The 44,140-nt window shown below is 64.8% G+C and carries 46 protein-coding genes; 28 read left to right on the plus strand and 18 right to left on the minus strand.

What is annotated here, in order from left to right; all coding sequences use genetic code 11:
• On the plus strand, window positions 1–1,108 hold a 1,108-nt coding region (locus tag GSQ79_RS00315), incomplete at its 5' end, for a pyridoxal phosphate-dependent aminotransferase (protein ID WP_158806746.1).
• A 16-nt stretch (window positions 1,109–1,124) separates the two neighbouring features.
• The gene (locus tag GSQ79_RS00320) at window positions 1,125–1,586 is read left to right on the plus strand and encodes a hypothetical protein (RefSeq protein ID WP_158806747.1); all 462 of its coding nucleotides are present in this window, start codon (window positions 1,125–1,127) and stop codon (window positions 1,584–1,586) included.
• A 21-nt stretch (window positions 1,587–1,607) separates the two neighbouring features.
• On the opposite strand, the gene GSQ79_RS00325 is transcribed toward GSQ79_RS00320, so the two are convergent.
• Complete coding sequence (locus tag GSQ79_RS00325; protein ID WP_158806748.1) at window positions 1,608–3,152, minus strand: sodium:proton antiporter; 1,545 nt, start codon at window positions 3,150–3,152, stop codon at window positions 1,608–1,610.
• 178 nt (window positions 3,153–3,330) lie between these two features.
• Between GSQ79_RS00325 and GSQ79_RS00330 the strand changes: the two genes are divergently transcribed.
• Complete coding sequence (locus tag GSQ79_RS00330) at window positions 3,331–4,791, plus strand: hypothetical protein (RefSeq protein WP_158806749.1); 1,461 nt, start codon at window positions 3,331–3,333, stop codon at window positions 4,789–4,791.
• On the opposite strand, the gene GSQ79_RS00335 is transcribed toward GSQ79_RS00330, so the two are convergent.
• Together GSQ79_RS00335 and GSQ79_RS00340 are read right to left on the minus strand one after the other, a co-directional pair.
• Window positions 4,788–6,608, minus strand: coding sequence for a sodium:proton antiporter (locus GSQ79_RS00335; protein WP_158806750.1), 1,821 nt, complete (start codon window positions 6,606–6,608; stop codon window positions 4,788–4,790). The two genes, GSQ79_RS00330 and GSQ79_RS00335, sit on opposite strands and share 4 nt — an antisense overlap.
• 102 nt (window positions 6,609–6,710) lie before the next feature.
• Window positions 6,711–6,956, minus strand: a complete 246-nt coding sequence (locus GSQ79_RS00340) for a hypothetical protein (protein ID WP_158806751.1) — start codon at window positions 6,954–6,956, stop codon at window positions 6,711–6,713.
• A gap of 226 nt (window positions 6,957–7,182) precedes the next feature.
• On the opposite strand from GSQ79_RS00340, the gene GSQ79_RS00345 reads away from it, so the two are divergent.
• Together GSQ79_RS00345 and GSQ79_RS00350 are read left to right on the plus strand one after the other, a co-directional pair.
• A complete protein-coding gene (locus tag GSQ79_RS00345) occupies window positions 7,183–8,826 on the plus strand; it encodes a methyl-accepting chemotaxis protein (protein ID WP_158806752.1) in 1,644 nt (547 codons plus the stop codon).
• Between the two features lie 107 nt (window positions 8,827–8,933).
• On the plus strand, window positions 8,934–9,710 hold the full coding sequence (locus GSQ79_RS00350; RefSeq protein WP_246725008.1) for an MOSC domain-containing protein: 777 nt from the start codon (window positions 8,934–8,936) through the stop codon (window positions 9,708–9,710).
• A gap of 39 nt (window positions 9,711–9,749) precedes the next feature.
• On the opposite strand, the gene GSQ79_RS00355 is transcribed toward GSQ79_RS00350, so the two are convergent.
• Window positions 9,750–10,676 (minus strand): hypothetical protein, encoded by a 927-nt coding sequence (locus GSQ79_RS00355; protein ID WP_158806754.1) that lies wholly within the window; start codon window positions 10,674–10,676, stop codon window positions 9,750–9,752.
• Window positions 10,677–10,982: 306 nt separating this feature from the next.
• Here GSQ79_RS00355 and GSQ79_RS00360 point away from each other — a divergent pair, with 306 nt between their 5' ends.
• Window positions 10,983–11,219 carry a hypothetical protein gene (locus tag GSQ79_RS00360; RefSeq protein WP_158806755.1) on the plus strand — a complete coding sequence of 79 codons (237 nt, stop codon included), beginning with the start codon at window positions 10,983–10,985 and terminating at the stop codon, window positions 11,217–11,219.
• A gap of 18 nt (window positions 11,220–11,237) precedes the next feature.
• On the opposite strand, the gene GSQ79_RS00365 is transcribed toward GSQ79_RS00360, so the two are convergent.
• A complete protein-coding gene (locus tag GSQ79_RS00365) occupies window positions 11,238–11,972 on the minus strand; it encodes an arginyltransferase (protein WP_158806756.1) in 735 nt (244 codons plus the stop codon).
• A 175-nt stretch (window positions 11,973–12,147) separates the two neighbouring features.
• On the minus strand, window positions 12,148–12,822 hold the full coding sequence (locus tag GSQ79_RS00370) for a Crp/Fnr family transcriptional regulator (RefSeq protein ID WP_158806757.1): 675 nt from the start codon (window positions 12,820–12,822) through the stop codon (window positions 12,148–12,150).
• A gap of 376 nt (window positions 12,823–13,198) precedes the next feature.
• Here GSQ79_RS00370 and GSQ79_RS00375 point away from each other — a divergent pair, with 376 nt between their 5' ends.
• On the plus strand, window positions 13,199–13,915 hold the full coding sequence (locus tag GSQ79_RS00375; protein WP_158806758.1) for a Crp/Fnr family transcriptional regulator: 717 nt from the start codon (window positions 13,199–13,201) through the stop codon (window positions 13,913–13,915).
• A 36-nt stretch (window positions 13,916–13,951) separates the two neighbouring features.
• Here the strand turns inward: GSQ79_RS00375 and GSQ79_RS00380 are convergent, their stop codons facing one another.
• Window positions 13,952–14,422: an RDD family protein gene (locus tag GSQ79_RS00380; protein WP_158806759.1), complete on the minus strand. Its 471-nt coding sequence runs from the start codon at window positions 14,420–14,422 to the stop codon at window positions 13,952–13,954.
• 61 nt (window positions 14,423–14,483) lie between these two features.
• Window positions 14,484–15,062, minus strand: coding sequence for a cysteine hydrolase family protein (locus tag GSQ79_RS00385; RefSeq protein WP_158806760.1), 579 nt, complete (start codon window positions 15,060–15,062; stop codon window positions 14,484–14,486).
• 131 nt (window positions 15,063–15,193) lie between these two features.
• Between GSQ79_RS00385 and GSQ79_RS00390 the strand changes: the two genes are divergently transcribed.
• Window positions 15,194–15,889 (plus strand): hypothetical protein, encoded by a 696-nt coding sequence (locus GSQ79_RS00390; RefSeq protein ID WP_158806761.1) that lies wholly within the window; start codon window positions 15,194–15,196, stop codon window positions 15,887–15,889.
• A 45-nt stretch (window positions 15,890–15,934) separates the two neighbouring features.
• Here GSQ79_RS00390 and GSQ79_RS00395 read toward each other — a convergent pair whose 3' ends face one another.
• Both GSQ79_RS00395 and hemB read right to left on the minus strand, forming a co-directional pair.
• The gene (locus tag GSQ79_RS00395) at window positions 15,935–16,135 is read right to left on the minus strand and encodes a hypothetical protein (RefSeq protein WP_158806762.1); all 201 of its coding nucleotides are present in this window, start codon (window positions 16,133–16,135) and stop codon (window positions 15,935–15,937) included.
• A gap of 30 nt (window positions 16,136–16,165) precedes the next feature.
• Window positions 16,166–17,182: a porphobilinogen synthase gene (gene hemB / locus GSQ79_RS00400; protein ID WP_158806763.1), complete on the minus strand. Its 1,017-nt coding sequence runs from the start codon at window positions 17,180–17,182 to the stop codon at window positions 16,166–16,168.
• A 246-nt stretch (window positions 17,183–17,428) separates the two neighbouring features.
• Here hemB and GSQ79_RS00405 point away from each other — a divergent pair, with 246 nt between their 5' ends.
• The 15 genes from GSQ79_RS00405 (at window position 17,429) to GSQ79_RS00475 (ending at window position 30,782) form a co-directional block, all read left to right on the plus strand.
• Entirely contained in the window at window positions 17,429–17,725 is a 297-nt protein-coding gene (locus GSQ79_RS00405; RefSeq protein ID WP_158806764.1) for a nucleotidyltransferase family protein, read from the plus strand.
• Window positions 17,726–17,751: 26 nt separating this feature from the next.
• Window positions 17,752–18,081, plus strand: a complete 330-nt coding sequence (locus tag GSQ79_RS00410; protein WP_256378970.1) for a DUF86 domain-containing protein — start codon at window positions 17,752–17,754, stop codon at window positions 18,079–18,081.
• Window positions 18,082–18,154: 73 nt separating this feature from the next.
• A complete protein-coding gene (locus tag GSQ79_RS00415; protein WP_158806765.1) occupies window positions 18,155–19,138 on the plus strand; it encodes a glutathione S-transferase family protein in 984 nt (327 codons plus the stop codon).
• Window positions 19,135–19,587, plus strand: coding sequence for a DUF6163 family protein (locus GSQ79_RS00420; protein ID WP_158806766.1), 453 nt, complete (start codon window positions 19,135–19,137; stop codon window positions 19,585–19,587). Before GSQ79_RS00415 ends, GSQ79_RS00420 begins: the two co-directional genes overlap by 4 nt.
• A gap of 327 nt (window positions 19,588–19,914) precedes the next feature.
• Window positions 19,915–20,430 (plus strand): MarR family winged helix-turn-helix transcriptional regulator, encoded by a 516-nt coding sequence (locus GSQ79_RS00425; protein WP_158806767.1) that lies wholly within the window; start codon window positions 19,915–19,917, stop codon window positions 20,428–20,430.
• A 395-nt stretch (window positions 20,431–20,825) separates the two neighbouring features.
• Entirely contained in the window at window positions 20,826–22,139 is a 1,314-nt protein-coding gene (locus GSQ79_RS00430; protein WP_158806791.1) for a murein L,D-transpeptidase, read from the plus strand.
• Between the two features lie 251 nt (window positions 22,140–22,390).
• Window positions 22,391–23,686 carry a serine hydroxymethyltransferase gene (glyA, locus tag GSQ79_RS00435; RefSeq protein ID WP_158806768.1) on the plus strand — a complete coding sequence of 432 codons (1,296 nt, stop codon included), beginning with the start codon at window positions 22,391–22,393 and terminating at the stop codon, window positions 23,684–23,686.
• Between the two features lie 6 nt (window positions 23,687–23,692).
• Entirely contained in the window at window positions 23,693–24,199 is a 507-nt protein-coding gene (gene nrdR, locus GSQ79_RS00440) for a transcriptional regulator NrdR (RefSeq protein WP_158806769.1), read from the plus strand.
• Window positions 24,200–24,223: 24 nt separating this feature from the next.
• Window positions 24,224–25,345 carry a bifunctional diaminohydroxyphosphoribosylaminopyrimidine deaminase/5-amino-6-(5-phosphoribosylamino)uracil reductase RibD gene (gene ribD / locus GSQ79_RS00445; protein ID WP_158806770.1) on the plus strand — a complete coding sequence of 374 codons (1,122 nt, stop codon included), beginning with the start codon at window positions 24,224–24,226 and terminating at the stop codon, window positions 25,343–25,345.
• Window positions 25,345–25,968 carry a riboflavin synthase gene (locus GSQ79_RS00450; RefSeq protein WP_158806771.1) on the plus strand — a complete coding sequence of 208 codons (624 nt, stop codon included), beginning with the start codon at window positions 25,345–25,347 and terminating at the stop codon, window positions 25,966–25,968. Before ribD ends, GSQ79_RS00450 begins: the two co-directional genes overlap by 1 nt.
• Before the next feature lie 104 nt (window positions 25,969–26,072).
• Window positions 26,073–26,558 carry a 6,7-dimethyl-8-ribityllumazine synthase gene (gene ribH / locus GSQ79_RS00455; RefSeq protein WP_158806772.1) on the plus strand — a complete coding sequence of 162 codons (486 nt, stop codon included), beginning with the start codon at window positions 26,073–26,075 and terminating at the stop codon, window positions 26,556–26,558.
• Entirely contained in the window at window positions 26,558–27,022 is a 465-nt protein-coding gene (nusB, locus tag GSQ79_RS00460) for a transcription antitermination factor NusB (RefSeq protein WP_158806773.1), read from the plus strand. The genes ribH and nusB overlap by 1 nt, the downstream gene beginning before the upstream one ends.
• Before the next feature lie 32 nt (window positions 27,023–27,054).
• Complete coding sequence (gene thiL / locus GSQ79_RS00465; protein WP_158806774.1) at window positions 27,055–28,047, plus strand: thiamine-phosphate kinase; 993 nt, start codon at window positions 27,055–27,057, stop codon at window positions 28,045–28,047.
• Window positions 28,048–28,189: 142 nt separating this feature from the next.
• Complete coding sequence (locus GSQ79_RS00470) at window positions 28,190–29,191, plus strand: glycosyltransferase family 2 protein (protein WP_158806775.1); 1,002 nt, start codon at window positions 28,190–28,192, stop codon at window positions 29,189–29,191.
• Between the two features lie 49 nt (window positions 29,192–29,240).
• On the plus strand, window positions 29,241–30,782 hold the full coding sequence (locus GSQ79_RS00475; protein ID WP_158806776.1) for a hypothetical protein: 1,542 nt from the start codon (window positions 29,241–29,243) through the stop codon (window positions 30,780–30,782).
• A 164-nt stretch (window positions 30,783–30,946) separates the two neighbouring features.
• Here the strand turns inward: GSQ79_RS00475 and GSQ79_RS00480 are convergent, their stop codons facing one another.
• Entirely contained in the window at window positions 30,947–31,576 is a 630-nt protein-coding gene (locus GSQ79_RS00480; RefSeq protein ID WP_158806777.1) for a carboxymuconolactone decarboxylase family protein, read from the minus strand.
• A gap of 173 nt (window positions 31,577–31,749) precedes the next feature.
• On the opposite strand from GSQ79_RS00480, the gene GSQ79_RS00485 reads away from it, so the two are divergent.
• Complete coding sequence (locus tag GSQ79_RS00485) at window positions 31,750–33,894, plus strand: sodium-translocating pyrophosphatase (protein WP_158806778.1); 2,145 nt, start codon at window positions 31,750–31,752, stop codon at window positions 33,892–33,894.
• A 70-nt stretch (window positions 33,895–33,964) separates the two neighbouring features.
• On the opposite strand, the gene GSQ79_RS00490 is transcribed toward GSQ79_RS00485, so the two are convergent.
• From GSQ79_RS00490 to GSQ79_RS00505, 4 genes are all read right to left on the minus strand, one after another.
• Window positions 33,965–34,312 (minus strand): DUF86 domain-containing protein, encoded by a 348-nt coding sequence (locus tag GSQ79_RS00490; RefSeq protein WP_158806779.1) that lies wholly within the window; start codon window positions 34,310–34,312, stop codon window positions 33,965–33,967.
• The gene (locus GSQ79_RS00495) at window positions 34,309–34,599 is read right to left on the minus strand and encodes a nucleotidyltransferase family protein (protein WP_158806780.1); all 291 of its coding nucleotides are present in this window, start codon (window positions 34,597–34,599) and stop codon (window positions 34,309–34,311) included. The genes GSQ79_RS00490 and GSQ79_RS00495 overlap by 4 nt, the downstream gene beginning before the upstream one ends.
• A 24-nt stretch (window positions 34,600–34,623) precedes the next feature.
• Window positions 34,624–35,556 (minus strand): histone deacetylase family protein, encoded by a 933-nt coding sequence (locus tag GSQ79_RS00500; protein ID WP_158806781.1) that lies wholly within the window; start codon window positions 35,554–35,556, stop codon window positions 34,624–34,626.
• Between the two features lie 111 nt (window positions 35,557–35,667).
• Window positions 35,668–35,856: a hypothetical protein gene (locus GSQ79_RS00505; protein WP_158806782.1), complete on the minus strand. Its 189-nt coding sequence runs from the start codon at window positions 35,854–35,856 to the stop codon at window positions 35,668–35,670.
• A gap of 277 nt (window positions 35,857–36,133) precedes the next feature.
• Between GSQ79_RS00505 and GSQ79_RS00510 the strand changes: the two genes are divergently transcribed.
• Genes GSQ79_RS00510 through GSQ79_RS00525 form a run of 4 tightly spaced genes read left to right on the plus strand, consistent with a single transcriptional unit; the run spans window position 36,134 to window position 41,002 of the window.
• On the plus strand, window positions 36,134–37,765 hold the full coding sequence (locus GSQ79_RS00510) for a long-chain-fatty-acid--CoA ligase (protein WP_158806783.1): 1,632 nt from the start codon (window positions 36,134–36,136) through the stop codon (window positions 37,763–37,765).
• Between the two features lie 43 nt (window positions 37,766–37,808).
• A complete protein-coding gene (locus tag GSQ79_RS00515) occupies window positions 37,809–39,125 on the plus strand; it encodes a DUF898 family protein (RefSeq protein WP_158806784.1) in 1,317 nt (438 codons plus the stop codon).
• The gene (locus tag GSQ79_RS00520; protein WP_158806785.1) at window positions 39,125–40,210 is read left to right on the plus strand and encodes a M48 family metallopeptidase; all 1,086 of its coding nucleotides are present in this window, start codon (window positions 39,125–39,127) and stop codon (window positions 40,208–40,210) included. The genes GSQ79_RS00515 and GSQ79_RS00520 overlap by 1 nt, the downstream gene beginning before the upstream one ends.
• A 15-nt stretch (window positions 40,211–40,225) precedes the next feature.
• The gene (locus GSQ79_RS00525) at window positions 40,226–41,002 is read left to right on the plus strand and encodes a DUF1499 domain-containing protein (protein WP_158806786.1); all 777 of its coding nucleotides are present in this window, start codon (window positions 40,226–40,228) and stop codon (window positions 41,000–41,002) included.
• Here GSQ79_RS00525 and GSQ79_RS00530 read toward each other — a convergent pair.
• The 3 genes from GSQ79_RS00530 to GSQ79_RS00540 all read right to left on the minus strand — a co-directional run.
• A complete protein-coding gene (locus tag GSQ79_RS00530) occupies window positions 40,981–41,931 on the minus strand; it encodes an MBL fold metallo-hydrolase (protein WP_158806787.1) in 951 nt (316 codons plus the stop codon). The genes GSQ79_RS00525 and GSQ79_RS00530 overlap by 22 nt on opposite strands.
• Window positions 41,928–43,241 (minus strand): chloride channel protein, encoded by a 1,314-nt coding sequence (locus tag GSQ79_RS00535; RefSeq protein ID WP_246725012.1) that lies wholly within the window; start codon window positions 43,239–43,241, stop codon window positions 41,928–41,930. Before GSQ79_RS00535 ends, GSQ79_RS00530 begins: the two co-directional genes overlap by 4 nt.
• Before the next feature lie 123 nt (window positions 43,242–43,364).
• Window positions 43,365–44,140: molybdopterin-binding protein (locus tag GSQ79_RS00540; protein WP_210252971.1), on the minus strand; the 776-nt coding region annotated here is incomplete at its 5' end.

Genomic DNA, 44,140 nt, shown 5'->3' on the forward strand with positions numbered 1-44,140 from the left:
CATCAGCCGGCTCGCGCATCGGATGAAAGCGGAGGGCCGCTCGATCATCCATATGGAGTTCGGACAGCCGTCGACCGGCGCGCCACAGGCAGCGATCGCGACCGCGCATCACGTGCTCGACAGCGACGGGATGGGCTATTGGGAGAGTGCGCCGCTTAAAGGTCGGATCGCCCGGCGCTATCACGACGAATATGGGGTCAGCGTCGATCCCGAGCGCATCCTACTGACCTGCGGCGCCTCGCCGGGGCTGGTGCTTGCCCTATCCTCGCTGTTCAGGCCTGGCGACCGCATCGCTTTGGCCCGGCCGGGCTATGTCGCCTATCGCAATACGTTGCGGGCGCTGCATCTGGAGCCGCTGGAAATCGCCTGCGGCGCCGAGACGCGGTACCAGCTGACGGCGGCGCATCTCGCGGCGCTCGATCCCGCGCCGGCCGGCGTGATCATCGCCAGCCCCGCCAACCCGACGGGCACCATCATCGACGCCGCCGGGCTGCGCGCCATCGCGGCCGTCTGCCGAGATCGCGGCATCCGCATCGTCTCGGACGAAATCTACCATGGCCTCAGCTACGGCGTGCCTGCTCGCACGATGCTGGAATTCGAGCCAGAGGCCTTGGTGGTCAACAGCTTTTCAAAATACTTCAGCATGGCGGGCTGGCGGCTCGGCTGGGTGGTGTGTCCGCCCGACCATGTCGCACGGGCGCGCGCCTTCATCGGCAACATGTTCCTCACCGCGCCTTCGCTCAGCCAGCATGCGGCGCTCGCCGCGATGGACGCGTCTGACGAACTCGACGGCCATGTCGCGGTCTATCGGCACAATCGCGCGCTGCTGCTCGCAGCCTTGCCGGATCTTGGCCTCGCCTCGATCGCGCCGCCGGACGGCGCCTTCTACATCTATGCCGACATCGCGCACCTCACCGACGACAGCCTCGGCTTTTGCGAGCGGCTGCTGCGGGACACCGGCGTGGCGACCGCGCCGGGCGTCGACTTCGACCCCGTCGAAGGCCACCATTTTCTGCGCTTCAGTTTCGCCGTCTCGACCGCCGAAATCGTCGAGGCCCTAGCGAGGCTGAAGCCGTGGTTTGCCGCGCAGGCATCGTCCTCCAGATGATATGACGCCTGGCATCTTGACGATGCGCCTCGCGTTCCAGAGATTGCCGGCGATCGCCGACAGCGGCGCGGCGACGGGGATGGATGCGATGACGAAGAGACTGCCGACGCTCTGTTTGGGCGCTGCTTTCGCGGCCTTGGCCACCTTTCCCCTGCATGCGGCGACCCCGCCGATCGATTGTCACAAGGCGCGCAGCGTCACCGACCGCGCGCTCTGCGAGGCACCCGACCAGGTCGCGATGGATCGCGAGATCGCCGCGCTTTACGACCGCGGTCTGGCGAGTTTCGATCCGGAGAGCCGCCATCGCCTGGCACAAAGCCAGGTGGCCTTTCTCAAGCAGCGCAATGGATGCGCCTGGGCCTCACATCACAGCGCTCATCCCGGTCCGGCCGTCAGCGAGTGCATCCGCGGTGTGATGGAGGAGCGGGTTCGTGGCCTGCGCAGCGTGGTCGACCGCGGCGGCTACGGCGCTCGGTGATATGACGGTCGCAATCTCACTTCAGCTTTCAACGATCTCGAACCGGTCGGGCGGCGAGGATGCCAGTTCCGCCCAGTCGAGCTCCCGCTCCAGCATGTGAAAGATGTCGTCGTCGATCGCGCCGCTGCAGCGCAGCGTCGCGAGCTTCTGCCGTTTCGCGATGATCGCCTGCTGGCGGAGCTGGTGAACCTCGAGGACTGCGCGCGGGTGCTTGCCGTCCGCGGCGACCTCCCGCTCGGTGCGATATTCTTCACGCAGCAAAGTGGCGGCCTCGCCGTCCTGGGTATCGAGCGTCGCGGCGGCCGCATCAAGCAGCGTGACGCGGGTATCCGACACCGCCTTGTCGAACGCCGTGTCAGGGGCAAAGCGTAGAAAATGGATCAGCGGTCCCAGCGTCAACCCTTGAAGCACAAGGGTCCCGAGCACGACGGCCAGGGCGCTCAGCACGATCACGTCGCGGGACGGAAAGGCGGCGGGAAGCGCGAGCGCCGTCGCCAGCGTGACCAGGCCGCGCATGCCGCACCATGCGACGACGAGCCCTTGCGCAAAAGTAGGAGCTTGGCCGCGTCCGCCGCGCAGCCGCACGATCAGGTTCAGAACACGGTTGTAGAGGAACACCCAGACCAGGCGGACCGCAACGACCAGCGCCGTGACGATGCCGGCAAACCCCAGCGCGTGCCAGAACTGCGCCGGGTCGAGGCGGCCGACGATGGCGCGCGCCTGCAGCCCGACCAGCAGAAAAGCGAGGACGTTGAGCAGGAACACCGCCGCCTCCCAGACCGAATAGGAATGCACGCGATCGAGCGCCGACTGCCGCTCCGGGATATAACGCGCGATGGTCATGGCAAAGGCGACCACGGCGAGGACGGCCGAGAGATGCAGGCGATCGGCGATCACCCACACGCCGAACGTCATGACGAAGCCGAGGATAGTGCCGCCCAGCGTGCCGGCGACGAAGCGCGAGACGATGACGTGGCTCTTGCCGAGGACAGCGCCCAGCAGCAGGCCGCCAGGAATCGCCAGGGCCAGTTGCGGCGCCATGGTCATGAGCGTCGTCTTGTCGGAGGCCGCGCCGACGGCGGCGCTGAAGATGAGCAGCGCGACGGCATCGTTGAGCAGGCTCTCGCCCTTGAGAATCGTGACCGTGCGGCGCGGCAGGACGAACCGCGCGAGCACCGCCGCCGCGGCTGCGGCGTCCGGCGGCGCGACAATGGCGCCGAGCGCGATCGCTGCCGACAACGGCAGGCCGGCGTACACGACGCCGGCCCATGCCACGACCGCGGTGGTCAGCACCACGGCAATCGCCGCAAGTGCCAGCAGCGGCAGCCAATTGCTGCGGATCGCTCGGGGCGGCAGATCATAGGCGGCGTCGAGGAGGGCAGGCGCGATGAACAGGGCCAGCGCGAGATGCGGATCGATGGCGAAGTCCGGCGCCCAGGGCAGGGCGGCCACGACGACGCCGGCGCCCGCGAGCATTGTCGGATAGGGGATCGCCAGACGGCGAGAGACCTGCAGCAACACGATCGCGACGAGGACCAGGGTCAACGTACTTTCAAATAGGACCATGGCCGTGCCTCCAGCAGGGTGGACGTCGCTTCTCTGTGCCCGTGGGTCGGCGAAAGCGCAATTGCAGCTGCCGCACGCGTTACGGACAATTTAACCAACCCTATCCGCGCTTCATTCAGACTTCGGCTGCACGATGAAGAGAGACGTGGGACCGCGCGGTCTCAAGGCGGAGCAACGCATGCCGGCAAGTTTGGCGACCGGATCGATCGTGGCCAGCGGGGGCGAAGCCATCCCGCTGTCGTCGCTATTTTCCGTCACCCCGGGCATCGGCAATCCGCAGTTTCTCATCCTCAGCGGCCTCGACCGCGACGAATACACGGTATCGTCCACCGGCAGCACGGGCACGGTGACGGGAAACGGCGTCACCGCCGGGTTTGCCAATATCGGCGGCGACAGCCTCGGCCTGGGGATCGTCTTCACCTACAATCCGCTGACCGGGAAATACAAGAACGCCGTCTACGGCAATATCAATCGGGCGATCCTGACGGCCTCGCAGGATACCGATGCCAACGAAGCGATCTCGTTGTTCAGCACCAACAATGCGTTCGTCGCCGCAACCTATGCCGACAACCCGTATTCGCTGGCGCAGATGACGACCTATGTCGGAACGGTCAGCGTCGTCACGCAGCCCGCCTTCGTCGGCCCGGCGCCGAGCCAGGCCACGCCCGATTCGATCAGCAGCACGGCCTTGAGCTTCGTCGGCGAGGCCTGGAACACAAATGGCTGCTGGACCTTGACCAGCAACATCGCGGCGATGGCTGGCGCCTCGCTGCCGCTCAGCAGCACGTCGCTCGGCATTCCCGGCACGGTGAACGGCGAGTGGATCGTCGCCTACAATGGTCCGGCGGGGCAGGGCGGCAACTGGCAGGCGGTCATCAAGACCGGCGAGATGGTGGCGTTCGAGACGTCGGCAACGACGGGCCATATCACGACCGTCGTGTCGGGATCCGGCACGAGCGCGATGCTCGTCGACAACATCACTTACGTCAATTCGAACGGCAGCTTCGCCAACAGCGCGCATGACGGATCGGCCGACGACGTCATCATCGCGGCGCCCCATGCCGCAAGCCAGGAGTTTTCGACCGCGGTTGCGGGGTCGGTCGTCTACGAGCTCGATACGCCGACCATCACCGTGGCCACGGCGTCCTCATCCGCCGTCGTCAACACACGGCTGCCGCTCCTCGGTTTGTTTTCGACAAGCGATCCGGCGGGCCGCACCATCACCGCGTATCAGCTTTACGACACGGGCGCTGCGGATGCCGCGCAGCTGATGATCCGTATCGACGGCGGCGTGAAACAGGCGGCCCATTCCGCGGCGACGGCGATCACCGAAGCGGCGACGTCGCTCGCCACCACCATTCTAAAACCCCAGGCGATAACCGGCGTCGACACGCTGGAGATCCGCGCGTTCAACGGGAGCTACTGGGGCGATTGGCAGGCGCTGACCGTCAACCTCATCACCGCGGCGCAGGCGTCGCAGATCAGCGCCGCAGCGCCAGGCGGGGTGTCGTCGCAACCCGTCGCTTCAGCGGCGACTCAGCTCGCGGAGGCGATCGCGGCGCCAGCCGCAAGCGCGGCGACGACATTCGTCGCGCTGACCCCGACGACAGCACATCTTTTAGCCGCGCCGGCTGCCTAGCGCTCGGCGGACACAAGCGCTTCGGCCAATTCATCGGCACTGCGGGACGCCGGCGCCAGCGACACCATCCGGTCGCCGGGTCCGATGCTGAGGTCGGCGCCTTCCAGCGAGGCGAAGGCGAGATCGCCGTTGCGCCGCAGGACAAGGAGCAGAATCGCAAGATCATCGGCATCGCCCGGCTCGGCCGACTCCTCGTGATCGCGGATCGCAAACGTCCAGCCCTGCTTGTGGCGTTGGCGCATGGCCGCGAAATCGGCGGCGGGGCGCCCGATCGCCTGGCCGCGCCACTCACGGTCGAGACCCTTCCACGAATCGACATCACCGCCGGCTGGCGCCAGTTGGAACACCCGTCCGCGCCCGAGCTCCGGGGCCAGTCGTGCGCAGACCAGGCTATTGTAGACGTCGTTCTGCGTCGCCGCGAAAAGATAGTCGACGCGTCGTCCGGCGAGCGCATCCTCGCCATGCGCCGACAGGACTTCGGCCTGCAACACCGGAATGCGCAGGGCGCGGGGACGATCGAGCGCACCGGGATAGGTGTCGATCATCAAGACCGGCGTGCCGGCGTCGACCAGCGCCTTGGCGAGATCGGTGGCCCAGGCCGTGGCGCCGACGATCGCCAGACCGGGCCTGTCCCCGAGCGTCAGGCCAAGGCGACGCGCCAGCGGCGCCAAGGTGAATCCATGGAGGATCATCGTCGCGGCAATCAGGGCGAACACCGCGGGCATGACCTGCTCGCCGCCGGCGATGCCGGCCGTCGCGAGCTTGCTGCTGGCGACGCCGGCCACGGCGGCCGCGACGATGCCGCGCGGCGCGATCCAGCCGGCGAGCACCCGCTCCTGCCAGGACAGATTGCTGCCGCGCGTCGCCAGTGCGATGGCGGCCGGGCGGACCAGAAACCACATCGCGGCGGTGAGCATCACGACAGGCGAGGAGAGCTGGGCGAAGACGCTGCGGTCGAGGCTGGCGGTCAGGACGACGAAGAGCGCCGAGACCAGCAGGACGACCAGCGACTCCTTGAACCGCGCCAGTTCGTTGATGCCGGGAATTTTGAGGTTGGCGAGGGCGATACCGAAGATCGTGGCGGCGGCCAGCCCAGCCTCGTCCATGACCAGGTTCGACACGGCGTAGACGCCGAGCGCCAAGGCCAGCAGCATCGGCGTCTTCAGAACTTCGGGGAGCTGATCGCGCCGGACGAGCAAGCGCACCAGAAGCGCCGCGCCGACGCCCAGCCCGACGGCGACTGCGAGCCCGGCCAGAAGGTCGGCGGCGAGCATGCCGTGCGACGTGTCGCTGGCGAGCAGCAGCGCCAGGACGATCGCCGCCAGCAGCGCGCCGATCGGATCGTTGACGATGGCTTCCCACTTGAGGAACGAGGCCGCCCGCTGCTCAAGCCGCGTGTGGCGCAGCAGCGGCAGAACCACGGTCGGGCCGGTGACGACGGTGACGGCGCCATAGAGCAGCGCCACGCCCCAACTCATGCCCGCGACGAAATGTGCGGCTATGGACGCGAGGACGAAGCTGATCGGGAGAGCGAACGTGGTGAGCCGCAGCACGCCTTCGCCGGCGGCACGCAGCTCGCGAAAGTTGAGGGCCAGGCCGCCCTCGAAGACGACGATCGCCACGGCGAGCCCGACCAGCGGTCGCAGCGCCGGGCCGAATGTCGCCGCCGGCGTCAGGATCTGCAGGCCCGGGCCGACGACGAGGCCGACGGCGAACAGCAGCACGATGGCGGGCAGGCGAAGCCGCCACGCGAGCCATTGCGCGCCGACGCCGGCGACCGCGATACAGAGGACGGCGATGGCAGCCGTATGGGTCATGAGAGGTCCGGATTTCGAAGCATGTTGAGGACAACGACGGCTGTCGTCACGAGCGCAACGGGCCCGAAATGCTTAAAGTTGCAAGCGAGCGTCGGCGCGAGGCTAGGCTCCGCCGCGCGTCAGCGCGGTCAGGCTTGCCTGGACGGCGGAGGAACTCTGCGCCGCGGCGCTTCCCGTCGCGACAACGGCATTGGGATTCGCCGTCCCGTAGTTTCCGTCCTTTTCCTTTACCAGACCGAGCTTCGTCGCGTCGGTCGGATCAGCCGATACGGAGGCAGCCGAGTATTCGCCGTTGCCGACTTTGCTGAGGACCGTGGCTGTCGTGGTCGTGAGGGCAAAAACGGTCATAGATTTCCCGGGGCGTCGTAGGACAGCAAGCAAAGGGCTTAGTCCCGACATGCTTAATAGTTTGTTATTCGATGCATTTGATCTCGCAGGCCAAGACCATCTTGGGTGCGGCTTGCAGCGCCGGCAAAAGACACATCGAGCGTCGGAGCGATTGCTTAATCATATGTCGCCATCATCCGGTGGGTGCCCAGTTCGCTCCGGGCCTTCCGTGCGAGTCAGATTCTCCGTGTTCATTCATCGCAGCATAGCGGCCAAGATCTTCCTTTCGTTCGCCTGCGTCATCGCAATCTCGTTCATCATCGCGCTCACGACCTATCAGAGCATGGACGATATCCGCACGGCAGGAAATTGGTCCCGGCACACCTATCAGGTTCTGACACTGTCGAAGGACATGCGCGCCAGCATCTTGAAGCGGGAAAGCGACATGCGGGGCTACATGCTCACGCATGACGAGGCTTTGCTCGAAAGGATGAAGAACGAGGACACGGCCTTCACGCAGTGGCTGGCGGCCATCAAGGATCTGACGCGCGACAATCTCTCGGAGCAGCGCCGCCTCACCTTGTTCTCGGACCTCGTCGGCGCCTGGCACGGCGCCTTGCTCCCGGAACAGACCGGGAAAGGCCAAATGGCCGCCGAAGGTGTTCTTCTCGACAAGGTGTTGCAGACGCTGACCGACATCGACAAGGAAGAAGAAGGATTGCTTTCAAAGCGTTCGGCGCGCCGGATCGAAGCCTATCAAGACGCTATGCGCATGAATGCGATCGGGCCGCTCGCGGCGTTGTGCGTGGCCGTCTTCCTAAGCTGGACGCTGCATCGTGTGATCGCCGTCCCGATCAGCCGGCTGACCAAGGCGATGGGCCGCCTTATGGAAGGCGATACCAGCGTCGATATTCCGACGACGCAGTGGCGCGAGGAAGTCGGCGCGATCAGTCGCGCGTTCCAGGTCTTCAAGACGACGCTCATCGAAGCGGACCGCTTGCGCGGCGAACGCGCCGAGTTGCGCCTGCGCAGCGAAACCGATCGAAAGGAGCTGATGGCGTCCACTGCCGATCGCTTCGAGGATGTCGTCGGCCGCATCGTCGCCGCCGTCTCGACGTCGGCAAACGAGATGCAGTCGGCGGCAGAATCGGTCCTGCAGCTCGCCGGCTGGACCAGCGATCAGATCAAGGCGGCCGTCGACGACAGCAAGAAGGCATCGGCGACAATGAAGGCCGTCGCGAGCGAAACCGAAATTCTGTCGTCGTCCGTCGGCCAGATCAGCGCCCAGATGGCGCACTCCGCCAACGTCGCCCATCAAGCCGTCGCGGAAGCCAACCGCACGACGGTCACGATCGAGGGGCTCTCGGAATCCGCGAAACGGATCGGCGTGATCGTCGACCTCATCAATCATATCGCGGGGCAAACCAATCTTCTGGCCTTGAACGCTACGATCGAGGCGGCGCGTGCGGGCGATGCGGGCAAGGGCTTTGCGGTCGTGGCGATGGAGGTCAAGGCGCTTGCCGCGCAGACCGCAAAGGCGACCGACGACATCCGGTCGCAGATCGAGGGCATCCAGAATGCCGCATCCGGCTCGGTGACGGCGATAGGCGCGATCAGCCAGACCATCGGCGAGATGGAGCAGATTACCGAAGCGATTACGTCGGCGATCGAACTGCAACGCGAAGTGACGCGGGACATGGCGCTCAGCACCCAGGCGACGGCGCAGGTCGCTGCCGAGACCGCCTTGTCGCTCGGCACCGTCAGCGATGCGACGTTGACGACGGGGACCGCCGCAACACAACTGCTCGCCGCCGCTCAGGATCTGGCGCGGCAATCCTGTCTCCTGAGCATCGAGGCGGATCGATTCACCAGCACCGCGCGCGCCGGGTAGACGCTATGGCCTGCCTCTTGCGTTGAACCTAAGCCAGGGGCACGGTTCCAAAGCCGCGTGCAATGAGAAGAGGTCTGTCGACGATGCCCGGTTCGAGCGCCGTATCCGTGTCCGAGTTGTTTCATTACCCGATCAAGGGCCTGTCGCCGCAACAAGACACCTTCTTGGCGGTAACCGCCGAAAATGGGCTGGTTGGCCCCGATCGCCGCTTTGCCCTGGCTCTCGGCACGACGGAATTCGACGCGGACCATCCCGAGCCGCTCGACAAGGGCTATTTTCTGATGCTCCGGCGCAACGAGAGCCTCGCGGCCTTGAAGACCGTCTTCGACGGCGACACCGGCGCTCTGACGATCGTGAAGCCGGATGGCGCGACGTTTGCCGCCAATCTCGAAGAGCCCGCCGGGCGCGTTGCCGTTGAGGATTTCTTTGCCGATTACCTCGGGGACGCCTGCAAGGGCCGGCCGAAACTTGTCGAAGCGGCAGGCCACAAGTTCACCGATGTCAGCGTGGTCTCGCCGGCGATGATGCGCGCCGTATCGGTGATCAACCTTGCGTCCGTGCGTGATCTCGAAGCCCGCTTCGGACGCCCGGTGCACCCGCTGCGGTTTCGCGCCAACATCTACCTCGACGGGCTCGCGCCTTGGGAAGAGCTGACGTGGGTGGGACGCGACGTGACGATCGGCTCGGCGCGCTTTCGCTGCGTGCTTCGCACCAAGCGCTGCGCGGCGATCGACGTCGACCCGGAGACGGGGCTTCGCGACACGGCCTTGCCCAAGGCGATCTTCGCCAATTACGGCCACCCCGATTGCGGCGTCTATTTCGAAGTCTCGGGCGACGGCACGATCGAAGTGGGTGACGATGTGATCTGCGACGAAGCGGCATAGCCGCCCGTTTGGATCATCAAAGGCAACTGTGCCTGCGCTCTAGCCGTGCGCGGCACAGGCGCGAAGCGCACCCGTTTTACCACGCAGGCCTCGCTCGCGGCGGATCGCGGCGCTACGGTCAACCAGCCGCTCGAAGAGCGCCAAGGCGGCTTCCCGGCCTTCTTCACGCGCGATCGTTGCGACGATCTTGCGGATCTGCGCGACGTCCAGAATGAGGGTGCGTTCCGGTCCCTCGCCGAAGCTGTTCTTGAGGTAGGCGTCGCTTGCGACCACAAGCGACCCCGGAACCAGGACGTCGTGGCGCGAGCGGACCTTGTCCGGGCGGACGATGGCGACCGCAAGGACAGACCCCAGGATACGTCCCGGGCCGACCGTCAGATCGTCCTTGCGCACCCAAAGGGCGACATGGTCACGGCCGGTAAGAAGCATGACCGCGCGCGACGCGACCTTCGACACGATGCCATCGATCCGGACGTTGACGGTTTCCGCGACCCATTTCTCCTCGAAATGGGCCAGCCGGTCCGCTGGCGAAAAATGCAAGGCAGGCGCGCGCTGCTCCAGCGCGACCAGGCGTCGGGATCGCGCCATTTCGATCGGGCGGTTGCGCGCGAGGACGGCGCCGAGTTCGGCCCGATCGACGGATACCTTGTTGTGGCCGGCGCCACCTGGATTGACGACAAACCGCTCGCTTTGCGGGTCGCCTTCGGCGTCCGTCCCACCGGCGATCAAGCGATAGACAGACAGCGTCAGAATGATCGATTCGTGGAAGCTCGGCCCCTGGTCGATGCGCAGGATATCCGGCGTCCCCGGCGTTCCCGCATCGATCTGGACCGTCACTTCTTTCGTCACGGCTGCAGCGTCACCTGACGCGGGTTCCCACAAGGCGCCCAAGGTCACCGTGGCCGTTCGATCGGCTTCACGAGACAGACGGCGCACTTCGGTGGCAGCCAGCTCGTCGGCGGACATGCTGTCTATCCGTGCCTTCAGGGCATCCGAAAAATCGACCAAGACGACCTCAAAGGCATGACGTTCGCGCTGAACGGACGGGACGGCGCTCGAACGCGTCCGGTGAGAGTGTCGTCCCACGCGAAGATGGTCCCCGCCCGCTGTTGCAGTCTAGCGGCCAAGTGTTTCGAAGAGCTCAACACAGGCGGCCCGTGAGACGCCGGCGTTGCGTCGTCGCTTCAAATCGTCGGGACCTTCAGAACGGCTTTTTAAGGCGGGGTCGCGTACGGTGATCGATCAGAGCGTGTGTCACGAGGCTCGAGCGTAATGCGTATCTCACCCATTCTTGCCCGCGCGGAGATTTCCGCCGTTCGAAAAACGGCCGAGGTTACCCGCTCCTCGCGGACGACCGATCCCGACGCCGCGGCCGATGCCGACCCGCGCGATGCGGCCGACGAGCGTCCAAGGCGCCGCGACGCGCAGCTTCGGGCGCCGACAAGCGCGGGCAACCGGAGTTCGAACGCGGTCCTGTCGGCCCTGATTGCCCTGCAGGAACGCCGCTGAGATCCGCGCGACGAAGGATCAGCTCTCGAACCGCTCCCAGCCTTGCATGCCCAGGCGTTCCTGCGGCAGGAAGCGGGCCTTATAGGCCATCTTCTTCGACCCATCGACCCAATAGCCGAGATAGAGATGCGGGAGGCCGAGACGGCGCGCGCGCTCGATATGGTCGAGAATCATGAACGTGCCGAGCGATCGGTTTCTCTCGTCCGGTTCATAGAACGAGTAGACCATCGACAGCCCGTCGGCGAGCAGGTCGGTCAGGCACACCGCCGTCAGGACGCCGGGCGAGACCGACGTGCTGTTCGACCTGTATTCGATCAGGCGGCTCTCCACATGGCTGTCTTCGATCATCATGGAATAGTCGAGCACCGACATGTCGGCCATCCCGCCGTCGCCGTGGCGCGCGTCGAGATAGCCGCGGAACAGAGAATATTGTTCGGACGTCGGCTCGGCGCGGACCACCACGCCGCTCAGGTCGGCGTTGCGCTCGAGCACGCGGCGGAAGCCCCGCGACGTGGCGAACTCGTCGACCTTGACCCGCACGGAGACGCAGGCGCGGCAGGACTCGCACGCCGGTCGATAAGCGATGGTTTGCGAGCGACGGAAGCCGGACTGCGTCAGGGTGTCGTTGAGCGCGACCGCCCGTTTACCGATGAGATGGGTGAACACCTTGCGCTCTTCGCGATGCGGAAGGTACGGGCAAGGGCATGGAGCCGTCAGATAGAATTGCGGGGCGTCCCGCGGCTCTCTCGACACTCTGGCTCCCGTCGGTGATCTTGGGACGTCGACACAGGATAACGCGCCTGGGAAAAGCCGCAAGCGGCATGATGGCGCTGTCCCGCCTCGCTCTTTCGAGCTTGCGTGGCGCCATCACCCATCTCGCGCACGGCGCGTGATGGGTTGGTCGAGGCCGTCGCCGCGACCGTCTGGATCAGCGGAGATAACCGGGGTCGAATCCCGCCAACTTCTGCAAGCCTTCGGGGTTGAGGATGGTGAGGGTTTTGCTGCTGAGGGTGAACAACCCTTGCTGGCGCAGGGACTGCAGCGTTCGGTTCACGTGGACGTAGGACAATCCCATCGTATCGCCGAGATCGAACTGGGTCAGCGGCAGCCGGAAACTGTTTCCGTGGACGAGACCGACCGTGTGCATCCGGACGAACAACTCGCAAAACAGATGAGCCAGCCGTTCGTCTGCGGAGCGTCGGCCCATGTTCATCAGCCACTCACGCAAAATCGCCCCTTCGACCAGGGCGGCTCTCCGAAAGGCCTCGGCGATCGCGGGATAGTCGCTCTGAACGGACACGAGTGTCTCGGATGAGATCTTCGCGACTTTGCTCGGCGCGAGTGCGACGATCGAGCCCCGCATCTCGTTCGGCAGTGCCCTCAGATCGCAATGGTCGCCTGGTAGCAGATAATCGGTGATCTGGCGGGCGCCATTCTGCCGAAGCTTGTACCGACAGGCAAAACCGGCCGTCACGATAAGAATGCCGTCCGGCGTATCGGCCTCCCGGCATAGGTCGGTTCCGGGATCAATGACTCGCGGCGACCCGCTCAGGCCGGCCAGAACGACGCGATCATCCTCGGAGAGGGCCGTCAAAGCTTGCATTCGACTGATCAGCGCGTTGGAGCGGTAGGTCCCAACGGCGGTATCCGGCGCGCCGCTGCCGATGTCTAAAGCCGCTGTCCCTGATGGCGAAGTCAGTGCCGGTCTCGCGGCGACACTTTCATGAGTTGATGTCACAGCATCTCCAAAGGGCTAGGCGGCATCTAATCGAGCACAACCTGGACAGCGCATTAACATTTGCGATGACGGGGCCAGGAAAGCGTACGTTATCGTACAGTCTTTTGCCGCCAAGCTTTGTTTAATAAGGCCTAAGTCGGAATCTGGTCCGACGTGCTACAAGCAATGTGTCGCCTGCTCGTACCGAGGCTGCAGGCGTTTGGGAGATGCGCGTGGCTCTCGCCCAATCGGGATGAGGACCATGATCATGTTACCGCGGACAGCGGTTCGCAATCGGCTGCTGTCGCTTCTTTCGACTCAAGACTATACGGCCCTGGCGAACGATTTCGAGGCCGTCGAGTGCCCCAGAGGCTTCATCATAGCCGAGCCTGATCAGGTCGTCAGCCATGTCTACTTTTGCGAATCGGGTCTCGGATCCGTCATCGCGACGTCCCCCGAGGGACAGAAGGTCGAAGCCGGGCTTTTTGGCTGGGACGGGTTTTCGCCGATTTCCGTCTTGCTGGGATCAGATCGGGCGCCAAATCTCATCATCATGCAGATAGGAGGATTTTGTTATCGCATCGAACGATCGCGTTTCGACGCGGCCACCGAGACAAGCGCCACGTTGCGCGGCTTGCTCCTGCGCTATGTCCAGACGTTCAACGTGCAGGCGAGTTTTACGGCCCTGTCGAATGCCGTGCATCCTGTTGACGAGCGGTTGGCCCGCTGGCTCCTGATGTGCCATGACCGCTCCGACAGCGACGACCTGCCAATCACGCACGAGTTCCTGTCGATCATGCTGGCCGTGCGCCGGCCAAGCGTCACGACCTCGCTGCACGCGCTCGAAGGCCATGGTTTCATCCGCTCGGAACGGGGCTTCGTCACCATCGCCAACAGGACGGGTCTCGAAGAATTTGCCGGCGATGCTTATGGCAAGCCCGAAGCCGAGTACCGCCGCCTGATCGGGCCGATGCGCTAGACCGGCCGAAGCCCGGGTCGCCGCGGCCGCAATATCCTACATCGGCCGCCTGACGACGATGACGCCGGCGACGATGTCGTGCAGGCAGCGTTTGTCGCCTGTGATCAGCGACACCAGGAAGACAGGGGGGAACATCCAGCTGACGTACAGCAGAACAGCGTGGATGGCGGCGGCGATGAACGACACACGCGAGCCGTCGACGGCCCGGATCTCGAGATCCATCGTCCGCATGCCGGGTGTGCCCATCCGGTGACCCGACACCGTGAAGCCGTTGTAGAAAAACGCGACGAAGGGGAACAGCGGCGGCAGAAGCAGCGCCGACATCCCGAAGGTCGCAACGAACAACACCGTCCAAAGAATTGCGACCAGAATCGAAACGAGAATGAAGTCGAGGCCGAAGCCGACGATGCGCCGGCTTCGGACACCGGTGAAGGCCGCTGCCGGCAAGACCGGGCTGGCAAAGTAAGGCATCGTGGTCTGCGCGCGGTACGGTCCTGTGTCGCTCATCGTCGTGACTCCTGCCGGCAAAAGCGTCCGGCCGATAACATATGGCCGCGCGCCGATCGGGCTACAAGCCGGGTTTGGAGTAGGCCGTCTTGAGCGGCTGCCGGCCGGACAGAGCCGCACTGGTGGTCGTCACCGCGCCGTACATCTCGACGAGATACTGCAGCGCCGCTTCGCTATCGACGCCTTCGAAAACGCAAACGGCGTCCGTCGGGATCTGGATGCCGTAGCCGCGCAGGAAGGCGCCATAGGCGGTGTGGCGGACGCAGCAATGGGTGTGCTGCCCCGTGATCACCACGTCGGTGACGTCATAGTCGATGAACGTATCCTCCAGGTCGGTGTCGTCGAACGCGCCGTAAAACCGCTTGTGCGAAATGATCTCGCGCTCCGCACCGATCGGCGCCAAAGCGTCGATGACGGCGGCGCCCGGCGTGCCGGCCATCGCGTGGCGGCCCCAGATCGACACTTCGCGGTCGTCGGCGCGGTGCGCGTCGTTGGAGTAGACCACGAGCCAGTCCGGGTCCTTGCGCGCATGATCGATCAACCGACGAATTGCGGGCACGATCTGCATGGCGCGCGCCTCGTTCGGCAGCGCGCCGGTGACGAAGTCGTTGAGCATGTCGACGACGATCAGGGCTTTCATGAGAGACTCCGTGAATTCGGGGCTTGGGCGCACCTTACAAAGATGTAAGGCGTCCGCGGCGAAAGGCAGCTTGCCGCTCGGGAATGACCGTGGCACTGGGGGCGCAACAAAAAAATCGTAGGGAGATCTTCATGCTTGTCGCGTTTCGCGATCGTCGAACCACCTTTTTCGCCGCGGCGCTGGTCTGCGTCGCCCTGCCTTCTGCCGCGATGGCGGCAGGCCCGCTCGATCCGTATCTGCCCAAAAGCGGCACGATCAAGGGGCATGTGGTGGTGCTCGAGGTCGCGAAAGAGGATCAGGCCATCTCCAAACAGTTTCAGCTTGCGGTCCAGAACAACATGGACTGGTTCAAGCACTACGTCACCAACAACAAGGCCGGTGAGCCGCTGCCCTACAACAGCAAGATGGGCGTGACCGAGGCGCAATACACCCAGCTGCTGCATATGAAGCCGTCGCTCATCGAGAAGGCGGCGATCGACATCACGGTGAACCGGGGCCCGGACGGCCGCGTCGCCTTCGTCTCCAGCGATCCTGCGGCGGCCTCGTTGCAGGGCACCACGTTTCCGCCCGACGGCAAGCTCGCGCAGACGCCGTTCGGGACGCTCACGGTCTACAACGCTATCCATCAGAAGGATGAGAATGCCCCCTTCGGCGTGTGGGACGGGGCGGAATGGGCGAAAGTCGCTGCGGACGGGGCCGACGAGCCGAGCGTCAAGATCGCCTTCGGCAAGCGTGAGCCCTCGGGGCAGGGGCTGTTCTACTACCAGGTCTCGCCGACAAAGGAGAAGCCGGAGCAGTCGCTTGTGGTGACGTATCCGCTGGATTGAGCGCCGAACGGCCGCGGCACGCCATCGACCAGCGTGCCAGTCCGCTCACGGCCTGCCCCAGCGGAGCAGGCCGACGAAGGCTTGGACAATGCCCGCTCCGACCAGGAATCCAGCCGGCATCACCATCAGGGCGAGGAGGTGAAGTCCGGCGAACCGCGCGACGATCGCGGTCGAGGCGCCCGCGCCAAATAAGCCCGCGATCGTGTACATCAGGTCTTCGCTGAACGGGGGGCCATAGCTTGTCATGTAGGCCGTTGCGTCGGGCTCGCGGCGCCGTCAGCCCTTCAACCGCTTCGCAACCGTCACCGCGAAATAGGTCAAAATGCCGTCGCAGCCGGCGCGTTTGAAGCCGGTCAGGCTTTCCATCATCGCGCGGTCGCCGTCGATCCAGCCGTTCTGCGCGGCGGCCATGATCATCGCGTATTCGCCGGACACCTGGTAGGCGAAAGTGGGGACGGTGAAATTCTCCTTCACCCGGCGGATGATGTCGAGATAGGGCATGCCGGGCTTGACCATGATCATGTCGGCGCCTTCCTCGATGTCCTGCGCCACTTCGCGTAGGGCCTCCTCGGCGTTGCCCGGGTCCATCTGGTAGGTGCGCTTGTCGCCGATCAGGGTGGCGTTGGTGCCGATCGCATCGCGGAACGGGCCGTAGAAGGCCGAGGCGTACTTGGCTGCGTAGGACATGATCTGCACCTGCTGGAAGCCGGCGAAGTCGAGCGCCGCGCGGATCGCGGCGACGCGGCCGTCCATCATGTCCGACGGCGAGATCACGTCGGCCCCGGCATGGGCCTGGTTGACCGCTTGGCGGCAGAGGATGCGGACGGTCTCGTCGTTCAAAATCTCTTCGCCCCGCATTACGCCATCATGGCCGTGGCTGGTGTAGGGGTCGAGCGCGACATCGGTAATCAGGCCGAGTTCCGGCACCTCGGCCTTGATCGCGCGGCAGGCGCGGCAGACCAGGTTGCCGGGGTTCCACGCCTCGCTGCCGACCGGATCGCGCAGACCCGGCTCGGTGAAGGGAAAGAGAGCGATCGCCGGGACGCCGGCCTCCGCCGCTTCGTGCGCGGCGCGCACCGCCTCGTCCACGGAGTAGCGCTCGACGCCGGGCATAGAGGGCACGGGGACGCGCTGCTTTTCCCCCTCGATGATGAAGATCGGCCAGATCAGGTCATTACTTGTGACGACGTTTTCGCGCACCAGGCGGCGGGCCCACTCGCTCTTGCGATTGCGCCGCGGGCGGTGGATCAGGCCGAGGGATTCTGAAATGTCGGCGGGCAGGCCTTTGGTCATGGTCGCTTGTCCAGATAGCGTGATCAGACCGGCGCTACATCGGCGCGCCGGAGGTTTCCCGGCATCTTAACGCGTCCCGCAGGGGTTCGCACTTACCAGGCCGATGGCCAGCCGATAGAATCACGATGACCGGGGGCTTGACAGCTCCTCAGATCCATCGCGCGTCCGGGCAAGGCTCAGCAATCGCGGAAAAACGGAAGAAAGGGTACGCGTGAGGTTCAAAAGTCTTTGTGCTATGATGACACTATGAAACGCAACGAGATCATCAAAACGCTGAAGGAGCGCGAGACCGACTTGCGGGCGCATGGCGTCATGCGCGCCGCTCTCTTCGGTTCCGTCGCGCGTGGCGAACAGAATGCGCAAAGCGATATCGATATTCTGGTCGCCCTCGATCCTCAGGTGGTTCGGACGATCTACGATTATGCGGGCGTGAAATCGTACGTTGAGGGGCTTTTTGGAGGCTCGGTCGATGTGGTCGATTTCGAAGCGCTGAAGCCTCACGTTCGGCCCTCTGCGATAGCCGACGCGGTCTATGCGTTCTGAGACCGAAAAAACGCGCGCTCGTTTATATCCGGCACAACATTGCCTTGGCCTTCTCGTTTGTCGATGGCTTGAGCTATGAACAATTCTGCGACGCCTTTAAATCGTTCTATGCGGTCACGCGCGCGCTCGAAACCATCTCGGAGGCGTCGCGGAAGCTATCCAGCGATCTGAAGGCGCGACAGTCTACGATTCCTTGGAAGGAGATGGCGGCAGCTGGAAATATCTACCGCCATGAGTACGAAGACGTGATCCAGCGACGCGTGTGGCAGACGGTGTTTGAAGCTTTGCCTCTTACCCTTGAAGCGGTGGAAAGCGAACTCGAGGTGGACGATCCTCCATCCGAACAGGCTACCTAAGCAAGCAAGAGCCCGCGATTTGCTCGCACCCCCTTTGTCCGGCTAAACACCTGTGTTCGTGAAAGGTGTGACCATGGGTGTACTCGTCGAAGGCGTCTGGCACGATCGCGGCTACGAGCAGGACAAGCATGACGGCCGATTCGAGCGCGATGCGTCGAAATTCCGCAACTGGGTCACCGCCGACGGTGCGGCAGGGCCGAGCGGCAAGGCCGGCTTCAAGGCCGAGGCCGGGCGCTACCATCTCTATGCCGCCTACTTCTGCCCCTGGGCGCATCGCACCCTGATCATGCGCAAGCTGAAAGGGCTCGAGGGCCTGATCAGCGTGTCCGTCACGCATTGGCTGATGCGGGAGCACGGCATCACGTTCAAGCCGGAAGACGACGTGATCCCGGACCCGATCAACCACGCGGCCTACCTCTACGAGGTCTATCGCGCCGCCGATCCGAGCTACGTCGGGCGCGTCACCGTGCCTGTCCTGTGGGACAAGCAGACCGGGACCATCGTGTCGAACGAGTCCTCCGAAATTTTGCGCATGTTCAATTCCGCCTTCGACGGCCTCGGCGCCGCGGCGGGGGACTATTATCCCGAGGCGCTTCGCCCGGAGATCGATGCCGTCAACGCGCGGATCTACGACACCGTCAACAACGGGGTGTACAAGGCGGGTTTTGCGACGACGCAAGGTGCCTATGAAACAGCAATCAAGCCGCTGTTCGAGAGCCTGGACTGGCTGGAGCAGCGCCTGTCGCGCCAGCGCTACCTGATGGGCGAGACCCTCACCGAGGCCGACATCCGCCTGGTCACCACGCTGCTGCGCTTCGACCCCGTCTATGTCGGTCACTTCAAGTGCAACATCCGGCGCATCGCGGATTATCCTGCGCTTTCGGCCTATCTTCGCGACCTCTATGCCCACGACGCGGTGGCCTCGACGACGCGGTTCGACCACATCAAGAACCATTATTACCGCAGCCACCCCTGGATCAATCCGACCGGGGTCGTTCCCGTCGGCCCCGTGCTCCAGTTTGTCGTGCCCGCGGCTGGCAAAGACGCCGCGGCATGAGCCTGCAGAACGCGGATCGGGTCAAACTCGAGATCTACGAGCCCGAGGCGGCTATTAGGCTCGGCGTGACGGCGCGGGAAGCCAGCGAAACACGCTGGGGTCTCATCCTCGTCGTATTCATGCGGTTGCTGGCCGGCCTCTGGATCATCCAGGGCCTCACGCAATGGGCGGTCTTCCTCCTGCCGACCGATGCCGTCTTCGATCGGCTTTCCGCAGGTCGCGCGGCCGCCGTGATCTTCTTTTCCGTGCTGGATCTTCTCGCGGCGGTCGGCCTTTGGCTGGCGACTCCCTGGGGCGGCGTGCTCTGGCTGTTTGCCGCGCTATCGCAGATCTTCGTCGCCATGAGCATCACCCACTTCTTCACTTACGCCTGGGTCGCCATCGACGGCTCCCTGATCCTGATCTATTTCGCTCTCACCTGGTACGCCGGGAAGGCATCGCGTCTCTGAGCTCCCCCGCATGCCGTCGCTTACTGTGCATGTTTTCGAGTTCCCTCGCCGTAGCACCTGAGTAACCACGGCTTCGCCGTATATATTTCGCTGTACAGTACAGTCTGTGGGTTTGTTCGCAGTTCAAATTTATATAAATCTTTAAGTAACACGTCCTTACGCGGCGTTTACAATGACCGTTTGCTTCAATTCACATCTCATTTACTGCAAAGTGTAAACTTTCGATTCAGGGTGTTGTTTAAACTCGTTTTCATTCGTCGGCCTTATAGATCATTCCATAGTGAGCCGAGGGAACTTGGCCATCGCGAAATTCTAGGGGACTGAGTGATGAACAATACGGCTCTGAAATCCGACATGACCCGCAATCGCCATGAGGAGATCGCCGAGGTTCGGCCGGTCTATCTCGAAGCCCTGACCCTGGTGGAGCGGCTGCATCGTCGCCTGCTCGACGTGATCAAGGACGAGTTCGACCGCCGCGGTCGCAGCGACGTCAACTCGGTCCAAGCCCTGCTTCTTTACAACATCGGCGACAAGGAGCTGACCGCCGGCGAGCTCCGCACCCGCGGCTACTACCTCGGCTCTAACGTCTCCTACAACGTCAAGAAGCTGGTCGAGATGGGCTACCTGCATCACTCGCGCTCGCGCCTCGACCGTCGTTCGGTTCGCATCAGCCTGACCGATCAAGGTCGCGAAGTTCACGAGATCGTCGGCGGCCTCTACGACAAGCACATTTCGACCGTCGAGCAGATCGGCGGCATCACCAGCGACGAGTTCACCAAGCTCAACCAGTCGCTCGTCCGCCTCGAGCGTTTCTGGACCGACCAGATCCGCTTCCGCCTCTGAACCTTTTTCACGTCGCCGTCATTCTTCGGCGATACGAATCGACGGGCAGGGTGTTTCCCCCGGCACCTTGTCTGCGAATGCCCGGCCAGCTCTTTCCCCTGAGAGCTCGGTCGGGCTTTTTTGTTGCGCCGATGCGACCTGTGCCCTAACGGCAACAAGCCGGCGAATGCCGCCCAGACTCGCAGAACTCGCAATGCCGCCACAAAACGGCCCTCCGTTTGCTGCTTGTTAAGCACACTGCTTGTAGCGTTAAATATTCGCTTAGAAGGGCGTGGGCTGCATTGCTGCGCGCCGCTTTTTCCCGCCATACGGCGGCGCATCTGGAGTCATCGGTGGCACAACATCCGCACCATTTTCCGCGCGTCTCCCTGCGTGTCCTCTCCATCGCCGGCGCCTTGGCCGTGTTTGGTCTCGCCGGTGCGAAGACGGGTCTCGCCGCCGAACAGGACGGTGGTTTCAGCGATCAGGCGGAATGGGCCCAGGGTTATGACGCCGATGCCCGTCTCTCTGTAAAGCGCTCGACCGTTCCGGTGCTGTCGACGGAAACGTTCAACGCAACCGAGCAGGCGATCGAGACCTATCGCAAGCTTGTCCAGAATGGCGGTTGGAACACGGTGCCGACGGGTCGCAAGCTGCAGCTTGGCACCAACGGCCCCGCCGTGGTGGCGCTGCGCCGTCGTCTGGCGGCGTCGGGCGATCTCGATACGTCGGCCGGATCCTCGCCGATCTTCGATTCGTACGTCGAAGCCGGCGTCAAGCATTTCCAGGCGCGTCATGGCCTGATCGAGAACGGTATCGTCGGCCCCGAGGCCTTCGCCGCGCTCAACATCACCGCCGACATGCGGCTGCATCAGCTCGAGATCAACCTCGTCCGCCTAAAATCGTTCTCGGGCAATCTCGGCGAGCGCTTCGTCATGGCGAACATTCCGGCCGAGGCGGTCGAGACCGTCGAAGGCGGCGTCGTGTTCAGCCATCATCGGGCCGGCGTCGGCAAGATGGATCGCCAGTCGCCGGTCATGCAGACCCGCGCGACCGACATCAACTTCAATCCCTTCTGGACCGTGCCCGCGTCGATCATCAAAAAGGATCTCATCCCGCGCATGCAGGGGGATCCCAATTATCTGAACGACCACCACATCCGCGTCTTCAACAAGGACAGCCAGGAGGTTCCGTCGAGCTCCATCAACTGGCATTCGATGGAAGCGACCAACTTCCGCTTCCGCGAAGATCCGGGCACGGAGAACTCGCTTGGCGTCGTCCGCATCAACATCAGCAATCCCTACGGCGTGTACATGCATGACACGTCCGACAAAGGGGTCTTCGGCGACGATCAGCGTTTCGTGTCGTCTGGCTGCATCCGCGTGCAGAATGTCCGCGACTACGTGCAGTGGCTCCTGAAGGATACGCCCGGCTGGGACCGCGCGCACATCGACGAAGCCATTCGCTCGGGCGGTCGCGTCGACGCACGTCTCGCCAGCCCGGTTCCGGTATATTGGGTCTACGTGACGGCCTGGGCGACGCCGGACGGCACCGCTCAGTTCCGCGAGGACATTTACCAGCGTGACGGTTTCGGACCGGTCGCGACCGGCTCGATCGGTCGCCCGATCGATCAGCCGCAGGGTACGATCAGCAAGACCAGCTACAACAACCAGCGCCCGGCGGACAATCCCGGCCGCGTGCTCGAGCCGATGGACGACGACCAGCAGTAAGTCGTCTGTAATTCGAGGTTGCTTGCCGTCAAACCCGCCCCAAAAGGGCGGGTTCTTTCGTCGCAGGTCTTCGTAGAGTCCTGAGGCAGGACTCAATTTTCTTGAGACGTCACGCAGGAAAACTGTATTTCCGAGACCTTTCCCCGGCTTCGGCGGCTGTGCTAGGCTTTGCGTCACCTGACCAATTAGCCACCAAGCATAATAACGTGCCGAACATACCGGCCTCAACTCGTCTCCCAAGGGGTTCTGCAATGACCAAGTCCGACGCCTGGACCGATTCGACCGCATTCTTTAATGCCGATCTTCATGCCGTCGATCCGGACATGGCGAAGGCCATCGATCAGGAGCTCGGCCGTCAGCGCGACGAGATCGAGCTGATCGCGTCGGAGAACATCGTCTCGCGCGCCGTTCTCGAAGCACAGGGCTCGATCCTCACCAACAAATATGCCGAGGGCTATCCCGGCCGCCGCTATTATGGTGGTTGCCAATACGTCGACATCGCCGAGCGTCTGGCGATCGAGCGGGCCTGCAAGCTGTTCGGCGTCGGCTTCGCCAACGTCCAGCCGAATTCCGGCAGCCAGGCGAATCAGGCCGTGTTCCTCGCGCTGCTGCAGCCGGGCGACACCTTCATGGGTCTCGACCTCGCCGCGGGCGGTCACCTGACCCACGGCTCGCCGGTCAACGTCTCCGGCAAATGGTTCAAGCCGATTCCCTACGGCGTGAAGCCGGACGATCACCGCATCGACATGGAGAGCGTCGCCAAGCTCGCGCTCGAGCATAAGCCGAAGCTGATCATTGCCGGCGGCTCGGCCTATCCGCGCCATTGGGATTTCGCAAAATTCCGCGAGATCGCGGACTCGGTCGGCGCCTTCTTCATGGTCGACATGGCGCATTTCGCCGGGCTCATCGCCGCCGACCTGCATCCCTCGCCGTTCCCGCACGCCCATGTCGCCACGACCACCACGCATAAGACCCTTCGTGGTCCGCGCGGCGGCCTGATCATGACGGATGACGCGGCGCTGGCGAAGAAGTTCAACTCGGCGATCTTCCCCGGCATCCAGGGTGGTCCATTGATGCATGTCATCGCTGCCAAGGGCGTCGCTTTCGGCGAAGCGCTGCAGCCGAGCTTCAAGGTCTACATCCAGCAGGTGCTCGACAACGCCAAGGCTCTGGCCGCGACCCTGGCCGAGAAAGGCTTTGCGATCTCATCGGGCGGCACGGACAATCATCTGCTGCTCGTCGACCTGCGCAAGCAGGGTCTGACCGGCAAGGCGGCCGAAGCCTCGCTCGGGCGCGCCCACATCACCTGCAACAAGAACGGTGTGCCGTTCGATACGGCCAGCCCGATGGTCACGTCCGGCATCCGCCTGGGATCGCCGGCGGCGACGTCGCGCGGCTTCGGCGTGGACGAGTTCAAGCAGGTCGGCGAGCTCATCGCGACCTGTCTGCTTGGTCTTGCCGCCAATGGCGAAGAGGGCAACGTCGAAACCGAGACCAAGGTCCGCAACGAGGTCGCGGCGCTGACCAAGCGCTTCCCGATCTATTGAGGTAAAATGCGCTGTCCCTACTGCGGCAGCCTGGAAACGCAGGTCAAGGACTCGCGGCCGACGGAGGATGCCTCATCCATCCGCCGGCGCCGCGTCTGTCCCGACTGCGGCGGTCGATTCACGACTTTTGAACGCGTGCAGCTACGCGAACTGACGGTCGTCAAGAAATCCGGCCGCCGGGTGCCCTTCGATCGCGACAAGCTGATGCGATCGCTCGAGATCGCGCTGCGCAAACGTCCCGTCGACGGCGAACGCGTCGACCGGATGGTCAACGGCATCGTCAGGCAGCTCGAAAGCCAGGGCGACAGCGATGTGCCCAGCGATCGGATCGGCGAACTGATCATGGAGGGCCTGCGCTCCCTTGACAGCGTCGCCTACGTGCGCTTCGCATCGGTCTATCGGAATTTTCGAGAGACTCGCGATTTCAACATGTTGATCGACGAACTTGCCAACCCGCCGGACGGCGAGGCTGAGACGCCCAAGCCGAAGTCGCCTTTTCCGAGCCGCGTGTAGCGTGGCATTTTCCGGACGTCTGGCATGACCGCGCCTGTGGACCAGGACGCGGATCGCCGCTTCATGGATGCTGCTTTGGCGCTCGGGCGGCGAGGCTTTGGCCTCACCGCGCCCAATCCGTCCGTCGGTGCCCTCATCGTCAAGGACGGGATCGTTCTCGCACGCGGGTGGACGGCTCCTGGTGGCCGCCCCCACGCCGAGCCGCAGGCACTGGCACAGGCCGGCGCCGCCGCCAGAGGCGCGACCATCTACGTCACCCTCGAACCGTGCAGCCACCACGGCCAGACGCCGCCGTGCTGCGAAGCCATCGTTGCTGCCGGCATCAGCCGGGTGGTCTATGCGGTGGGCGATCCGAATCCGGATGTCGCCGGACGCGGCGCCGCCTATTGCCGCGACCACGGCCTGGACGTTCTGGGCGGCATTGGCGATGCCGCGGCGCGCCGGGATCATCTCGGCCATATCCTGCGCATGACCCAACGCCGCCCCGCGATCACCCTCAAATTCGCCGAGACGGCGGACGGATTCGTGGCCGGCGGCCCGCATGACCCGCGGCTGTCGATCACGGGCGTCGCCGCCAACGGCATGGTTCACGTCATGCGCGCCATGCATGATGCGATCATGGTGGGCGTCGGCACGGTGCTCGCCGACGATCCCCTGATGACCGTGCGGCTTCCCGGCGTTCAGGCCAAGCCGCTGCGGGTCGTTCTCGACGGCGGCTTGCGGCTCCCGCTGCACTCCCGCTTGATCCAGACGGCAGGCGAGGCGCCGATCCTCGTTCTGACGCGGGCGGAAAGCCTCGACGCGCGGGGCAAGGCGCTCCGGGAGATCGACGGAGTCGAGATCGCGGTGGTTCCCGTCAGCGCCTCCGGCGCGCTCGATCTTCGCGCCGCGTTGCGGGTCCTCGCCGACCGCGGGATCACCCGGATCTTCAGCGAGGGTGGCCCAACCGTCGGTTCGGCATTGATCGCCGAAGGCCTTGCGGACGAAGTGATCCTGTTCCAGGCGGAAAAGCCGTTGGGCCGTGAAGGCGTGCCGACCATGAGCGGTGCCGCGCGTGGCATGCTGCACGATCCCATGCGCTTCCGGCAGTCCGAAAACCTCGAGGTCGGGACCGATCGCCTTCACCGCTTCGAAAGGATGATCTGATGTTCACGGGACTCATCAGCGATATCGGACGCGTCGAGCGGATCGACACGCAGGGCGACCTGCGCCGGATGCGGGTGGCCTCCGGCTACAAGCCCGAGTCGATCGCGCTCGGCGCCTCGATCGCCTGCAACGGCCCCTGCCTGACCGTGGTGGCGAGCGGCGGCCTGAACGAGGGAAGCTGGTTCGACGTCGATATCGGCGCCGAAACCCTGGCGCGGACGACGGCGAGCGCGTGGCGCGTCGGCACGCCCCTCAATCTCGAACGGTCCTTGAAGATCGGCGACGAGCTCGGCGGCCACATCGTCACCGGGCATGTCGATGGCGTCGCCGACATCCTGGCCGTCGACCCGTTCGACGGCATGAGCCGTTTTTCCATCCAAGCGCCGGACAAGCTCGCGCGCTTCATCGCCGAAAAGGGTTCGATCGCGCTGGACGGGACGTCGCTGACCGTCAACAGCGTCGACGGGGCGGTCCTGTCCGTGCTGTTGATCCCGCATTCACTGGCGGTCACGACCTGGGGCGAGCGTCGGGCCGGCGACCGACTTAACCTCGAGGTCGATTTGATGGCGCGCTATGCGGCGCGGCTGAGCTATTTTGCGCCGACGGAGTCGGCCGCGATCTGACGGGCCGGCCGGACGCGTGCGCCAAGCGCCTTGCATGCGCGAAGGCGCCGCGTTAGTCGAGGGGGACCCAACACCCAGACCTGTCGAAAGTGCTTCCGAAAGCCATGGCCGAACCGCGCCGCTCCGTCGTCACGACGTCCAACATCCTTCCCGCCGGCGGCGGCCGATTCCTGATCGTGGAGGCGCGATTCTATGACGACATCGGCGCGATGCTCCATGCGGGTGCGATGCGGGCGTTTCACGCCGCGAACGCGACGGTCGAGACGATCACCGTGCCGGGGGCCCTCGAGATCCCGATCGCGCTGGCGATGATGTTGGATCGCGGCGGCGTCCCCTATGACGGCATCGTCGCGCTCGGCTGCATCATTCGCGGCGAGACGTTCCATTTCGAGATCGTGTCGCTCGAAAGCGCGCGTGCCGTGACCGCGCTCGCCGTCGCCCATCGTCTGTGCTTCGGCAACGGTATTCTGACTGTCGAGAACGAGCAGCAGGCGATCGTCCGCGCCGACCCCGAGCAGGGCGACAAGGGGGGCGATGCCGCCCGCGCGGCGCTCGCGCTCTATCATATCAAACACGCGAAGGATCAGTGATGGCCCGCGCGATCGAACGATCCGCCGCGCGGCTCGCAGCCGTCCAGGCGCTCTACCAGATGGACGTGACCGGCAAGACGCTGCCCGACATCTTCGCCGAGTTCGAGACCTACTGGATCGGCATGGAGATCGAAGGCGATCAGTATAATCCCGCCGAACTCGCCTTCTTCCGCGATATCCTGACCGGCGTGCTCGACGACCAGGGCCCGCTCGACCGGGCCATCGACGCGACGTTGATCGCCGGCTGGCCTCTCGCCCGTGTCGATTCCGTGATGCGTGCCACCTTGCGCGGCGGCGCCTACGAACTGAAGAAACGCAAGGACATTCCGGCTCGCGTCGTGATCAAGGAATATGTCGATGTCGCCGGCGCGTTCTTCGGCCCCGACGAATCCGGCATGATCAACGCGGTGCTCGACGGCATGGCGCGGCAGTATCGCGCCGAAGAGTTCGTGGTGCAGGCTTAACCGCGACTGCTACGCGAGGAGACGCAAAGCCGATGCGGCCCTCCGAAGACGACCTGATCGCAACGCTTTTCGCCCCGATCGCCGGCCCCGGCGGCCTCGGCCTCCGCGACGACGCGGCGTTGATCACGCCCTCGCCGGGCCATGATCTCGTCGTCACCAAGGACATGCTGGTTGCCGGCGTGCATTTCTTTGCCGGCGATCCGCCGGATGCAATCGCCCGCAAGGCGTTGCGCGTCAACCTCTCCGATCTTGCGGCCAAGGGCGCCAGGCCGCTTGGCTTCTGCCTTGGCATCGGCCTGCCTACCGACTGGACCGGCGGCTGGCTGGCTGCCTTCGCCACAGGCCTCGGCGACGACGCCGCCGCTTTCCGCTGCGCGCTGCTCGGCGGCGATACCGTCATGATGCCCGGGCCTCTTACCCTATCGATCACCGCCTTCGGCGAGGTTCCGGCAGGTCGCATGGTGCCGCGCACCGGCGCTCGGGCCGGCGACTTGCTCTATGTGTCGGGGACGATCGGGGATGCCGCGATCGGCCTGCGCCTGCGTCTTGACGCGCGGGACGACGCAGGCTGGATCGCGACGCTCGGCGACGCAGCCGCCGAGGTGTTGCTCGAGCGCTATCTGCTGCCCCGCCCACGCCTTGCCCTTGCACCCGCTCTGCTAGCCTGCGCCTCCGCCGCCATGGATGTGTCCGATGGTCTGGCGGGCGATCTCGGCAAGATGCTCGCTCTTGCCGGCCTCACCGCCGCGGTCGATGTCGGGGATGTGCCGATGTCCGACGCCGCTCGTGCCGCCATTGCGCTGGCGCCGACGCTCATCGAAACCGCGCTGACGGGCGGGGACGACTATGAAATCCTCTGCGCGGTTCCCGCCGACGCGTCGTCGTCGTTCGAAGACATGGCGCGGGAGGCTGGCGTTGCCGTCCGGCGTCTCGGCATCACGGCGACCGGCGCCGGCGCGCCGGTCTTCAGGGACGCAAGCGGTGCCGCGCTGGCATTCGCGGCGACGCGCTTCAGCCATTTCTGAGCTTGCCTGCCGGAGGCGCAACGGGGTATTTTAACCCGGCATTAGGCCTTCTTCGCCAATGTCGAGCAGGGACAGTGGTGCCTTTCACTGATGCCTTAACCAAAGACGAGATCGGTCAGCCGTTCTCGTAGAGGTCTGTCTCATGCTCGACAAACCGATCCAGGATGCCAGCACGGGCTCTCTCGCGGACCTCGCTTTGTCCACGGCTCGCCGCCCGACGATCAGCATCGTCACGCCCTGCTACAACGAAGAGGCGGGGATCGCGGCATGCGTCGAGGCCGTCAGGGCGATCCTGGCGGAGACGCTTCCCGGTTACAGTTACGAACATATCCTGATCGACAATTGCTCGCAGGATCGGACGCCCTTGATCCTGCGCGGTCTGGCCAGTCTCGACCCGAAGCTAAAAATCATCTTCAACGCGCGGAATTTCGGACCGGCGCGTTCGCCGTTTCACGCCGTGCTCGAGGCGAAGGGACGGCTGGTCATCCCGATCCTCGCCGATCTTCAGACGCCGCCGTCGCTGATCCCGGAGATGGTCGCCTTGTGGGAAAACGGCGCCAAGGTCGTCGTCGCGGTCAAGAAGAGCGCGGACGAGTCGCTCTTCTGGCGGACCGCCCGCGGCGCCTTCTACGGGCTGATCAAGCGGATCGCGACGGTCGAGCAGATCCCGAACTACATCGGCTTCGGCCTCTACGACGAATGCGTCATCGACGTCCTGCGAGGACTCAATGAGCCGGAACCCTATTTTCGCGGTCTGATTACGGAAATCGGGTTCGAGCGCGCGGTCGTTCACTACGACCAGCCCAGACGGCTGCACGGGCGTTCCAGCTACACGATCTTTTCGCTCGCCGACTACGCGATGCTGGGACTGGCAAGCTATTCGAAGCTCCCGCTGAGGCTGATGACGATCGTCGGTTTCAGCGTGGCGTGCCTGAGCTTTCTCTGCGGTCTCGCCTACCTGATCGGCAAACTCCTGTTCTGGTACAGCCTGCCTGTCGGCGTGGCGCCGATCCTCATCTCGATCTTCTTCCTCAGTTCGATCCAACTGCTCGCCCTGGGCATCCTCGGCGAATACGTGAGCCTGCTGCTCACCTACGCCAGGCGCTTTCCCCTGGTGGTCGAGAAGGAACGGATCAATTTCTGACGTCGTGCGCGACGCGGCTCGGCCGGTGGTACGGCCATCGGCGTCGCGTTTGCGTTTCGCACCGGCCTGGACGCGGCGCGAGCGCGCGGCGTCTTTACTGTCGTCTCCCATCGTGATCCGCGACCGTGCCGTGGTCGCGGTTGTCTCCCTGATGGTTTTGCTGCCATCCTTTCTCTTCGCGCCGGTGCTGCGTGCCTTTCCGGCGGCTCTGCTCATGGCAGGGTGCTGCGGCGCCTTCTGGCTCGTCCTGGGGCCGAAGCCGGTATCCGACGATGACGTTCTTCGGCGACCGCTTCGTGTCCGCCAGCTTTCGGCGTGCATCGGTCTCGCGTTCGTCATCTTTCTGCTCGGCGGCGAAACCCACCTGTTCTACGCAACCGAAGACTGGTCGATCAGAGACGCCGTCTTGGCCGATCTGGTCAGTCACGGCAATCCGGTGCTCTACGACTGGAATGGTGCGACCTACCTGCTGCGGGCGCCGCTCGGCATGTACATGGTGCCGGCTTTTGTCGGCCGGGGCCTCGGCCTGTTCGCCGCTCATGTTGCGTTGCTTGGGCAGAACGCCACACTTCTCGGCGCGACGTTATACCTGCTGATGTCGCTCGGGCGAGGCTGGGCGCACCTGGCGATCCTCATCGCCTTCGGCGGTCTCTCGATTGTTGGCGCTTTGTTGCTGTCTACCGCCGGGCAGGACCATTATTGGCCGCATCTGCAGCGTTGGGGGATGGATACCTGGCACCCATTCTACCAATACTCCAGCAGTATCGTCCAATTCTTTTGGGTGCCGAACCACGCGCTCCCGGGGTGGTGGCTCGCGACGCTGCTTCTTCTGAACACACGGTCCACAGTCGATGTCGCGACAATCGGCGTGTCGGTCGCCGCGCTCGCCTTCTGGTCTCCACTCGCCGTCCTGCCCTTCATTCCTTGGCTCGTCTTCGTCGTGGCGACGCAATGGCGAGAGGTGCTTTTCGCGAGAAGAACCTGGGTCGGGTTCATCATAGCGGCGGCGTTCCTGCCCATTGTCGCTTACCTTCTTCTAGCCCCAGCGACGATCGCGCACGACAGTCCTTTGAGCCAAAACAATTTTCTCTTGTGGTATGTAATCTTCATCCTGTTCCAACTGCCGGTTCTGCGGCTTGTAGGAGCGCAATGGAGCGATGTTCCGCGCGAATGGCGTGCGCTGTTCGTCATCAACGGCGCGATCCTTCTGGCGTTGCCATTCTTCAAATTCGGACCCAACAACGACCTCGTCATGCGAGGCTCGATTACCTCGCTAGTCATCGTCGCCTTCGTCTTCGGTGCTTTGGCGCCTCGCGAAAAGGGCAAACTCGTCGTCGCCGCTTTGGCCTACGTCCTGATCGCCATTGGATCAGTGCCCGCAATGTACGAGGTCTACCGCGCCATTGTGAAGCCGCGCTACGCCATAAGCCGATGTTCGCTTCAGGAGGCATCGCTCGCCATCGACAAACAAGGACTGCCGTCCAACTACATCGCTCCGGCGACCGCGATGCCGAACTGGCTGATCGATCTTCGCGGGATCGAGGCGGTCGGGTTTGTCGATCGTCCATGCTGGCCTGATCGAAAGCAATAAGGCGGTCGGCGCGCCGGATGCGCGCGGCGACCGCCAGCGTCGAGACAAGCCTAGAGCGCCGGCTGCTTAAGTGGACCCGCTTAAGCGATAAGCCGTCGCTCTCTTTTCGAAGGCTGAGAGCATCGGGCCGGACGCAAAAGTCTGCAGCTTTTGCGTGCGATGCTCTAGTTGGCCATCGCCTTGCCTGTCACGAGGAAGGGGCCTTTGAACTCGGCCGGCACCGGCACCTGCGCGACGTTCAATGTCATGCAGACGACGTCGTAGTAACCGTTGACCGCCACGAGATCGACGATGCCGCGCTCGCCGAACTTGGCGAGAACCTTGGCGTAAGTCGCGTCAGACACGATCTTGTCGCGGCGCAGCTCGGTCGAGAACGTGTAAACGAGCGCCTCCTCCTCGGTCATCCCCTTCGGCACCCGACCCTCCGACAGGTCGGCGAGCACGGTGGCGGGAACGCCGGCCTTGATGGCGAGCGGATAGTGGTACGCCCACTCGAACTGCGAGGCCCAGGCCTGGCCGCTGATGAGGATCGCAAACTCGTTGAGGCGCAAAGGCAGCGAGGTCTCGAAGCGGATGTAGGCGCCGACCTTTTGCAGGCGATCGGCAAGCACCGGGCTGCGCAGCCAGGCTTTGAACGGACCCGAAATGGACTTGCGCGGTCCGGATGCGATGGCATCGGCGATCGCCTTCTGCTCCGGGGTCATCGCCTCCGGCGCGATGTCGGGAAAACGTTCCGCCAGGGCGGGGGCGGCCGAAGCCAGGGTCGCGGCAAGGGCGCCGATCAAAGCCTTCACGTCTGATTCTCCTCGAGTTTGAATGGTCCAGGACGATTCTTCATCCGCATGTCTCATCTGCCCCGGTAAGGTCCAGAAGTCTTTAGGCCATTTGCGAAACATTCCGCTTTCCGCCTATGGTCCGGCGGACAAAAAGCATCGCAAAAGCGGTTATTTACGGGAGAGCGCGGACGATGAATCCGATTTGGCTGGTTATCGCAGCAGGCCTTCTGGCACTCGTCTATGGCGGTGTCACGACATCGCAGCTTCTGGCGGCCGACGCCGGCTCACCGCGCATGCGCGAGATCGCCGCCGCCATCGCGGAAGGCGCCCAGGCCTACCTCCGCCGTCAGTACTTGACCATCGCGGCCGTCGGCATCGTCATCTTCATCATCCTCGGGTTCCTGCTCAGCTGGGCCGTCGCGGCGGGCTTTGCGATCGGCGCCATTCTCTCCGGCGCCGCCGGCTTCATCGGCATGAACGTGTCGGTCCGCGCCAACGTGCGCACGGCGCAGGCGGCGTCGCTGTCGCTCAGCCGCGGCCTCGACATTTCCTTCAAGGCCGGCGCGATCACCGGCATGCTGGTCGCCGGCTTGGCGCTGCTCGGCGTCGCCGGATACTATTATGTGCTGACCGGCCCGATGGGCCAGGAGTCCAACAGCCGCGAAGTGATCGACGCGCTTGTGGCGCTCGGCTTCGGCGCCTCGCTGATCTCCATCTTCGCCCGTCTCGGCGGCGGCATCTTCACCAAAGGCGCCGACGTCGGCGCCGATCTCGTCGGCAAGGTCGAAGCCGGCATCCCGGAAGATGACCCCCGCAATCCCGCGACCATCGCCGACAACGTCGGTGACAACGTCGGCGACTGCGCCGGCATGGCGGCGGATCTCTTCGAGACCTATGCGGTGACGGTCGTTGCCACGATGGTGCTCGCCGCGATCTTCTTCGGCGGCGCGGCGATCCTGAAGATGGCGATGCTGTATCCGCTGGCGATCTGCGCCACCTGCATCGTGACCTCGATCATCGGCACGTTCTTCGTCAAACTCGGCGCCAACAACTCGATCATGGGCGCGCTGTACAAAGGCCTTATCGTCACCGGCCTGCTGTCGATCGGCGGGCTGGCGCTGGCGACCTATCTGACCGTCGGCTTCGGCGCCTTGGGGCAGGGCGGCGGCGTCGCCATCACCGGCCTCAACCTGTTCTACTGCGGCATCGTCGGCCTCATCGTGACGGCGCTGATCGTGGTCATCACCGAGTATTATACCGGCACCGGCAAGCGCCCGGTCGTGTCGATCGCCCAGGCCTCCGTCACCGGGCATGGCACCAACGTCATCCAGGGCCTCGCGATGTCGCTGGAATCGACGGCGCTGCCGGCGCTGGTGATCATCGGCGGCATCATCGCGACATTCCAGCTCGCCGGCCTGTTTGGCCTGGCGATCTCGGTCACCACCATGCTCGGCCTCGCCGGGATGATCGTCGCGCTCGACGCCTTCGGCCCGGTCACCGACAACGCCGGCGGCATCGCCGAGATGGCCGGCCTGCCGAAAGAAGTCCGTCACTCCACCGATGCGCTCGACGCCGTCGGCAACACCACCAAGGCCGTCACCAAGGGCTATGCGATCGGCTCCGCCGGTCTCGGCGCGCTGGTTCTGTTCGCGGCCTACAGCTACGACTTGAACTATTTCTCCGCTCACGCGGATCTCTATCCCTACTTCAAGGGGCTCGGGCCGATCGCCTTCGACCTGTCGAACCCCTATGTCGTCGCCGGCCTGATCTTCGGCGGCCTGATCCCCTACCTGTTCGGCGGTATCGCGATGACGGCGGTCGGGCGCGCCGCGGGCTCGGTGGTGGAAGAGGTTCGCCGTCAGTTCCGCGACGATCCCGGCATCATGGCCGGCACCTCGAAGCCGAACTATGCCCGCGCCGTCGATCTGCTGACCAAGGCCGCAATCCAGGAGATGATCGTCCCCTCGCTGCTGCCAGTCTTGGCGCCGGTGGTGGTCTATTTCGGGGTGCTGCTGATTTCGGGCTCCAAGGCCTCGGCCTTCGCCGCGCTGGGCGCCTCGCTTCTTGGCGTGATTGTCAACGGCCTGTTCGTCGCGATCTCGATGACCTCGGGCGGCGGTGCCTGGGACAACGCCAAGAAAAGCTTCGAGGACGGCTTTATCGACAAGGACGGCGTCAAGCACTTCAAGGGCGGCGAGGCGCACAAGGCGTCGGTGACCGGCGACACGGTCGGCGACCCCTACAAGGACACGGCAGGACCGGCGGTGAACCCGGCGATCAAGATCACGAATATCGTGGCGTTGCTGCTGTTGGCGGTGCTGGCGCATCTGGGGTGACGGAGCGCGTCCCTTCTGGGTTGAGGAGGGACGACACGCGAATCTCGTTTGTTGCGACGCTTTCCAACGCTCAGTCTTTTTCGATATGGGACAGTTGCCGCAGCAAAAGGGGCAGAGCTGTCCCGACCGTGTCCCAGACGACATCGAGATTGATGTCGAAATAGCCGTGAGCGATGCGGTTGCGCATTCCTTTCATCCCGTGCCATTGGATCTCCGCGTGTCGCTCGGCAAAGTCGGGATATCGCTCCAAGATCTTCGAGGCGGCTTCGCCGATGATGATCAGGCTCATGACCACAGCTCGTTGGGAACGCTTGTCCGCAATGAAGTCGTCTTTGCCCAGACCCTCCAGGAAGATGCAGGCGTCGGAGGCCGCTTGCCTCATATGGTTGAGGTAGTCCGCGAGCCGGACAGAGCTCATACAAGCTGCGCTTCCGCTAAAATTCTCTCGCGTATTCTTTCCGGCAAGTCGCTCGGCGTAACCAGATCGACGCTGACGCCGAGAAGACCTTCGAGTTTGACCTGCAAGCTGCCCAAGTCGAACAATGTCGCGCCTGGCAGGGCGTCGACGAGAAGATCGAGGTCGCTCCCATCGCGGTCTACGCCGTGGAGCACGGAGCCGAACACGCGCGGATTTGCAGCGCGGTGCTGCGCCATCGCTGCGCGGACTTCGTCACGCTTCCTCTCAAGAGCGACCGAGGGTTTCATCGTTATCTCCTCACGTTCCGCCCCTCACGCCCCCATCAGCGTCCCGACATGCGCCGCCGTAGACTTCGCCAGCCCCTCCAGATCATACCCGCCTTCCAGCAGCGACACGATCCTGCCGCCGGAATATTTCCGCGCGATCTCCATCAGCTCTTCGGTGATCCAGGCGTAATCGTCTTCCACCAGTTCGACGCTGCCGAGCGGATCGCGCCAATGCGCGTCGAACCCGGCGGAGATGACGATGAGGTCGGGGGCAAAACTCTCCAGCCGCGGCAGGATGCGCGACTGCATGGCGTCGCGGAACTGCTCGCCGGCATCGCCCGAGCGGAGCGGCGCGTTGACGATGGTGTCGTGGGCGCCGCGTTCGCTCACCGCGCCGGAGCCGGGAAACAGCGGCATCTGATGCGTCGAGGCGTAGAGTACGCTGGGGTCCGACCAGAAGATCGCCTGGGTGCCGTTGCCGTGGTGGACGTCGAAATCGACGATGGCGACGCGTTTGGCGCCGTGCAGCATCTGCGCGTGGCGGGCGGCGATGGCGGCGGTGTTGAAGAAGCAGAAGCCCATCGGCGTCGACAGTTCCGCGTGATGGCCGGGCGGCCGCATCGCGACGAAGGCGTTGCTGGCGCTGCCGTTCATCACGCAGTCCACCGCATGCGTCGTCCCCCCGACGGCATGCATCAGCGTCGCCCAGGTGCCAGGGCTCATGACGGTGTCGCCATGGTCGAGCGCGACGGTGCCGTCCTTCGGCGCCGCCTCTTCGATGGCGTTGAAGTAGCTCGTCGGGTGGACCCGGGTGATGACCTTGGATTCGCCCCACGGCGCATCGTCGCGCACGAGCGCGTCGAAGCGCGGATCGGCCATGGCGGCGCGGATGGCGCGCATGCGCTCCGGCCGCTCCGGATGGCTCGGGCCTGTGTCGTGGTCGAGGCTGGACGGATGCGAGACGAAAAGCGTGCTCACCGGAGATCGACCTCGCTGCCGGACGGGTTGTGTCCCGTCATCAGCACATGCATCATCGTTGCGAGGCGTCAACCATCATCGGCGTGCTGCCTTCCGGTTTCGGCATAGGCGCTAGGCTGCAACCTTGCCGGCGAGCGGATATTTCTGCGGCGCCGGGCGTGTGGCTTTTTCGACGTGGAACGTTGCGGGCTCGAGCGCTGCGGCGACGGCGGAGATGCCGATTTCGCGATACAGGCGGGACAGGAGATCACGGGGTTCGTTCGACGGGGCCTTGGCGACGTTCGACGGGCTGGAGTCCATGGTGATGCTCACTTAAACGCGGGGGCGGACGGCGAAGGATCTGCCGTCTTCAAGAACCAGTCTCAGGCACGGCGGTTAACGAGCGCCTAAAGGCAAAACGCGAATTCTCGGCAGATGCCTCACCTTGGCACAGAAGCCGGGGACCGTTGATTATCAAACGACTTCATGCCATCGGCGCCCCGCGTTGGTCGCGCCGTCATTGCTTAGCTAAATGCCATGTGATCGAAGCAGGTTAACGATTGGGCGCAGGGGCCCGCGCGACGTCCGGGAGGGCCTGATGCTGGGTTTGATGCAGGATTGGCCGTTGCTGATTCATCGCATTATCGACCACGCCGCGATCCAATATGGCCCGCAGGCGGTGGTCTCGCGCTCGATCGAAGGGCCGATTCACCGCACGACCTATGCCGCGGTGCGCCAGCGCGCGCTGGCGGTCGCCAAGCGTCTCGATCGCGAAGGGATCCGGCACGGCGATCGCGTGGCGACGCTGGCCTGGAACACCTGGCGTCACGTCGAGGCCTGGTACGGCATCACCGGCCTCGGCGCAGTCTACCACACCGTCAATCCGCGACTGTTTCCCGAGCAGATCGTCTGGATCATCAACCACGCCGAAGACCGCCTAATGATGGTCGACCTGACCTTCGTGCCGTTGCTTGAAAAGCTGGCGGCCCGGCTGCCGACTATCGAGCGCTACATCGTGCTGACCGATGGCTCGCACATGCCGGCGACCAGCCTGAAGAACGCCGTCGCCTACGAGGACTGGCTCGCCGAGGCCGACGACGATTTTGCCTGGGCCGAGGCCGAGGAGCGGACCGCGGCGGGCCTCTGCTATACGTCGGGCACGACGGGCGACCCCAAGGGCGTCCTCTATTCCCACCGCTCCAACGTGCTGCATGCGATGCAAGTCTGCGCAAAGGATTCTCTGGCGCCGGGCGGGGTCGACTCGGTGCTGTGCGTGGTGCCGATGTTCCACGCCAACGCCTGGGCGCTCGCTTTCGCGTTACCGATGTCCGGCGCCAAGATGGTTCTGCCGGGCGGAAAACTCGACGGCGCCTCGGTCTTCGACCTGATCGAGGCGGAAGGCGTGACGATGAGCGCCGGCGTCCCCACCGTCTGGCTCATGCTGCTGGATTATATGACGAGCGCAAGGTTGCAGCCGAGCACGCTGAAGCGCGTCGCCGTCGGCGGCTCGGCGTGTCCGCGCCCGATGATTGAACGGTTCGAGCGCGACTTCGGCATCGACGTGTTTCACGCCTGGGGCATGACGGAGACGAGCCCGGTCGGCTCCGTCGGCACGGTCAAGGCGCATCAACGCGGGCTGACAGGCGACGCGCTTTACGATCTCAAGGCCAAGCAGGGCCGCGCGCCGTTCGGCGTCGAGATGATCATCACCGACGATGCCGGCGCGCATCTGCCCTGGGACGGCAAGGCTTTCGGCCGGCTCAAGGTGCGCGGGCCCTGCATCGCCAGCGCCTACTATCGCGACGCGACCGATATCCTCGATGCCGACGGCTACTTCGACACCAACGACATCGCGACCATCGATTCCGACGGGACGATGCACATCACCGACCGTTCGAAGGACATCATCAAGTCGGGCGGCGAGTGGATTTCTTCGATCGAAATCGAAAATCTGGCGTTGGGCCATCCTGGTGTCGCCGAGGCCGCGGTCATCGGCATCGCGCACGAAAAATGGAGCGAGCGGCCGCTGCTCATCGCCGTTTCGAAGCCGGGTGCGGGCGAGGATCGCGCCGACCTCCTGGCGTTCCTGGACGGCAAGATCGCGACCTGGTGGATTCCCGACGACGTGCAATATGTCGCCGAGATCCCGCACACCGCAGCGGGAAAGATCGACAAGCGACGTCTGCGTGAGATGTTCAGCGACTATCTGTTGCCAAAGTCGGCGCCCTGACCGAAAGCTTTGCCTATAGGCGGGTCGCCGAGGTGGGTATCGCGTGAGCGTCGACAGCAATGCCTTCGAGATGGATCCGCCGGCCGTCGTCATTGGGCCGGATGCGGTGGCGCCGCGGCAGTCGGATCGCGTCGTGTTCGGGCTCGACGGCATCCACTTCATCGCGCTGCTGCTGCGCGCGGCGGTGCTCGAACTGATGACGCTCGGCCTGTACCGCTTCTGGCTGACCAACGATATCAGGCGCTTTCTCTGGTCGCACACCTCGCTCGAAGGCGAGCGCCTGGAATATTCCGGGCACGGGCACGAGCTCTTCGCGGGTTTTCTGGGCGCCTTCGCGATCCTGGTCGCGCTCTCGGCCTGCATCTACGGCCCCTCGCAGCTGCTCGACGCCGCCTGGCTGCGCTACGCCACCATCCCGTTGTTCTTTTTTCTCCGCCAGGTTGCGACCTATCAGGCGCGACGATACCGTCTGTCGCGCACGCTCTGGCGCGGAACACGGTTCTGGATGGACGGGTCGGCGCTGGGTTTTGCCGCCCGGGCCGTCCTCTGGGATGCCGTGGTGCTCTTGACGCTCGGTCTGGCCTGGCCCTGGCGCGTGGCGGCGTTGGAGCGCTACCAGCTTGGCCATAGCGGCTACGGCGTGCTGCCGGGCCGTTTCGACGGCGAGGGGTCGGGGCTGTTCCGGCGTGTCGCGTGGATGTGGATCGTGATGATGATCCCGGTCGGCTGCCTCGCCTACCTTGCCATGACCACGGCGGCGACGCTCGATTGGTCGCCGGACGCCTCGAATGAAGATCTCTTGTCCGCGATCCTCGGCCCGCGGTCGCATATCGTCCCGCTGATCGCGGTGCTGTTGTCGCCGTTCGTGGCGCTCACCCTGTTTGCTCTCTACAACGCCGAGTCCTGGCGCTGGTGGGTCAACGGCATTCGCTTCGGCGATGTCGAGCCCCACTGCGCCTTGAGTCGCAGCGCGATGTTCGGCCTGTATCTGAAGGCCGGCGTGGTCTTCACCTTCGCCGCGCTCTGCGTGACCGTGCTCGGGGTGACCGCCGGCCTCGTCGCCCTGACGATCTCGAAGATCTCCATCCTCGACACCGCGTCGATGGAGGCGGCGCTCGGCGCGCTCAACGACAATCACCCCTACGCCGTGCTCGCGCTGCTCGCGGGCGGCTATATCGTGATCGTCCTGACGTTCGGCGCGGTAAGCCGGTTCTTCTTCGATTACGCGCTGTGGCGCGTCGTTCTGCCGACGCTGTCGTTCAAACATCTCGCCGCCGCCGAAGACATCGACGCCAAGGGCACGCCGGCCAACGCCCTGGGTGAGGGGCTGCTCGGCCTGCTCCGGATCGGCGGATTGTGATGCCGGAAACGCCGCACGAAGCCCCGGCCTTCTATTTCGATGGGCGCACCAACACGCGGCGGCTCGTGACCATCCGCTTTCTCGATGCGCTGGAGATCACCGAGGGCGGCGCGTTCGTCGCGGCCTGGCCCTATCCGGCGATCCGCCGGGTCGACCGCTACCCCGACGGCCTGCGCCTGCTCGCGGTGGGGACGCCCGAGCTGTCGCGGCTCGAGATCAAGGACGCCGACAGCGAGGTTCTGATCCTCGAGCGCTGCCGCTGGATCAACGAGTTCGATCCGCATCTGCCGACGATTCTCCGGCGCATCGTGGCGCCGCTGATGCTCGTCGCGGTGCTGTTGCTGCTGGCGATCTTCGTCGGGATCCCGTTTCTCGGCGACCGGGTCGCCAAGGCGACACCGGACACGATCGACATGGCGTCGGGGCAGCTGTTCGCCTCCGCCTTCGAGGCGCAGGCCAAGGCGCTGCGCTGCGCCGCGCCGTCCGGGCTCGACGCCCTGCAGCACCTGGTCACGACGCTGCACCAGGCCTCCGGCGTCACGATCCAACCGAAGGTGACGGTGGTCAGCGACCCCAGCGACAATGCGCTGACCTTGGCGGGCGGCCTGATCGTCGTCTACGACGGCATTCTGCGAAAGGCCCAGAACCCGGACGAGTTCGCCGGGATCATCGCCCATGAGATGGGTCACATGGCCCACCGCGATTTCTTTCGCGGGTTGACGGCGATGACGCTCGAGCCCGTGTTGCTCGGCCTGACCTTCGGCGACGTCACCGCGGCAGGCCTTGCCACCAAGCAGACCAACGGCCTGATCCATGGTTATACCGGGCGCGGGATCGAGTTTGCCGCCGACCGCTACGGGGCAGAACTGCTGAAAAGCCTAGGCCGGCCGCCGAGCGCGCTCGGCGTTATCCTGCTGCGGCTGGCCGACGGCGGTAAAGGCTTCGAGGGGCTGTATGCGGATCATCCCGTCGGGACGGATCGCGCGCAGGCGATCGGTCAGATCGCGCCGCCCGCCACCGAGGGCCCGGATCTGCTATCCCCTACGGAATGGGACGCCTTGAAGGCGATCTGTGACCACGGTTGAGATGAAGCACACGCCATGCGCCGCATAATCCTGGAAGAGCCTTTGGCGCGCACCGCCGTGTGGAGCCGCGGCTTTGCGCTGTTCGCCCTGGCTGTCGCTCTAATCGGCGTGGTCATGGCGCGGGCGGGTCTCGACCCGACGGCCGCGATGGCGATCGAGGGCGGCACGATGCTGATCGCGGTGGCCGCCATTCTCTTCGCGCTGGCGGCGATGGTGGTGATCTGGCGCACCGGCTATCGCGGGACGGGGCGTCTGCTCTGCGGGCTGTTCATCGCGGCGGTGGTGCTCGCCTATCCCGGATTCATGGTCATCCAGGCCAATCGCATCCCGCACCTGCGCGATGTCTCGACCGACCTTGCCGAACCGCCCCGCTTTGCGACCTCGCCGCAGGCGGTGGCGGTGCGCGGCGGCAAGACGCCGGGCGAACCGTCGCAGGCGGAAAAGGATCTGCAACGCCGGCTCTATCCCGACATCCAGCCGATCGTTCTCGATATCGAGGCGATGGATGCGCACGCCTTGATCCTGAAGATCGTCACGGCCCGGCATTGGCGGATCACCGACGACGCCTTGCCGCTCGGGCGTTTCGGCGTCGGCCGCATCGACGCCGTGGCCAAGACGCTGGTGATGGGCTTTCCCGCCGATGTCACGATCCGCATCAAGCCGCTCGCGGGTCAGGCGCGCGTCGATATCCGCTCGGTCTCGCGCACGCCGTGGCAGGAGCCCGGCAGCAATGCCGCGCGCATCCAGGCTCTTGCCGCGGACCTCGACGATCAGTCGTCGGACGACAAGTGAGCTGACACCGGATCGGTGAGCCGGAATGCCGCGTCCAGGCTCGGTGGGCCGTCGGCGATCACGGATCCCTTTTCGATCATCTCCTCCAGATGCGCCTGCACCGACAACGACGCTGCCCGAGTCAGCCGCGGGTCGAGGCCCTCATAGATCCGGGCGACGATGGCGGCGATCGTCGTATCGCCGGCGCGCAGCCGCGAGAAAATCGCCACGTCGCGCTGCCGGCGGTGCTGCAGCAGGGCGCGGATGAAGCGCTGCGGCTCGCGCACGGGGCCGCCGTGGCCGGGCCAGTACAGCGTCTCGCTGCGGCCGCGTAGCCCTTCGAGCGAGGCGCGATAGGCCCCCATGGAGCCGCTCGGCGGGACGATGACGGTGGTCGACCAGGCCATCACGTGATCGCCGGAAAACAGCGTCGCCTCCTCGGGCAGGGCGAAGGCGAGGTGGTTCATCGTATGGCCGGGCGTCGCCACCGCCTGCAGCGTGAAGCCGACGCCGTCAAAAATCTCGCCGTCGGCGAGGATACGGTCCGGCTTGTAGTCGAGGTCGTTTGATCTCTGGACGGCTGCCGTTTCGGCCATGGTCGGCGCACGCGCAGTGATGTGGGGCCCGCAGCCGATGACCGGCGCACCCGTCGCCGCCTGCAGCAGGCGGGCCGCCGGCGAATGGTCGCGATGGGTGTGGGTGACGAGGATCTGCGCCACCCGTTCGGTGCCGAGCCCGCGCAGGAGTGCGTCGATATGCTCGGGCAGCTCGGGGCCCGGATCGATGACGGCGACCGCGCCATGGCCGACGACATAGGTGCACGTGCCCTTGAACGTCATCGGGCCGGGGTTGGGCGCGACGATGCGGCGGACCAACGGGGAGAGGCGGACGAGCGTCCCCGGCGGAGCCTCGAAGGCGACGTCGAACGGAACGTCGGGGTCCTCGCTCATGCGGCCCGCGGCGGCGGCAGCGGCGCTTCGAGGCGTGATGCGGGCTCCTTCGGCAGGAACGACTTCGACAGCGCGTGATAGAGGCCCTCCTTGCACACGAGCTTGGAGACGCCGTCGGCGATCAGCGCGGCGACCATCAGCGGGATGACCATCGCGTGGTCCTGGGTCATCTCCGAGACGATGACGAAGGAGGTGATCGGCGTCTGCACCACGCCGGCGAGATAGGACGCCATGCCGATCAGGGCGAGGGCGCCGAGCGGGACGCTTTGGAAGATCGCATGCAACTCGGCGCCGAGGCCGGCGCCGATGGCAAGCGACGGCGCGAAAATGCCGCCGGGAATGCCGGATATCGCCGAGAGGATCGTTGCCACGAATTTGGCGGGGGCGAAGGCGAGGGTGAGGTCGCTGGTGCCATGGAGAATGCCGCGGGCCTCCTCGTAGCCAGTGCCGTAGGACGAGTGGTGGCCGAGCATGCCGCAGCAGGCGACGCCGAGGCCGCACAGCATCGCGAACACGATCGGGCGGCCCTTGATGAAGCGGCGATAGGCGTGCTCGCGGCCGCCGGTGAGCACGATGATGAGGATCTTGCTGAACAAGCCGCCGAACAGGCCGCCGAGGACGGCGCACAGCGGCACCACCAGCCAAGCCCGCCCGAGCGGCAGGATCTCCGCCGTCGAGCCGAAATAGGTGTAGTCGCCGAGGATGCCGAGCGAGGTGATGCCGGCGGCGATGATGCAGCCGAGGATTAGCCCGCTAGTTTTGGATTCGAAGGAGCGGCTCAGCTCCTCGATGCCGAAGACGATGCCGGCTAGCGGCGTGTTGAAGGCCGCGGCGATCCCTGCCGCGGCGCCGGCGAGCAGCAGGCCCTGCTGGTAGACGACGGTGGAGCGCCGGCCGATCGCGCCCATGATCGAGGCGCCGACCTGGACCGTCGGACCCTCGCGGCCGATCGAGGCGCCGCAGAGCAGGCCGAGCATCATCACCACGACCTTGCCGAAGGCGACGCGTAGCGACACCAAGGCAAGCCTGGCTTCAGGGTCGTCGATCTGCCGCGCGGCGATCACCTGTGGGATGCCGCTCCCTTGCGAATTGGGGAACACGGTGCGGGCGAGATAGACGGCGACGCCGAAGCCGGCCGGCGTGACGACGAGGGCGAGATAGGGGGAGATCGCGAGCAGGTCGCGAAACAGCGCCTGCGCCTTGTCGGCCATCAGCGCCATCAGCACAGCGGCGCCGCCGACGCAGAACCCGCCAGCCAGGAAGATGACGCGACGGGTCCACTGGTTCTGCGCCAGACGCGACTGACGCATGCGAAGAAAAAAGGCGCGGCGTTCGGGCGTCATCGATCCAGCCGGGTCGGCCGCGATCCCACCGATGCGACACCCGTCCTTATCGAGTGGCCCGTCGTCGCCGGCAAGGGCTTTCCCCGCCGTTCAGATCCCGGCGTACCAGTCGTAGCCGAGATCTTCCCAGTAGCCGCCCTTGCCGCCGCCGATGTGCTCGAAGCTCTCCACCAGTTCGATGCTCTTGATGTACTTGTTCATCTTGTAGCCGAGCTGGCGCTCCAGCCGCAGGCGCAACGGCGCGCCGTGGGCGACCGGCAGCGGCCCGTCGTTCATCTCGTAGGCGAGGATCGTCTGCGGATGCGCCGCATCCGTCATGTCGATGGAGCCGTAATATTTCGGCGGAGGGCCGTCGAGCGGGCTGCCGGCGTCAGCGTCGGATTCGCCCTCGCTCTGGTCGGCGCCGAGCTGGTCGAAGCAATGGAACACGACGAAGCGGGCTTCGGACTTCGGGACCACGAGGTCGAGGATCGCGCTGAGCGGCGGGCCCTTCCATTTGCCGATGGCGCTCCAGCCCTCGACGCAGTCGTGCCGGGTGATCTGGGTGCGGGGCGGCATCGCCTTCAGGTCGGCCAGCGTGAAAGTGCGCGGATGTTCGACGAGGCCGCCGACCTCCATCGACCAGGTCGCGAACTTGTCCTTGACCAGCGCCTTGTACTCCGGCGCCTTCGGATCGATCGACCCGTTGGCGCGGAAGTCGGGCGAAATCTCGGACGGCGCGAACTCGGGCGCCAGCGCCTTTTCGCTCATCAAGGCGCGCTGCGCGACGTAGCTCATGTCGTTGGCGGCCTGGAATGCCTTCTGGCCCTGCGACGAGGAGGCGACGCGGTCGCATCCGGCCAGCATGAAGCCCGCCGCGCCGGTGA

Source organism: Beijerinckia sp. L45 (assembly GCF_009765775.1).
In the GTDB taxonomy this organism is placed as follows: domain Bacteria; phylum Pseudomonadota; class Alphaproteobacteria; order Rhizobiales; family Beijerinckiaceae; genus RH-AL1.

Excerpts from the sequence above, each read along its gene's own strand:
- GSQ79_RS00330 (WP_158806749.1), top strand. The coding sequence starts at position 3,331 with ATGCCGGCAAGTTTGGCGACCGGATCGATCGTGGCCAGCGGGGGCGAA.
- GSQ79_RS00495 (WP_158806780.1), bottom strand. The coding sequence starts at position 34,599 with ATGAAACCCTCGGTCGCTCTTGAGAGGAAGCGTGACGAAGTCCGCGCA.
- GSQ79_RS00530 (WP_158806787.1), bottom strand. The coding sequence starts at position 41,931 with ATGAGCGAGGACCCCGACGTTCCGTTCGACGTCGCCTTCGAGGCTCCG.
- ribH (WP_158806772.1), top strand. The coding sequence starts at position 26,073 with ATGGCCGAACCGCGCCGCTCCGTCGTCACGACGTCCAACATCCTTCCC.
- GSQ79_RS00505 (WP_158806782.1), bottom strand. The coding sequence starts at position 35,856 with ATGGACTCCAGCCCGTCGAACGTCGCCAAGGCCCCGTCGAACGAACCC.
- glyA (WP_158806768.1), top strand. The coding sequence starts at position 22,391 with ATGACCAAGTCCGACGCCTGGACCGATTCGACCGCATTCTTTAATGCC.
- GSQ79_RS00520 (WP_158806785.1), top strand. The coding sequence starts at position 39,125 with ATGCCGGAAACGCCGCACGAAGCCCCGGCCTTCTATTTCGATGGGCGC.
- nrdR (WP_158806769.1), top strand. The coding sequence starts at position 23,693 with ATGCGCTGTCCCTACTGCGGCAGCCTGGAAACGCAGGTCAAGGACTCG.
- GSQ79_RS00370 (WP_158806757.1), bottom strand. The coding sequence starts at position 12,822 with ATGCAAGCTTTGACGGCCCTCTCCGAGGATGATCGCGTCGTTCTGGCC.
- GSQ79_RS00420 (WP_158806766.1), top strand. The coding sequence starts at position 19,135 with ATGAGCCTGCAGAACGCGGATCGGGTCAAACTCGAGATCTACGAGCCC.
- GSQ79_RS00425 (WP_158806767.1), top strand. The coding sequence starts at position 19,915 with ATGAACAATACGGCTCTGAAATCCGACATGACCCGCAATCGCCATGAG.
- GSQ79_RS00355 (WP_158806754.1), bottom strand. The coding sequence starts at position 10,676 with ATGTCCGCCGACGAGCTGGCTGCCACCGAAGTGCGCCGTCTGTCTCGT.
- thiL (WP_158806774.1), top strand. The coding sequence starts at position 27,055 with ATGCGGCCCTCCGAAGACGACCTGATCGCAACGCTTTTCGCCCCGATC.
- ribD (WP_158806770.1), top strand. The coding sequence starts at position 24,224 with ATGACCGCGCCTGTGGACCAGGACGCGGATCGCCGCTTCATGGATGCT.
- GSQ79_RS00335 (WP_158806750.1), bottom strand. The coding sequence starts at position 6,608 with ATGACCCATACGGCTGCCATCGCCGTCCTCTGTATCGCGGTCGCCGGC.
- GSQ79_RS00485 (WP_158806778.1), top strand. The coding sequence starts at position 31,750 with ATGAATCCGATTTGGCTGGTTATCGCAGCAGGCCTTCTGGCACTCGTC.
- GSQ79_RS00325 (WP_158806748.1), bottom strand. The coding sequence starts at position 3,152 with ATGGTCCTATTTGAAAGTACGTTGACCCTGGTCCTCGTCGCGATCGTG.
- GSQ79_RS00470 (WP_158806775.1), top strand. The coding sequence starts at position 28,190 with ATGCTCGACAAACCGATCCAGGATGCCAGCACGGGCTCTCTCGCGGAC.
- GSQ79_RS00375 (WP_158806758.1), top strand. The coding sequence starts at position 13,199 with ATGATCATGTTACCGCGGACAGCGGTTCGCAATCGGCTGCTGTCGCTT.
- nusB (WP_158806773.1), top strand. The coding sequence starts at position 26,558 with ATGGCCCGCGCGATCGAACGATCCGCCGCGCGGCTCGCAGCCGTCCAG.
- hemB (WP_158806763.1), bottom strand. The coding sequence starts at position 17,182 with ATGACCAAAGGCCTGCCCGCCGACATTTCAGAATCCCTCGGCCTGATC.
- GSQ79_RS00490 (WP_158806779.1), bottom strand. The coding sequence starts at position 34,312 with ATGAGCTCTGTCCGGCTCGCGGACTACCTCAACCATATGAGGCAAGCG.
- GSQ79_RS00390 (WP_158806761.1), top strand. The coding sequence starts at position 15,194 with ATGCTTGTCGCGTTTCGCGATCGTCGAACCACCTTTTTCGCCGCGGCG.
- GSQ79_RS00340 (WP_158806751.1), bottom strand. The coding sequence starts at position 6,956 with ATGACCGTTTTTGCCCTCACGACCACGACAGCCACGGTCCTCAGCAAA.
- GSQ79_RS00380 (WP_158806759.1), bottom strand. The coding sequence starts at position 14,422 with ATGAGCGACACAGGACCGTACCGCGCGCAGACCACGATGCCTTACTTT.
- GSQ79_RS00405 (WP_158806764.1), top strand. The coding sequence starts at position 17,429 with ATGAAACGCAACGAGATCATCAAAACGCTGAAGGAGCGCGAGACCGAC.
- GSQ79_RS00525 (WP_158806786.1), top strand. The coding sequence starts at position 40,226 with ATGCGCCGCATAATCCTGGAAGAGCCTTTGGCGCGCACCGCCGTGTGG.
- GSQ79_RS00385 (WP_158806760.1), bottom strand. The coding sequence starts at position 15,062 with ATGAAAGCCCTGATCGTCGTCGACATGCTCAACGACTTCGTCACCGGC.
- GSQ79_RS00415 (WP_158806765.1), top strand. The coding sequence starts at position 18,155 with ATGGGTGTACTCGTCGAAGGCGTCTGGCACGATCGCGGCTACGAGCAG.
- GSQ79_RS00450 (WP_158806771.1), top strand. The coding sequence starts at position 25,345 with ATGTTCACGGGACTCATCAGCGATATCGGACGCGTCGAGCGGATCGAC.
- GSQ79_RS00535 (WP_246725012.1), bottom strand. The coding sequence starts at position 43,241 with ATGCGTCAGTCGCGTCTGGCGCAGAACCAGTGGACCCGTCGCGTCATC.
- GSQ79_RS00395 (WP_158806762.1), bottom strand. The coding sequence starts at position 16,135 with ATGACAAGCTATGGCCCCCCGTTCAGCGAAGACCTGATGTACACGATC.
- GSQ79_RS00510 (WP_158806783.1), top strand. The coding sequence starts at position 36,134 with ATGCTGGGTTTGATGCAGGATTGGCCGTTGCTGATTCATCGCATTATC.
- GSQ79_RS00360 (WP_158806755.1), top strand. The coding sequence starts at position 10,983 with ATGCGTATCTCACCCATTCTTGCCCGCGCGGAGATTTCCGCCGTTCGA.